General features: G+C 65.3%; 57 protein-coding genes, 2 tRNA genes and 1 pseudogene (1 of these 60 running past the window's edge). 26 read left to right on the forward strand and 34 right to left on the reverse strand.

What is annotated here, in order from left to right:
- Positions 1 to 23 precede the first annotated feature (23 nt).
- The 9 genes from benC to dmpH all read left to right on the forward strand — a co-directional run bounded on the left by benC (position 24) and on the right by dmpH (position 8185).
- Complete coding sequence (gene benC / locus KRX52_RS07160; protein WP_217681144.1) at positions 24 to 1034, forward strand: benzoate 1,2-dioxygenase electron transfer component BenC; 1011 nt, start codon at positions 24 to 26, stop codon at positions 1032 to 1034.
- Between the two features lie 293 nt (positions 1035 to 1327).
- Positions 1328 to 2104 carry a 1,6-dihydroxycyclohexa-2,4-diene-1-carboxylate dehydrogenase gene (locus tag KRX52_RS07165; RefSeq protein WP_217681046.1) on the forward strand — a complete coding sequence of 259 codons (777 nt, stop codon included), beginning with the start codon at positions 1328 to 1330 and terminating at the stop codon, positions 2102 to 2104.
- A gap of 127 nt (positions 2105 to 2231) precedes the next feature.
- Positions 2232 to 2546 (forward strand): 2Fe-2S iron-sulfur cluster binding domain-containing protein, encoded by a 315-nt coding sequence (locus KRX52_RS07170; protein ID WP_217681047.1) that lies wholly within the window; start codon positions 2232 to 2234, stop codon positions 2544 to 2546.
- 70 nt (positions 2547 to 2616) lie between these two features.
- On the forward strand, positions 2617 to 3540 hold the full coding sequence (locus KRX52_RS07175) for a catechol 2,3-dioxygenase (protein WP_217681048.1): 924 nt from the start codon (positions 2617 to 2619) through the stop codon (positions 3538 to 3540).
- Positions 3541 to 3767: 227 nt separating this feature from the next.
- Positions 3768 to 4625, forward strand: coding sequence for an alpha/beta fold hydrolase (locus KRX52_RS07180; RefSeq protein WP_217681049.1), 858 nt, complete (start codon positions 3768 to 3770; stop codon positions 4623 to 4625).
- Positions 4622 to 5404, forward strand: coding sequence for a 2-oxopent-4-enoate hydratase (dmpE, locus tag KRX52_RS07185; RefSeq protein ID WP_217681050.1), 783 nt, complete (start codon positions 4622 to 4624; stop codon positions 5402 to 5404). Before KRX52_RS07180 ends, dmpE begins: the two co-directional genes overlap by 4 nt.
- A 14-nt stretch (positions 5405 to 5418) precedes the next feature.
- Positions 5419 to 6342, forward strand: a complete 924-nt coding sequence (locus tag KRX52_RS07190; RefSeq protein WP_217681051.1) for an acetaldehyde dehydrogenase (acetylating) — start codon at positions 5419 to 5421, stop codon at positions 6340 to 6342.
- An 11-nt stretch (positions 6343 to 6353) separates the two neighbouring features.
- Positions 6354 to 7394, forward strand: coding sequence for a 4-hydroxy-2-oxovalerate aldolase (gene dmpG, locus KRX52_RS07195; RefSeq protein ID WP_217681052.1), 1041 nt, complete (start codon positions 6354 to 6356; stop codon positions 7392 to 7394).
- Complete coding sequence (dmpH, locus tag KRX52_RS07200) at positions 7391 to 8185, forward strand: 2-oxo-3-hexenedioate decarboxylase (protein WP_217681053.1); 795 nt, start codon at positions 7391 to 7393, stop codon at positions 8183 to 8185. Before dmpG ends, dmpH begins: the two co-directional genes overlap by 4 nt.
- 86 nt (positions 8186 to 8271) lie before the next feature.
- Here dmpH and KRX52_RS07205 read toward each other — a convergent pair.
- Positions 8272 to 8385 (reverse strand): annotated as a pseudogene (locus KRX52_RS07205) (transposase); the annotation flags it as partial.
- A gap of 671 nt (positions 8386 to 9056) precedes the next feature.
- Between KRX52_RS07205 and KRX52_RS07215 the strand changes: the two are divergent.
- Complete coding sequence (locus tag KRX52_RS07215) at positions 9057 to 9470, forward strand: DUF7673 family protein (RefSeq protein ID WP_217681054.1); 414 nt, start codon at positions 9057 to 9059, stop codon at positions 9468 to 9470.
- 432 nt (positions 9471 to 9902) lie between these two features.
- On the opposite strand, the gene KRX52_RS07220 is transcribed toward KRX52_RS07215, so the two are convergent.
- Entirely contained in the window at positions 9903 to 10694 is a 792-nt protein-coding gene (locus tag KRX52_RS07220; protein WP_217681055.1) for a hypothetical protein, read from the reverse strand.
- Positions 10695 to 10824: 130 nt separating this feature from the next.
- Positions 10825 to 11178: a hypothetical protein gene (locus KRX52_RS07225; RefSeq protein WP_217681056.1), complete on the reverse strand. Its 354-nt coding sequence runs from the start codon at positions 11176 to 11178 to the stop codon at positions 10825 to 10827.
- A 137-nt stretch (positions 11179 to 11315) separates the two neighbouring features.
- Here KRX52_RS07225 and KRX52_RS07230 point away from each other — a divergent pair, with 137 nt between their 5' ends.
- Positions 11316 to 11660 carry a helix-turn-helix domain-containing protein gene (locus KRX52_RS07230; RefSeq protein ID WP_217681057.1) on the forward strand — a complete coding sequence of 115 codons (345 nt, stop codon included), beginning with the start codon at positions 11316 to 11318 and terminating at the stop codon, positions 11658 to 11660.
- Here KRX52_RS07230 and KRX52_RS07235 read toward each other — a convergent pair.
- The 6 genes from KRX52_RS07235 to KRX52_RS07260 all read right to left on the reverse strand — a co-directional run bounded on the left by KRX52_RS07235 (position 11634) and on the right by KRX52_RS07260 (position 15955).
- Positions 11634 to 11960, reverse strand: a complete 327-nt coding sequence (locus tag KRX52_RS07235) for a hypothetical protein (protein ID WP_217681058.1) — start codon at positions 11958 to 11960, stop codon at positions 11634 to 11636. The two genes, KRX52_RS07230 and KRX52_RS07235, sit on opposite strands and share 27 nt — an antisense overlap.
- 22 nt (positions 11961 to 11982) lie before the next feature.
- Positions 11983 to 12480, reverse strand: a complete 498-nt coding sequence (radC, locus tag KRX52_RS07240) for a RadC family protein (protein ID WP_217681059.1) — start codon at positions 12478 to 12480, stop codon at positions 11983 to 11985.
- 30 nt (positions 12481 to 12510) lie between these two features.
- Positions 12511 to 13446 (reverse strand): recombination directionality factor, encoded by a 936-nt coding sequence (locus KRX52_RS07245; RefSeq protein WP_217681060.1) that lies wholly within the window; start codon positions 13444 to 13446, stop codon positions 12511 to 12513.
- Positions 13447 to 13530: 84 nt separating this feature from the next.
- Positions 13531 to 14535 carry a YqaJ viral recombinase family nuclease gene (locus tag KRX52_RS07250; RefSeq protein WP_217681061.1) on the reverse strand — a complete coding sequence of 335 codons (1005 nt, stop codon included), beginning with the start codon at positions 14533 to 14535 and terminating at the stop codon, positions 13531 to 13533.
- Positions 14536 to 14624: 89 nt separating this feature from the next.
- The gene (locus KRX52_RS07255) at positions 14625 to 15593 is read right to left on the reverse strand and encodes a DUF932 domain-containing protein (RefSeq protein ID WP_217681062.1); all 969 of its coding nucleotides are present in this window, start codon (positions 15591 to 15593) and stop codon (positions 14625 to 14627) included.
- Positions 15594 to 15682: 89 nt separating this feature from the next.
- The gene (locus KRX52_RS07260; RefSeq protein WP_217681145.1) at positions 15683 to 15955 is read right to left on the reverse strand and encodes a complement resistance protein TraT; all 273 of its coding nucleotides are present in this window, start codon (positions 15953 to 15955) and stop codon (positions 15683 to 15685) included.
- Positions 15956 to 16578: 623 nt separating this feature from the next.
- On the opposite strand from KRX52_RS07260, the gene KRX52_RS07265 reads away from it, so the two are divergent.
- The 6 genes from KRX52_RS07265 (at position 16579) to KRX52_RS21135 (ending at position 21690) form a co-directional block, all read left to right on the forward strand.
- Positions 16579 to 17145, forward strand: coding sequence for a KwaA family protein (locus tag KRX52_RS07265; RefSeq protein ID WP_217681063.1), 567 nt, complete (start codon positions 16579 to 16581; stop codon positions 17143 to 17145).
- A gap of 4 nt (positions 17146 to 17149) precedes the next feature.
- Positions 17150 to 17983 (forward strand): ATP F0F1 synthase synthase, encoded by an 834-nt coding sequence (locus KRX52_RS07270; RefSeq protein WP_217681064.1) that lies wholly within the window; start codon positions 17150 to 17152, stop codon positions 17981 to 17983.
- 737 nt (positions 17984 to 18720) lie between these two features.
- The gene (locus KRX52_RS07275; RefSeq protein WP_217681065.1) at positions 18721 to 19050 is read left to right on the forward strand and encodes a histone-like nucleoid-structuring protein, MvaT/MvaU family; all 330 of its coding nucleotides are present in this window, start codon (positions 18721 to 18723) and stop codon (positions 19048 to 19050) included.
- A gap of 186 nt (positions 19051 to 19236) precedes the next feature.
- A complete protein-coding gene (istA, locus tag KRX52_RS07280; protein WP_217681066.1) occupies positions 19237 to 20751 on the forward strand; it encodes an IS21 family transposase in 1515 nt (504 codons plus the stop codon).
- 17 nt (positions 20752 to 20768) lie between these two features.
- Positions 20769 to 21524 carry an IS21-like element helper ATPase IstB gene (gene istB, locus KRX52_RS07285; protein WP_217681067.1) on the forward strand — a complete coding sequence of 252 codons (756 nt, stop codon included), beginning with the start codon at positions 20769 to 20771 and terminating at the stop codon, positions 21522 to 21524.
- Positions 21525 to 21612: 88 nt separating this feature from the next.
- Positions 21613 to 21690: a hypothetical protein gene (locus KRX52_RS21135; protein WP_437439693.1), complete on the forward strand. Its 78-nt coding sequence runs from the start codon at positions 21613 to 21615 to the stop codon at positions 21688 to 21690.
- 108 nt (positions 21691 to 21798) lie between these two features.
- Here the strand turns inward: KRX52_RS21135 and KRX52_RS07290 are convergent, their stop codons facing one another.
- The 10 genes from KRX52_RS07290 to KRX52_RS07335 form a co-directional block, all read right to left on the reverse strand.
- Positions 21799 to 23067: a tyrosine-type recombinase/integrase gene (locus tag KRX52_RS07290; RefSeq protein WP_217681068.1), complete on the reverse strand. Its 1269-nt coding sequence runs from the start codon at positions 23065 to 23067 to the stop codon at positions 21799 to 21801.
- Between the two features lie 189 nt (positions 23068 to 23256).
- Positions 23257 to 24357: a redox-regulated ATPase YchF gene (ychF, locus tag KRX52_RS07295; RefSeq protein WP_217681069.1), complete on the reverse strand. Its 1101-nt coding sequence runs from the start codon at positions 24355 to 24357 to the stop codon at positions 23257 to 23259.
- A gap of 41 nt (positions 24358 to 24398) precedes the next feature.
- Complete coding sequence (pth, locus tag KRX52_RS07300) at positions 24399 to 24983, reverse strand: aminoacyl-tRNA hydrolase (protein WP_217681070.1); 585 nt, start codon at positions 24981 to 24983, stop codon at positions 24399 to 24401.
- Positions 24984 to 25017: 34 nt separating this feature from the next.
- Positions 25018 to 25605, reverse strand: coding sequence for a 50S ribosomal protein L25/general stress protein Ctc (locus KRX52_RS07305; RefSeq protein ID WP_217681071.1), 588 nt, complete (start codon positions 25603 to 25605; stop codon positions 25018 to 25020).
- Positions 25606 to 25711: 106 nt separating this feature from the next.
- The gene (locus KRX52_RS07310) at positions 25712 to 26653 is read right to left on the reverse strand and encodes a ribose-phosphate pyrophosphokinase (RefSeq protein ID WP_217681072.1); all 942 of its coding nucleotides are present in this window, start codon (positions 26651 to 26653) and stop codon (positions 25712 to 25714) included.
- A 96-nt stretch (positions 26654 to 26749) separates the two neighbouring features.
- Positions 26750 to 26824 (reverse strand) — tRNA-Gln (locus KRX52_RS07315).
- A 47-nt stretch (positions 26825 to 26871) separates the two neighbouring features.
- A tRNA-Gln gene (locus tag KRX52_RS07320) sits at positions 26872 to 26946 on the reverse strand.
- Between the two features lie 18 nt (positions 26947 to 26964).
- Positions 26965 to 27831: a 4-(cytidine 5'-diphospho)-2-C-methyl-D-erythritol kinase gene (gene ispE, locus KRX52_RS07325; RefSeq protein WP_217681073.1), complete on the reverse strand. Its 867-nt coding sequence runs from the start codon at positions 27829 to 27831 to the stop codon at positions 26965 to 26967.
- 23 nt (positions 27832 to 27854) lie between these two features.
- A complete protein-coding gene (gene lolB / locus KRX52_RS07330) occupies positions 27855 to 28472 on the reverse strand; it encodes a lipoprotein insertase outer membrane protein LolB (RefSeq protein ID WP_217681074.1) in 618 nt (205 codons plus the stop codon).
- Complete coding sequence (locus KRX52_RS07335; protein WP_217681075.1) at positions 28469 to 30193, reverse strand: tetratricopeptide repeat protein; 1725 nt, start codon at positions 30191 to 30193, stop codon at positions 28469 to 28471. The genes lolB and KRX52_RS07335 overlap by 4 nt, the downstream gene beginning before the upstream one ends.
- 177 nt (positions 30194 to 30370) lie before the next feature.
- On the opposite strand from KRX52_RS07335, the gene hemA reads away from it, so the two are divergent.
- The 6 genes from hemA (at position 30371) to KRX52_RS07365 (ending at position 35899) form a co-directional block, all read left to right on the forward strand.
- Positions 30371 to 31639, forward strand: coding sequence for a glutamyl-tRNA reductase (hemA, locus tag KRX52_RS07340; protein WP_217681076.1), 1269 nt, complete (start codon positions 30371 to 30373; stop codon positions 31637 to 31639).
- A gap of 57 nt (positions 31640 to 31696) precedes the next feature.
- Entirely contained in the window at positions 31697 to 32779 is a 1083-nt protein-coding gene (gene prfA / locus KRX52_RS07345; protein ID WP_217681077.1) for a peptide chain release factor 1, read from the forward strand.
- A 79-nt stretch (positions 32780 to 32858) separates the two neighbouring features.
- A complete protein-coding gene (gene prmC / locus KRX52_RS07350; protein ID WP_217681078.1) occupies positions 32859 to 33719 on the forward strand; it encodes a peptide chain release factor N(5)-glutamine methyltransferase in 861 nt (286 codons plus the stop codon).
- A complete protein-coding gene (locus tag KRX52_RS07355; protein ID WP_217681079.1) occupies positions 33709 to 34464 on the forward strand; it encodes a molybdopterin-synthase adenylyltransferase MoeB in 756 nt (251 codons plus the stop codon). Before prmC ends, KRX52_RS07355 begins: the two co-directional genes overlap by 11 nt.
- The gene (gene murI / locus KRX52_RS07360) at positions 34457 to 35251 is read left to right on the forward strand and encodes a glutamate racemase (RefSeq protein ID WP_217681080.1); all 795 of its coding nucleotides are present in this window, start codon (positions 34457 to 34459) and stop codon (positions 35249 to 35251) included. Before KRX52_RS07355 ends, murI begins: the two co-directional genes overlap by 8 nt.
- 132 nt (positions 35252 to 35383) lie before the next feature.
- On the forward strand, positions 35384 to 35899 hold the full coding sequence (locus KRX52_RS07365; protein WP_217681081.1) for an acyloxyacyl hydrolase: 516 nt from the start codon (positions 35384 to 35386) through the stop codon (positions 35897 to 35899).
- 66 nt (positions 35900 to 35965) lie between these two features.
- Here the strand turns inward: KRX52_RS07365 and KRX52_RS07370 are convergent, their stop codons facing one another.
- The 11 genes from KRX52_RS07370 to KRX52_RS07420 form a co-directional block, all read right to left on the reverse strand.
- The gene (locus KRX52_RS07370; protein ID WP_217681082.1) at positions 35966 to 36481 is read right to left on the reverse strand and encodes a DUF2878 domain-containing protein; all 516 of its coding nucleotides are present in this window, start codon (positions 36479 to 36481) and stop codon (positions 35966 to 35968) included.
- A gap of 162 nt (positions 36482 to 36643) precedes the next feature.
- The gene (locus tag KRX52_RS07375; protein WP_217681083.1) at positions 36644 to 37918 is read right to left on the reverse strand and encodes an SAM-dependent methyltransferase; all 1275 of its coding nucleotides are present in this window, start codon (positions 37916 to 37918) and stop codon (positions 36644 to 36646) included.
- On the reverse strand, positions 37905 to 38702 hold the full coding sequence (locus KRX52_RS07380; protein ID WP_217681084.1) for a DUF1365 domain-containing protein: 798 nt from the start codon (positions 38700 to 38702) through the stop codon (positions 37905 to 37907). Before KRX52_RS07380 ends, KRX52_RS07375 begins: the two co-directional genes overlap by 14 nt.
- Positions 38699 to 39946: an NAD(P)/FAD-dependent oxidoreductase gene (locus tag KRX52_RS07385; protein WP_217681085.1), complete on the reverse strand. Its 1248-nt coding sequence runs from the start codon at positions 39944 to 39946 to the stop codon at positions 38699 to 38701. Before KRX52_RS07385 ends, KRX52_RS07380 begins: the two co-directional genes overlap by 4 nt.
- A complete protein-coding gene (locus tag KRX52_RS07390; RefSeq protein ID WP_217681086.1) occupies positions 39943 to 40713 on the reverse strand; it encodes an SDR family NAD(P)-dependent oxidoreductase in 771 nt (256 codons plus the stop codon). The genes KRX52_RS07385 and KRX52_RS07390 overlap by 4 nt, the downstream gene beginning before the upstream one ends.
- The gene (locus KRX52_RS07395) at positions 40710 to 41135 is read right to left on the reverse strand and encodes a nuclear transport factor 2 family protein (RefSeq protein ID WP_217681146.1); all 426 of its coding nucleotides are present in this window, start codon (positions 41133 to 41135) and stop codon (positions 40710 to 40712) included. The genes KRX52_RS07390 and KRX52_RS07395 overlap by 4 nt, the downstream gene beginning before the upstream one ends.
- Positions 41136 to 41152: 17 nt before the next feature.
- Positions 41153 to 42589 (reverse strand): deoxyribodipyrimidine photo-lyase, encoded by a 1437-nt coding sequence (phrB, locus tag KRX52_RS07400; RefSeq protein ID WP_217681087.1) that lies wholly within the window; start codon positions 42587 to 42589, stop codon positions 41153 to 41155.
- 11 nt (positions 42590 to 42600) lie between these two features.
- Positions 42601 to 43566: a MerR family transcriptional regulator gene (locus KRX52_RS07405; protein WP_437439691.1), complete on the reverse strand. Its 966-nt coding sequence runs from the start codon at positions 43564 to 43566 to the stop codon at positions 42601 to 42603.
- A complete protein-coding gene (locus KRX52_RS07410; RefSeq protein ID WP_217681088.1) occupies positions 43563 to 44522 on the reverse strand; it encodes a YbgA family protein in 960 nt (319 codons plus the stop codon). The genes KRX52_RS07405 and KRX52_RS07410 overlap by 4 nt, the downstream gene beginning before the upstream one ends.
- A gap of 180 nt (positions 44523 to 44702) precedes the next feature.
- A complete protein-coding gene (locus KRX52_RS07415; RefSeq protein ID WP_217681148.1) occupies positions 44703 to 44918 on the reverse strand; it encodes a TIGR02450 family Trp-rich protein in 216 nt (71 codons plus the stop codon).
- Between the two features lie 7 nt (positions 44919 to 44925).
- Positions 44926 to 45912, reverse strand: a complete 987-nt coding sequence (locus KRX52_RS07420; RefSeq protein ID WP_217681089.1) for an NAD(P)/FAD-dependent oxidoreductase — start codon at positions 45910 to 45912, stop codon at positions 44926 to 44928.
- Between the two features lie 193 nt (positions 45913 to 46105).
- Here KRX52_RS07420 and KRX52_RS07425 point away from each other — a divergent pair, with 193 nt between their 5' ends.
- Both KRX52_RS07425 and hemH read left to right on the forward strand, forming a co-directional pair.
- On the forward strand, positions 46106 to 47008 hold the full coding sequence (locus KRX52_RS07425; protein ID WP_217681090.1) for a TIGR01777 family oxidoreductase: 903 nt from the start codon (positions 46106 to 46108) through the stop codon (positions 47006 to 47008).
- A gap of 12 nt (positions 47009 to 47020) precedes the next feature.
- Positions 47021 to 48046 carry a ferrochelatase gene (hemH, locus tag KRX52_RS07430; protein ID WP_217681091.1) on the forward strand — a complete coding sequence of 342 codons (1026 nt, stop codon included), beginning with the start codon at positions 47021 to 47023 and terminating at the stop codon, positions 48044 to 48046.
- Here the strand turns inward: hemH and KRX52_RS07435 are convergent.
- From KRX52_RS07435 to upp, 4 genes are all read right to left on the reverse strand, one after another.
- The gene (locus KRX52_RS07435) at positions 48012 to 50531 is read right to left on the reverse strand and encodes a cache domain-containing protein (RefSeq protein ID WP_217681093.1); all 2520 of its coding nucleotides are present in this window, start codon (positions 50529 to 50531) and stop codon (positions 48012 to 48014) included. The two genes, hemH and KRX52_RS07435, sit on opposite strands and share 35 nt — an antisense overlap.
- A 288-nt stretch (positions 50532 to 50819) precedes the next feature.
- Positions 50820 to 52085: an Hsp70 family protein gene (locus tag KRX52_RS07440; protein WP_217681096.1), complete on the reverse strand. Its 1266-nt coding sequence runs from the start codon at positions 52083 to 52085 to the stop codon at positions 50820 to 50822.
- Positions 52086 to 52154: 69 nt separating this feature from the next.
- Positions 52155 to 53138 carry a lysylphosphatidylglycerol synthase transmembrane domain-containing protein gene (locus tag KRX52_RS07445; RefSeq protein ID WP_217681097.1) on the reverse strand — a complete coding sequence of 328 codons (984 nt, stop codon included), beginning with the start codon at positions 53136 to 53138 and terminating at the stop codon, positions 52155 to 52157.
- 220 nt (positions 53139 to 53358) lie between these two features.
- Positions 53359 to 53997, reverse strand: a complete 639-nt coding sequence (gene upp / locus KRX52_RS07450) for a uracil phosphoribosyltransferase (protein WP_217681099.1) — start codon at positions 53995 to 53997, stop codon at positions 53359 to 53361.
- 153 nt (positions 53998 to 54150) lie between these two features.
- On the opposite strand from upp, the gene KRX52_RS07455 reads away from it, so the two are divergent.
- On the forward strand, positions 54151 to 54407 hold the 5' end (the start) of the coding sequence (locus tag KRX52_RS07455; RefSeq protein WP_217681100.1) for a hypoxanthine-guanine phosphoribosyltransferase. Its footprint extends 301 nt past the window's final position; only the first 257 of its 558 coding nucleotides appear in the window; it begins with the start codon at positions 54151 to 54153; its stop codon lies off the right edge, out of view.

Consider the following 54407-nt stretch of genomic DNA (forward strand, 5'->3'; position numbering starts at 1 on the left):
TACCGCTCCAAGCTAGGTGCAACATGTCGCACAAGATCGCCCTGAATTTCGAAGACGGTGTCACCCGCTTCATCGATGCCAACGCCAGTGAGACCGTGGCCGACGCCGCCTACCGCCAAGGCATCAACATTCCGCTCGACTGCCGGGTCGGCGCCTGTGGCGCCTGCAAGTGCCAGGTCGAATCCGGCAGCTACGAGCTCGGCGAGGACTTCATCGAGGATGCCCTCAGCGCCGAGGAGGCCGCCCAGGGCCTGGCGCTGACCTGTCAGATGCGCGCCAAGAGCGACTGCGTGGTGCGCGTGCCGATGTCGTCTAGCGCCTGCCGCATCAAGCAGGGCAGCTTCCGCGCTGCGATCCGCGAAGTGCGCGCGCTGTCCGACAGCACCCTCAGCCTGACCGTCGAGGGCGAAGAACTGGGCAAGTTGGCCTTCCTGCCCGGGCAGTACGTCAACCTGCAGGTGCCAGGCAGCGTGCATACCCGCGCCTACTCGTTCAGCTCGATGCCTAGGGACGGCCAAGTGTCGTTCCTGATCCGCAACGTGCCGGGCGGACTGATGAGCGGCTACCTCACCGGTGCGGCCAAGGCCGGCGATGCCGTGACCATGACCGGTCCGCTGGGCAGTTTCTATCTGCGCGAAGTCCAGCGTCCGCTGCTGCTGCTGGCCGGCGGCACGGGCCTCGCCCCGTTCCTGGCGATGCTAGAGAAGATCGCCGCCAGCGGCAGCGAGCAGCCGGTACACCTGATCTACGGCGTCACCAACGACTTCGACCTAGTGGAGATGGACAAGCTGGCGGAATTCGCCCAGCGCCTGCCCAACTTCACCTGGAGCGCCTGCGTGGCCAACCCGGACAGCCAGTATCCCAACAAGGGCTACGTGACTCAGCACATCGCGCCGGGCCAGCTGAACGATGGCGACGTCGACATCTACCTGTGCGGTCCGCCGCCGATGGTCGAGGCGGTCAACCAGGATCTGCGCCAGCGCGGAATCAAACCGGCGAATTTCTACTACGAGAAGTTCGCGGCTAGCGCCTAAGCAGTTTTCATGAGCTCCATGGGCAAGAGCCCTTTGATGGGACAGGCTTGGCAGTGTACCAAGCAGTTCCATCCTTTTTATTTGAAGGACTAGGTTCTGTACGAAAAGTCCTGAGCTGGATTTGAAAGACCTCAGGAATGGTCAATAAACGGTCGATTCTTGGGTCTTCGGATGCATTTTTGGGGCGACTTTTACCTCGTTGCCCAGTGCAAACCGAATTTTCGTACAGAACCTAGGGGCAGTGCTTCTGGTTTTCCCCAAATCATGGGGGCCAACAGATTGAGGCTGGAAAAATGAGCAAACGCTTCCAAGAAAAGGTCGCAGTGATCACAGGTGCCGCTCAGGGTATCGGCCGGCGTGTGGCCGAGCGGATGGCAGCGGAGGGAGGCCGCTTGGTGTTGGTCGACCGCTCTGAACTAGTCCACGAGCTGTCCCACGAGCTGTCAGGCATCGCCGAGGTGCTGTCTCTCACTGGTGACCTTGAACAGGCTGGCGATTGCCAGCGGGTGATGACGGCGGCGGTCGAGCGCTTCGGTCGCCTTGATATCCTGATCAATAACGTCGGTGGCACCATCTGGGCCAAGCCGTTCGATCGCTATCTGGAGCACGAGATTGAGGCAGAGGTGCGCCGCTCGCTGTTTCCCACTCTGTGGTGTTGCCATGCCGCACTGCCGCAGATGCTCAAACAGGGGAAGGGCGCCATCGTCAACGTATCCTCGGTGGCTACCCGCGGGGTTAACCGCGTGCCCTACGGTGCTGCCAAGGGTGGCGTCAACGCACTGACTGCCTGCCTGGCGCTTGAAACCGCCGAGTTTGGTATTCGTGTCAACGCTACCGCGCCAGGCGGCACGGAGGCACCTCCACGCCGTATCCCGCGTAATGCTGCAGAACAGAGCGAGCAGGAGAAGGTCTGGTACCAGCAGATCGTCGATCAGACCATCCAAAGCAGCCTGATGAAGCGCTACGGCACCACCGACGAACAGGCGGCCGCCATTCTCTTCCTCGCCTCCGATGATGCCTCCTACATCACTGGTGTGACTCTGCCAGTGGCAGGAGGGGATCTTGGCTGATCCTTGCACCTGATAAGTGGAGAAATCGACTTACCACGAAGCAAGGTACAGGAGATGTTCAGTAATCCATATTCGAGATCTAGCCAAATCCTCAGTCTTTACGAGCTTTCCAGATTTTCGGTGAGTTATGGATAGCAGCTATGAAGTACGTGAGCAATTAAGTGGCCAAATCTTCCACGGCCATCCAGACCAATCAGTTCTGCGAGCGATGGAGAACCAGGGTATACGCTGCGTACCGGTCGGGTGCCGCGGGGGAGGATGTGGAGTGTGCTTGGTGCAGGTGGTAAGCGGTGAATTCGAGTGCGGTCGCATGAGCTATCGCCATGTATCGACTGAGGCGCACGCACAGGGCTGGGTGCTAGCTTGCCAATTGTATCCACGTAGTGACTTGGTCATAGAGCACTATCCGGGAGTAGACGTTTCCGGGAGCAAGCTTGGCTAACAAATTCCTAGGCACGGTGTTGGATTCATGATGTTTTAGGCCCAACAAAAAAGACAACAGAGGTGTCGATATGAGCAAAGGTGTAATGCGCCCTGGGCATATCCAAGTGCGCGTACTAGACATGGCCAAGGCCTTAGAACACTACGTAGAGCTTCTGGGCCTTATTGAGGTCGACCGCGACGAGAGTGGTCGTGTTTACCTCAAAGCATGGAGTGAGGTCGATAAATTTTCGTTGGTACTACGTGAATCCGATGAGGCCGGCATGGACTTCATGGGGTTCAAAGTAATCAATGAAACCGCTCTCGGACAGTTGGCTGAGGATCTCGTGTCATTTGGCTGCTCGGTAGAGAATATCCCTGCCGGTGAGTTGAAGGGCTGTGGCCGCCGTATCCGCTTCAGCGCACCGTCCGGCCACAGCTTCGAATTGTTCGCTGAGAAGGAGCAGACCGGCAAGTGGGGGCTGGCCGAGGTCAACCCGGAGGCCTGGCCGCGCGGTCTCAAGGGCATGAAGGCTGTGCGCTTTGATCACGCGCTTATGTATGGCGATGAGTTGCCGGAAACCCTGCGTTTGTTCACAGAGGTGCTTGGCTTCGATCTGGCTGAACAGGCCGTCGATGCGCACGGCAATCGCATCGCCCAGTTTTTCACGTGCAGTATGAAGTGCCACGACGTGGCGTTCATCCAGCATGCCGAGAAGGGCAAGCTACACCACGTCTCGTTCTTCCTGGAGACTTGGGAGGACGTGCTGCGCGCCGCCGATCTGATCAGCATGACCAACACCTCAATCGACATCGGGCCAACTCGTCACGGCCTGACACACGGTAAGACTATCTACTTCTTCGACCCGTCCGGCAACCGCAACGAGGTGTTTTGTGGCGGCGACTACCACTATCCGGACCATCCGCCGGTGACTTGGAAAGCCGATCAACTGGGCAAGGCGATCTTCTACCACGACCGCCAGCTTAATGAACGTTTTCTCACTGTTTTGACCTGATCTCCATGGTCTTGCTCATCAAAGAGGTCAAGCGCTTCATCAACAGCAAATACGTCGACTTGTGCAGCTCGAGGCCAGCATTGTCCAGGGTAACAGCTAGTTTCTGCACTATCTGCGCACAGTGTTTGGTGGCATCAATTTTTTGGGCATCGGCATCGAAAACTGGCTGCATCCGCTGGTGTTCTACTCCGAGCTAGAAAACAACTGCTTAAAACTGTGAGGTAGTCATGACTCAATCCATAATAAGCCCGGAAATCGGTCGAGAGATTCTCGCTGCCGGCTACCGCACCAACCTGCATGACCAGGGCGAAGGCGCCCCGGTCCTGCTGATCCACGGCTCAGGCCCCGGCGTCACCGCCTGGGCCAACTGGCGCGGGATCATCCCGCAGCTGGCGCAGCACCGCCGGGTGATCGCTCCGGACATGCTCGGCTTCGGCTACAGCGAGCGACCGGTCGATGCGCAGTACAGCCAGCAGCGCTGGGTCGAGCATGCCATCGGCGTGCTCGACGCCCTCGGCATCCAGCAGGCCGACATCGTCGGCAACTCGTTCGGCGGCGGCCTGGCGCTGGCCCTGGCCATCCGCCACCCCGAGCGGGTGCGCCGGCTGGTGCTGATGGGCAGCGTTGGCGTGTCCTTCCCGATCACCGAGGGGCTGGACACCGCCTGGGGCTACACGCCGTCGCTGGCCAACATGCGCAAGCTGCTCGACCTGTTCGCCTACGACCGCCATCTGGTCAACGACGAACTGGCCGAGCTGCGCTACCAGGCGAGCATCCGCCCGGGCTTCCAGGAGTCGTTCGCCGCCATGTTCCCGCCGCCGCGGCAGAACGGCGTCGACGACCTGGCCAGCGCCGAAGCCGACATCCGCGCCCTGCCCCACGAGGCGCTGGTGATCCACGGCCGCGAAGACCAGATCATCCCGCTGCAGGCCTCGCTGACCCTCGCCGAGTGGCTGCCGCGCAGCCAGCTGCACGTCTTCGGCCAGTGCGGCCACTGGACCCAGATCGAACACGCCGGCCGCTTCGCCCGTCTGGTCGAGGACTTCCTCGCCGAGGCTGACGCTTCTCAGGAAGAACGTGCATGAATCAAGAGCTGATCCAACAGCTCGGCGACGAGCTCTACCAGGCCATGCTCAGCCGCGAGACCGTGGCGCCGCTGACCAGCCGTTATGACCTGACCGTCGACGACGCCTACAAGATCTCCCTGCGCATGCTCGAGCGCCGCCTGGCGGCCGGCGAGCGCATCATCGGCAAGAAGATCGGCGTCACCAGCAAGGCCGTGCAGAACATGCTCGGCGTGCACCAGCCGGACTTCGGCTACCTGACCGACGGCATGGTCTACAGCAGCGGCGAGGTGATGCCGATCAGCGAGAAGCTGATCCAGCCGCGCGCCGAGGGCGAGATCGCCTTCATCCTCAAGAAGGACCTGATGGGCCCCGGCATCACCAACGCCGACGTGCTGGCCGCCACCGAGTGCGTGATCCCCTGCTTCGAGGTGGTCGACTCGCGCATCCAGGACTGGAAGATCAAGATCCAGGACACCGTGGCCGACAACGCCTCCTGCGGCTTGTTCATCCTCGGCGACCAAGCCGTCTCCCCGCGCCAGGTCGACCTGGTCACCTGCGGCATGGTGGTGGAGAAGAACGGCCAGCTGCTGTCCACCGGCGCCGGCGCCGCCGCGCTGGGTTCGCCGGTCAACTGCGTGGCCTGGCTGGCCAACACCCTCGGCCACTTCGGCATCGGCCTGAAGGCCGGCGAGGTGATCCTCTCCGGCTCGCTGGTGCCGCTGGAGCCGGTCAAGGCCGGCGACTTCATGCGCGTCGAGATCGGCGGCATCGGTAGCGCCAGCGTGCGCTTCGTTTGATCGGGAGCCTGAATATGAGCAAGAAACTGAAAGCCGCGATCATCGGCCCGGGCAATATCGGTACCGACCTGGTGATGAAGATGCTGCGCTCCGAGTGGATCGAGCCGGTGTGGATGGTCGGCATCGACCCCGAGTCCGACGGCCTCAAGCGTGCCCGCGAGTTTGGCCTGAAGACCACCTGCGAGGGTGTCGACGGCCTGCTGCCGCACGTCATCGACGACGACATCCGCGTCGCCTTCGATGCCACCTCGGCCTACGCCCACGCCGAGAACAGCCGCAAGCTCAATGAGCTGGGCGTGCTGATGATCGACCTGACCCCGGCCGCCATCGGTCCGTTCTGCGTGCCGCCGGTGAACCTCAAGGAACACGTCGGCAAGCTGGAAATGAACGTCAACATGGTCACCTGCGGCGGCCAGGCCACCATCCCGATGGTCGCCGCGGTATCCCGCGTGCAGCCGGTGGCCTACAGCGAGATCGTCGCCACCGTGTCGTCGCGCTCGATCGGTCCGGGCACCCGCAAGAACATCGATGAGTTCACCCGCACCACCGCCGGCGCCATCGAGAAGGTCGGCGGGGCTAAGGAAGGCAAGGCGATCATCGTCATCAACCCGGCCGAGCCGCCGTTGATGATGCGCGACACCATCCACTGCCTGACCGAGAGCGAGCCGGACCGCGACGCCATCACCGCCTCCGTGCACGCCATGCTCGCCGAAGTGCAGAAGTACGTGCCGGGCTACCGCCTGAAGAACGGCCCGGTGTTCGATGGCAACCGCGTATCGATCTTCATGGAGGTCGAGGGCCTGGGTGACTACCTGCCCAAGTACGCCGGCAACCTGGACATCATGACCGCCGCCGGCCTGCGCACCGCCGAGATGTTCGCCGAGGAAATCGCCGCCGGCACCATCGAGCTGCCGCGCCGCGACGCTGCCCTGGCCTGAGGAGAGACACGATGAATCTGCAAGGCAAGCAAGTCACCCTGCACGACATGAGCCTGCGCGACGGCATGCACGCCAAGCGCCACCAGATCAGCCTCGAGCAGATGGTCGCCGTGGCCACTGGCCTGGATGCCGCCGGCATGCCGCTGATCGAGATCACCCACGGCGACGGCCTCGGCGGTCGCTCGATCAACTACGGCTTCCCGGCGCACAGCGACGAGGAATACCTGAGCACGGTGATCCCCAAGCTCAAGCAGGCCAAGGTCTCCGCCCTGCTGCTGCCGGGCATCGGTACCGTCGACCACCTGAAGATGGCGGTGGACTGCGGCGTGTCGACCATCCGCGTCGCCACCCACTGCACCGAGGCTGACGTCTCCGAGCAGCACATCGGCATGGCCGCCAAGATGGGCGTCGACACCGTCGGCTTCCTGATGATGGGCCACATGGCCAGCGCCCAGAAGATCCTCGAGCAGGCCCGCCTGATGGAAAGCTACGGCGCCAACTGCATCTACTGCACCGACTCGGCCGGCTACATGCTGCCCGACGAAGTCAGCGAGAAGATCGGCCTGCTGCGCGCCGAACTGAACCCGGCCACCCAGGTCGGCTTCCACGGCCACCACAATATGGGCATGGCCATCGCCAACTCGCTGGCCGCCATCAAGGCCGGTGCGGTGCGCATCGACGGCTCGGTCGCCGGCCTCGGCGCCGGCGCCGGCAACACCCCGCTGGAAGTGCTGTGCGCGGTGCTCAAGCGCATGGGCGCCGAGACCGGCATCGACCTGTACAAGATCATGGACGTCGCCGAGGACCTGGTGGTGCCGCTGATGGACCAGCCGATCCGCGTCGACCGCGATGCTCTGACCCTGGGCTACGCCGGCGTGTACAGCTCGTTCCTGCTGTTCGCCCAGCGCGCCGAGAAGAAGTACGGCGTGCCGGCCCGTGACATCCTCGTAGAACTCGGCCGCCGCGGTACCGTCGGTGGCCAGGAAGACATGATCGAAGACCTGGCCCTCGACATGGCCAAGGCTCGCCAGCCCCTGAAGGTGACTGCATGAGCCGTACCCTGACCCGCGACCAGGTGCTGGCCCTCGCCGAGCACGTCGAAGGCGCCGAGCTGAATGTCCACGACATTCCGAAGATCACCAACGACTACCCGCAGATGACCTTCGCCGACGCCTACGACATCCAGTGGGAAATCCGTCGTCGCAAGGAGGCCCGCGGCAACAAGACCGTCGGCCTGAAGATGGGCCTGACCTCCTGGGCGAAGATGGCGCAGATGGGCGTGGAAACGCCGATCTACGGCTTCCTCTCCGACTACTTCAGCGTGCCGGACGGCGGCGTGATCGACTGCTCCAAGCTGGTCCACCCGAAGATCGAGGCGGAAATCTCGGTGGTCACCAAGGCGCCGCTGCACGGCCCGGGTTGCCACATCGGCGACGTGATCGCCGCGATCGACTACGTGATCCCGACCGTGGAAGTGATCGACTCGCGCTACGAGAACTTCAAGTTCGACCTGATCAGCGTGGTGGCCGACAACGCCTCCTCGACCCGCTACATCACCGGCGGCCAGATGGCCAACCTCGAGGACGTCGACCTGCGCACCCTCGGCGTGGTGATGGAGAAGAACGGCGAGGTGGTGGAAGTCGGCGCCGGCGCCGCGGTGCTCGGCCACCCGCTGTCCAGCGTGGCCATGCTGGCCAACCTGCTGGCCGAGCGCGGCGAGCACATCCCGGCCGGCACCTTCATCATGACCGGCGGCATCACCGCCGCCGTGTCGGTGGAGCCGGGCGACAACGTCACCGTGCGCTACCAGGGCCTGGGCAGCGTTTCCGCCCGCTTCGTCTGAGTATGTTTGTCCCTTTGCCCCGGCCTTATGCCGGGGCCTTTTTAGGTTCACTGTATTTTGACGGGGAAGGAGGCCTTAATTTTTGTTCATCGCATTTTCCTGGGGAAGGCGGTTTTGATTTTCAGGAAGAAGTAATCGGCGTCCCTGAAGCCATAGCCCATGCGCTTGATGACCTTGATCCAGTAGTTCACCCCCTCCAGGGCACCTCTAAAAACCAGCCCGGCCACGGGGAAAAATCGTCCGTCTGTCGATCACCCGGAGCTTGCTGATGTTCAGTCTGTTTGCCGACCGGGCGGTAAGATGATCCGGAGCATTGGTCTGGCGCGAGCCGAGTTTGGCCTGATGGTCAAATCGGCGGTTTACAACCTCAAGCGGATGTCGAGCCTGCTGGAAATGACCTGAACCGGGCACCGGTTGCGTGATGCAAGCGGCCATTCACGATGCTCTGCGAACGCCCCAGTCGGCGTTCGGATGCCAAGGAGCTGCACTTTCGCACCTTGGCTCAGCCTGGATGTGTGTTTTTAGAGGTACCCTATAATCGCCTGTAGCAAATATGTTGCAGAAGACTATTTTTTTCCGCCTATCTAAGCCCGTCCAGGCGCCCTCTCACTCCCCGCCACAGCACTATAAGCAGACTCACACGACGCCGATCGGCCGGCTTTCGAATGCCATCTCAGAGTCCATCCGCGGCGGCTGATGCCCCTCAGATCCTGAAGGCTCAAAGCCAGATCAGCTCGCCTCATAATCCGCCAACTTTTCGGCGCTGATTTGCAATTATTAAGTGATGCCTGTCACAATACCTGCCGATAGCGTCTGATTACTGTCATCGGTATATCATAGGGATTAGCTATTAATCTAACACGGGCGATACATGAATCGAGACATTCATCCTCTCAGTAAGCGCTTGGTCATTGATATCAAGCACGCCCGCCGTGCTCGCGATGAGGCCGAAATCGAAAGAGCCATTTCAGTGCACATCGAGCAGCATAATCTCTGGTGCTCAAAGCAAAAGGCGATGATTCCCCACGCACTGGAGGCGCTGGTCAGGCTGCTTGACACCGCTCTCCATGGGAGTGGAGACGCCAGGCACATCTGCAAGCGGTTCTTGCTTGGCCTGCGAGACGGGAGAGCGCATCGGTTCAATATGTCAAAACTCCGACACTTGGATATCGGACACTGGCAGGACTGTATGGCCGTACTTGGGCTTTATCAGTATTCCCTGTACCCGATTGATCACCTCATTGAGGACGGTGAGCTGTTGTGGAAACGGCTTGAGGATCAATAGGACGCCACCCCCTCCGTACGCTTTGGAAAGGAAGCCTTGAGCGCTATGTCAAACTCCATCAAAAGTCCGAATCAAGCTCACGCACCCGCTGTTCAAACCTGCGGTAGTCGATCATCATCCAGCGTGACTAAGCGCTGGGGATGGGCTTACAACAAGGTTCGCTCGTTGAATTGCGGCAGGTTGACTGCCGTCTGGCGCGCAACCCGTTTCGCCTTGCGCGGTAATAGCGGTCGCTTCTTCAGCTCGCGAGGCTGGACCAAGCTGCGCATGCCCAGTCACTAGACAAGGTGGCGGTATTCTTCGAGCGCTATTTCGGCCTGGCGTGATGTTGTGGAAAGCAGAAAAAATAAGGATTGAAAAGGGGAGGCGAAAGCCTCCCCTTTTTTTGCCCGCGAGATGACTTTCCTCACCTGCTCTGTGAGGCCGAGACTGTCATTGCATCAGGATGCCAAGTGGCTTGTCGTCCTGGTCGTAGCAGATGTAAGTCTCACAGTAACCACCCAACTGATCGACGTTCGACTGACTATACGCTGGGAGCCATTTGCCCAGCTCGGCTACCGGCACCAGCTTGTTGTCGATATAGCACTCATCGTCCATGCGAGGGTTGCACCAGGCTTCCTTGACTTCAGGCCATTCGGATTGGGCTGAGGTAGCAGCTGACTGCTGAGTAGCTGCCTGGGTATTCCCTTTCTGGGCTTGCCAAGCTGCGTAGCCACCTTCATAGCGTCCGTCGAATGTAGAGACTAGCTGGTCATCCGGTACCCCTATGTCCAGATAGAACTGGTACAGGAGAGATCCCGCTTCGGCATATGACACCTTACGGGAGACATCATTCCGGTAGGCCACCGGCTTGCCGTCGCTGCTGATGCCGACCCGATACCAGATCGAGGTGGTGAACATCACATCCTGAGGCCACTCGCCGGCAACGACGTTTTCGAACCGACACTTGCCTCGCAGGCAGGCTCCGCTTACCTGGTTGGGGTAGCGGACATCCTGACGGCGTTGGTCATCCCAGACAGCGATGTAACGACCATTTTCCAGCCAGGTGCACTTCAGCATGGGGTGGCCATTGAAGGCTTTCTTGGTGATGCAGGGGATTGCCTCGGGGAGGCCTTGATTGCTGGTCTCGTCCGGGTATGCAACCCCGCCCCAGACATAGTGGTCAACTGCAGCCTGAGCATTGGCGCAGAACGCGAGCAGCAGGGTGCCGAAAATCCGTTTCATGAGGTAACTCCAGTTTGTGGTTTCTTGCGAGGGCGAAAGAGGAGCCGGCCGTTAAACGGCCGGTGGCGGAGCACGGGAATCCAGCAGCGCAGAGGGCTCTTCGCTGTTGGTAGCTAGCGGAATGGGGGGGTTACTTCTTGTAGATGACCCTGAGCCGCTTGTTTACGTAGTCCTTCAGGATTTCGTAGTCGGGATCATAGGTGGCCAGTGTGTGGCCTACACCGGCAGTGGCTACGATGGCTGCTGCTGTCAGTGATACTGGCATGGAAACGAGGCCCATTATGCCTCCCGCAATGCCTCCTTGTATGGCTGCACTTTTCACGTCGCTCTTGACACGGCATTTCATCCCAAGGCTTTCAATCTTGGTTTCGACCAGCTTGATGCCGTCCGTGAAGTTGCCCCTGAGGCCGTTGATCTCGAAGGACGCTTTGCTGCGCACGAGTCCTTCGATCTGTGCTGCGTTCAGTCCACTTATGACGTACATGCTGCGTTGTGCTCCCTGCCTGGGTATTGGTGTTGGAAGAAAGTCTGTTGTCAACCTTTAAGGTTGAGTCTCGGTTTGTGAGGTCCTTCATGTCAACAGGTTGATGCCCAACCATCCAGGTCGATCTGGAGGGCGGCATGTCAAGAAACGATTCAAAACAGTTGGCAGTGCTGGTGGGACGGGCAATTTCCAGGCAGAGGGTGCATCGCGGGTTGACTCAGGAAGAGGTGGCTGAGCGGCTGGGGATCGGTACTGAGGCGGTCTCGCGGATTGAGCGTGGCGTTGTGATCCCGAACATTGCCCGTCTTCTGGAGATGGCCGAGATTTTCGGTTGTGGTGCTGCCGATTTGCTGGGAGAGGTCAGCCCGCTGGCCGATGACCAGGCACGGCGGATCAGTCGATTGCTGGAGCCGCTGGCCCAGCCCGACCAGCGGTTGGTCCTCGATCTGGTGGAGTCACTGGCTAGCCGGTTGCGCGACTGAGGTTGCCCTTGAAGGCGCATCGAACCGTGCGCCACAGCGCAGGCAGAGGCAGTCGAAACCGCCGAACTGATAGCGCTCTACATCCGCGATGAATGACTGCACGTCTGGATGGATGTGTGTGACTGCACTCATCGCATCGCTCAGGCTGTGCAGCAGCCATTGCGCTGGCTCCCCTTCGGATTTCAGGGTTTTCCAGGCTTGCATGAACTCGCGCAAAGCACCGATGGCCAGCACGATGCTGCGGGCCGCCTGCCGGTCAATGACTGCCGATGATTCGCAGATCAGGCACTGAGTACCCATGTCAGATCCCTCCTGAGCGTCGTTATAGATACCCCAGCTCAGCCAGCGACACGCAGCCGTCCGTACCGACCACGATGTGATCAAGGATGCGAACGCTCACCAGATTCAGCGCCTCCTTGAGCTTGAATGTCAGGTGGCGGTCGGCATTGCTTGGCTCCGGATCGCCCGAGGGGTGGTTGTGCACCAGGATCACTGCTGCCGCGTTGTGTTCCAGGGTCAGCTTGACCACTTCCCGCGGATAGACGCTGGCTCCGTCCAGGGTGCCGCGGAACAATTCATGGAAGCCGATCACTCGATGCCGGGTATCGAGCAGCAGCAGGGCGAACACCTCGTGCGGATAGTCCTGCAGCAGGGTTTGCAGGTGGGCGAACACGCTCTGCGGATCGGTCAGCGGACGGCCCTTGGCCAGCCGTTTGCGGGCCAGTTGCCGGGCCATGTGCAGGATGTCGGCCTCGGTGACCGGCGATTCCATGACGTAGGTGCCAGGTACTTCCCCGGCTCTGAGTTTGTGGAATTTCATGCTGTGGTTCCTCGAATCGATTCTGTGGGGTCAGTGCGCTTCGGTTGAGGGGGATTGATGTTGCATCCGTGCCTCCAGGCGCTCGGCCAGGCCGGGCTTGCGGGGTGCGGCAACGGTGGCGGGAGTGGATGCGGTCGTGACTTCCTGACGGCCGGATTCCTCCTCGGTCACCGGAAAGAACTCCTCGACGATGGCTCCGGTGTCTTCCTCGCTGTCCTCGAAGGCGCCGTTGGCGAAGCCTTGCCGGGCAGCTTGATCCAGCGCGGCCTGGTCGAAGCCGGCGTTACGCCGGGTTTCATCGAGCTGACGGGCCTGCTCCAGCGCTTCTTCAAGCGACAGCCCGCTGCGCACCGTGATGTCGACGTAGAAGATCGGTGTGCCGTGGCTCTGTCGGGTGGACTTGCCGCGCAGACGCAGCTCCAGCGGCAGACAGGCCAGGCGGTTGCCGGAGATCGCCTGTAGGTACTGCAGCCGTGCCGCCAGGGTGCGGATGCTGTTGAAGCCGGTGGTGCGAAACACGAAGCTGCCGAGCGGATCGTCATCGCCGATAGCCACGTTGAGACGTCCGTAGGGTTTGCAGGCATTGCCCTTGGCCAGCGGGCAGGCATCCGGCGAGGGGCACGGCAGTGATTGCAGGCCCTCGCTGGTCTGGCGACGGCAGGTTTCGCCATTGCCGACGCACAGCGGTCGCCCGGTGTTGCGATCGAACAGGCTGTAGTCGGCGCGGAAGTTCAGATCCGGCTCGTTGAACAGCAGGCGGATCGGGATGCTGCGGATCTTGCCGCCTTGCTCCTTGCGCAGTGCTTCGTCGAAGGGGTGCAGCAGCCAGCCGTCGCGGACCTGCACTTGGGATGTGATGGTGAACTGGTCGTCCTTCTCCGGCAGGCGCTTGCCGTTCTTCTCGACGACCTTGCCGATGGAAATCCGGCCGAGTACCGGAGGGGTGATTGCCAGGCCCTTGAGCATGGGGGTTCTCCTTGAGCTGAAAATAGAAAAGCCACCCAGGCCGCGAGGGCCGGGGTGGCTCATTGAAAGAGGGGGTTCGGTAATTCAGGTAATCAGGAAACGGCGACTGCCGGGCTTGGTCAGTGCGTACTGCTTCTGCAGCTCGGGGTGATCCTGCAGCAGTCGCTTGATGTCCAGGCCGACGCTGTCCTTGGCCTTCTTCCAGGTGGCGCTGCCGCCCTCGAAGAGTGCCCGGGTGGCGTTGCCCATGGCCTGCTGCAGGGTCTGCTTGAGTTCGGACTCACGCTGCTCGTGAACGCTCAGCAGCTCACGCGCCGCCTTCAGTTCGGCAAAGGTGGCCGACAGGTGCTCGTCGTGGCTGAAGTCCAGGCTCAGGCCGCTGTCCTCGGGGAACAGACAGCGCAGCGCCTGCTCGGCCGACTCGCTGCCATCGGCCGGTGGCGGGGTGTCGTCGATGACGTACTGCCAGAACTGCTGCTCCAGACGCATCAGGCGGGCGATTAGGAAAGCGTCGCGTTCGATGCGGTGGATCTCGACCTGCTGACCACCCAGCAGGACCGCCACATCGGCAGCCTGCTTGCCGGTTACCGCCAGCTGGTGCATTACCTGCAACTGCACATACTCGGGCACGCCCTCTTTCCAGAGGCGTGCCCCGTTTATGCCGGCTGTCTTGCATTCGAGAATCTGCACATCCTCGGCGCCGATCACCTCCCGGTCGATGTTGGCCAGCATCCAGCTGAACTGGGGATCGGGGTGCTGCAGGACGGCATTCACTCGCCGTACCCGGTTGCCGCTGCGTTTGGTGTAGTGCGCCGCGACAATCGGCTCGAGAATGTTGCCCCAGTAGGCCGGGCTTTCCTCGTCGTGCGGATCGGCCTTGGGCAGTGCAGCATCCCGGCCGGTCTTCTCCATCCACAGCTCCAGCTGAGACTTGTAGGGGCTCAGGCCTACGGCCGCCGCGGCATCCGAACTGCCGATGCCACGCTTGCGCACGGCCAGCCACTCTGCGCGTGGCATTTCCTTGGTCTTGACCAGGCGCAGCGCCGGCCGAGGCTTGCTCGGGGTGGTGCGGGATTGAATCTGTTCCATGGTGCATTCCTCCAGACGCAAGAACGCCCGGCCAACCGAAGCTGACCGGGCGCTCTCGCAAGGGATGTGAAAGGGAGTGAGGTAGAGGCTCAGGCCACCAGCCGCAGGGCGGTATCCAGGGCCTTCTGCTTGAGCTGGGCACCCTGGCCGAACCAGGCCGAGTCCATGCGGTACTCGTTGCTGCGCGCCCGCCGCTCGTGGTCGACGTACTCGGTGACCGCATTGAGCAGCCCCCAGGCCGTACCCTGAGCGGATTCCAGATTGGCTCCGCGGCCTGCACCGCCATACAGGCTCTCGACCCTCTTGAGCGCCCGCTCGTTGGGCAGCGCTTCCGGCACGGCGCTGTTGGGTTGGATATCGCAGAGCACGTCGAGGAAGAAGTTCTTCGCCTCGTGCGGCCGGATCTTGCGCTCGGCCAGATGCTTCATCCGGTACATGAACTCGTCCCAGCCGGACACCGCGATGCCCAGTTGCCGTTTCACCGCTTGCGCATCGAAGCGGGTGTTGTGGGGCACCTTGATGGCCTGCGGCGCGCCGTCGAGGGCGATGCTCAGGGTGTTGTTGCAGACCACCCGGATCGTGGTCGGGGTCGCCGTGGTGGCCAGGGTGCCGTCGCAGGAGGTGGCCAGAAGCAAGTAGCCGTTGACCTGATCGTTGCCCTTGAGCGCCGATCCTTGTCCGGTGCGGGCCAGCGCCCAGAACTTGCGCCCACCTTTGAGCACGCCTGCCGTTTCCAGCTCGTAGCCGGATATTTCGGTGAGGTCGCGGTAGAACTCCAGCACATCGCGGGGCTGGACGATCTGGTAGCGGTTGGAAACCACCGACAGTGCGGCTTTGGTATCCGAGCGGTACAGCACCTTCTGCTCGGGGAAGGCATGGATGGTTCCGAGATGCCCTTGGGTATCGGCCATGAAGCGGACGGGACTTTCCTCGATGGTCCAGTTCATACCGGCTTCACGCTGCCAGACCTCCAGCGGCTGATGCGGCGACAGCTCGCTGCCGAGACCGTGCCAGGGGGTTTGGCCGACATAGGCCATTTGTTCGATGAGATGGGCCATGGTTTCGATTCCTTTGGATGCAAGTCGACATAAAGCGCTGCGCGGGGCGCAGCACTGATCGGATGTGAGCGATACGGGGGATGGGCGAATCAGGTGGGCAGGTTGAAGCGGTACCCGCACAGCAAGCAGAGGTTGTGGGCCAGGACGTGGCGGTCGAGCGATTCGCCCAGTTGAGCGCCGAGCGCACAGCCGCCAACGCCACCGGCCAGGCCTCCGAGGATGGCACCTGAGATCGAGCCGAGCGTGATGCCGACAGGTCCAGCGATAGCACCGACGGCGGCACCCACCTGACCTCCGGCCAGAGCTGCACTGACGCCACGCGCCGCGCCGCCGACAGTGCCGATGGCAGCGCCGATTTTCATGGCGTGATGGAAGGAAGCAACTTTGGGAGAGTTACAGCGAGGACACTGCAATGACGACATGGAGGTATCTCCTCGGTAGTGATGTCATGGCAGTAATGTGTGGCTGAGATTTTTTCGAATCGAATGACGGTATTGTGAGCTGGCTGTCTTCCCGCGCAGCGGCTCATGGAGGCGCTACAGCGACGTAGGTGCTCAGGATTGCCAGCCGGTCGTAGGGCGGAGATGATAAAGCCACGATGGGGCGTGGGCTGGATGGCCGCTTTCGGCCAGGCGCGGTCATTGGACAGTCTGGTGAAAAATCTGTAGCGTCAGCACTCTTTTACGCAGTATCGCGGTTCAGTTTTCTGACTGAAATGGCGGAAGTGTATTTTTTGACAAACCGTTTAAGTCGCGGATGGTGGTAAATGGACGACCGCTTTCAAAGGTTTCTCGATGAATCCTTCGAGTCTGCCTCTAACTCAATTAATCTGTCGTGGCTGACGTTGGTGGGTCGTTGGTGTCGCGAAGCTGATGTGATAGCGATAATTCCTACGGCATGAAGTGCATTGAATCTTTGCATGGAAATTTGCCGGCCTGCTTGCTGCACCAAGCCGCAGTAATGTTAGATCGCGATTGGAGAATACATGGACTGGTTACGCATCGATCTAAACTTTTTCTTTAGGCTTCTTCTGACGTTTAATGCAACCTCTCTGCTGGTCATAGTTTTTTTAGTCCAGAAAGGCTTCGTGCTGTCGCACTTTTTTCCTTGTCAGGTTTGGTTGAAAGAACTTCCCAATGCGCTTTCCTACATTCTATATATATTGATTCCCATCATGCTTACAGGGGTGAGTATTATTTTAAGCCCCTTGCTGGGTAAGGATGAGTTTAGACGTGGAGAAGTTGAAAGTATAGAACATGCCAATAATGCTTTTTTGCCAAGCTATTTAGGCTACTTTTTTGTGGCGCTAAGCGTTGGGAGTTGGGAGACTTTAGTCTTTGTGTATGGCTTGCTTTTTGTTTTTACTTTCAGGTCGCAAGCGCTTTACTTTAATCCGCTTTTCCTAATTTATGGTTACGAGTTCTACAATATAGTCACGACCTCTCGGGTATCAGTATTCCTGATTAGTTGCGAAAAATACAAGGTGCCGGGTGATATAGCGATCGCCAAGGCTTTTCGGATTAATAATTACACATTTATAGAGCGGAGGTGAGGATATGGATGTTGTTTTGGCTAAGGTCAAGAGGGTTCGGAAAAAGTCCGTTTTTAAGTTGGTTTCAGACTGCACGCTTTTTGCGGCTGTCGACGTAGATCCTTCTGCTTGCGTTCCATACAATCCAGATCATAACTTGGATGAGGAGTCATGGTTTAAGATTAGTCAATTTTCCTCCCAGCCGTATTGCGTAGATATCTTGAGGGAGGGTTTTGATTCAAAAAGCTATGATGACTTAACTAAAGATAAGTTTACAGATATCTCTTATGTTTGCGCCGTGCAAGGCGAGGACTTTTATTTTCAAAAGGTCACTCCATCTCTATTCCTTCGAAGGAAAACACTTGTTTTTGGTGAGGTGGCGGAGGTCGAGAAGGACAGAGTAAGGCTGGTTGTGAATTTGCAGCCTGATGCGGTATATATCAAGGCGAAAGATGTCCTGATTTTTAAAAGCCTAGCCACAATATCAAGTATTTTTCCTGGCATAGACGAGCTTTATAAAGAGGCTACTCAGGAAGAGCTTGAGAGGTTTCTTGCGGAGCCATTTATCGAGCTTGCGAATGAATTCGGGGCGGAGAAGGTGTCGAAGCCAAATAGAAAAAGAGTTGCCCTTGCGATGGAGACCCTGGCGGCGCTGCCAGCGCAAGATAAAGAGGCGATGCTTGCCTACATTGATGGTTATTGTGGTGATCAGCTTAGGTTTGATAAGGGGGCTGGAAAATTTGAAATATCTTCGGATAACGAGCTTAAGCTTCTGATTTATGGAATTGAGCAGCGTTTCTATACAACTCAATTCGGTCAGGAGAAACGCCTCGCAAACTCAGTGCAAGCTCTTGGGTAGAAGGTTTCCTAGGAAAGTATTTTCAGTAGAAAGGGGCAGTTGTATTTTTCATGGCGTGACTGTCCGATGTTGGTCGGCAGCTGTCCATCGTTGCCTTATAGATCTAGCCCCTTCCGCTGTCGCAGTGTAATCAGGTTCTGACGTTCAGTGTGGCCGGCATCTGAAAGTGATGTGAGTATATGGATGGGGTCTTTCTTGGATTGTTTGACTGATGTCTGGCAGCTCTGAGGGACTCATCCATACGCATTCACCCTGAAGGCGATATGCTCGGACAGCGGATCGGCTACATCTGGGTTAGCACTCTCGACCAGAGTACGGGGCGCACTGCTCAGCTACATCTGCGAGAGCGATACCCTGGTGGTGCAGAGCATGGATCGTTTTGTCCGCAATCTAGACGATCTGCGCGGTCTGGTGCAGGATCACATCGGCACTCGGCACTCGGCACTCGGCACTCGGCACTCGGCACTCGGCATGCGGGTCGAGCTCGTGAAAGAGGGGCGGCTTTCACCGGTTAGGGCTCGCCGCTGGCCAAGTGGCGCGACGCCTATTGAGGCCAGAAGAAAGCCTTGAACGATGTGAAAATCGCCTAGCTGCAACGTCGCACCTAGGCTCAAGAGCCAAGACCGCCCTGGCTAGTGAGCTCGGCATCAGCCGTACCACCCGCGATGAATACCTGCGCGCCGGCAAGTAGTTGGCCGTATCCGATTTGATTCCTTTACGCAACCCAAGGAGACGACATGTCCAAACTGGCCGAATTTCGCCGTGCAGAGCGTGAGCTACAGAAGCAGATGGCCTTGCTGGAGCAGTTGCAGGCCGACGCCAGCCTCCAGCGCGAAATGGAGTTTGAAGACAAGCTGAAGGTACTGATGGCCGACTACGGCATGGACTTGGCGAAGGTGGTCGCCATCCTCAATCCACAGCCTGTCGAACTTGAGCCGGTTGTGCCGGCTGCCGTGAAGCAACGCCGTCCCCGTCAGGTGAAGGTCTACGTGCAGCCGGTCACCGGCAAGCGCATCGAGACCAAAGGAGCTAACCACGCACAGCTGAAGGTGCGGATTCCACGCTGACTCGGACACCCATTCCACGCGCATCCGGACAGTGATTCCACGCTGATCCGGACACTCGTTCCACGAGCATCCGGACACCGATTCCACGGCCATCCGGACACTTTCCAGGCAGGCAGCCACGCAGGATTTCTTCACTACCATCGGCCTCTTTTTCGAAGCGAAGAGGTCGTCGTGGAGCGTTTGTCCATGCGTAAAATCCGAGAGGTGCTGCGCCTCAAGTTCGACTGCGGCCTGTCCGTCCGCAAGATCGCCCGCAGCCTGGGCATTGGCCACAGCAGTGCCGGCGATTACCTCAGTCGCTTTGCCGCCAGCGGCCTCACCTGGCCCACGCCGTTGTCCGATGCGGAGCTGGAGAGCCATCTGTTTCCACCGGCACCCATGGTGCCCAGCGAGCAGCGGCCGCTGCCCGACTGGGCCTGGGTGCATGCCGAACTGCGCCGGCCCAGCGTGACCCTGGCGCTGCTCTGGCAGGAGTACCGGCTGAGCCAGCCGCAGGGCTTCCAGTACAGCTGGTTCTGCGAGCATTACCGGCTCTGGGCCGGCAAGCTCGATGTGGTGATGCGCCAGGAACATCGCGTCGGCGAGAAGCTGTTCGTCGATTACGCCGGGCAGACGGTGCCGGTGATCGACCGCCACAGCGGCGAGATTCGCCAGGCGCAGATCTTCGTCGCGGTGCTCGGCGCATCCAGCTACACCTTCGCCGAAGCCACCTGGTCGCAGCAGTTGCCGGACTGGCTGGGCTCGCATGCCCGCTGCTTCGCCTTCCTCGGCGGGGTGCCGGAAATCGTGGTGCCGGACAACCTGCGCAGCGCGGTGAGCAAGGCCCATCGCTACGAGCCGGACATCAACCCCAGCTACCGCGACCTGGCCGGACACTACGGGGTGGCGGTGGTACCGGCGCGGGCCCGCAAGCCGCGCGACAAGGCCAAGGCCGAGGTCGGCGTGCAGGTGGTGGAGCGCTGGATCCTCGCCGCGCTGCGGAACCGCCAGTTCTTCTCGCTGGACGAGCTCAACACGGCCATCGCCGTGCTGCTGGAGCGGCTCAACCGGCGACCGTTCCGGAAGCTGCCGGGCTCCCGGCAAGCGGCCTTCGACGCCCTGGATCGCCCGGCCCTGCGCCCGCTGCCGGAGCAGCCCTACGTCTACGCCGAGTGGAAGAAGGCCCGGGTGCATATCGACTACCACGTCGAGGTCGACGGGCACTACTACTCGGTGCCCTACCAGCTGGTGAAGCAGCAGCTGGAGGTACGCCTGACGGCACGCACCGTGGAGTGCTTCCACGGCAACCAGCGGGTCGCCAGCCATGTGCGCTCGCCGCAGAAAGGGCGGCACAGCACCCAGACCGAACACATGCCGCGGAGCCATCGCGAGCACGCCGAGTGGACACCGCAGCGCCTGGTGCGTTGGGCGGAACAGACTGGGCCGAACACTGCCGGTGTGATCAGGCACATCCTCGAGCGGCGCATCCATCCGACCCATGGCTATCGAGCCTGCCTGGGCATCCTGCGCCTGGGCAAGACGCATGGCGAGGAACGCCTGGAGGCCGCCTGCCAACGGGCGCTCGGCCTCGGCGCCTGTAGCTACAAGAGCCTCGAATCGATCCTGCGCCAGGGCCTCGAGCGCCTGCCGCTGGCCCAGCCGAACCTGCCGCTGCTGCCGGACGACCACGCCAACCTGCGCGGCCCCGGCTACTACCACTGATCCCGAGGACTCCCGCCATGCTGCACCACCCGACCCTGGACAAGCTCCAGACCCTGCGCCTGAACGGCATGCTCAAGGCCCTGAGCGAGCAACTGAAGACGCCCGACATCGACAGCCTGAGCTTCGAGGAGCGCCTCGGCCTGCTGGTCGACCGCGAACTGACCGAGCGCGAAGACAAGCGCCTGAGCAGTCGCCTGCGCCAGGCCCGACTGCGCCACAACGCCTGCCTCGAAGACATCGACTACCGCGCCCCGCGCGGGCTGGACAAGGCGCTGATCCTCCAGCTGGGCAGCGGCCAATGGCTGCGCGACGGCCTCAACCTGATCATCGGTGGCCCCACCGGCGTGGGCAAGACCTGGCTGGCCTGCGCCCTGGCCCACAAGGCCTGCCGGGACGGCTACAGCGTGCGCTACCTGCGCCTGCCACGGCTGTTGGAGGAGCTGGGCCTGGCCCACGGCGATGGGCGCTTCGCCAAGCTGATGGGCAGCTATGCCAAGACCGACCTGCTGATCCTCGACGACTGGGGGCTGGCCCCGCTCACCGCCGAGCAGCGCCGCGACATGCTGGAACTGCTGGACGACCGCTACGGCCAGCGCTCGACGCTGGTGACCAGCCAGATGCCGGTGGAGAACTGGCACGACCTGATCGGCGATCCGACCCTGGCCGACGCCATCCTCGACCGCCTGGTGCACAACGCCTATCGGATCCAGCTCAAGGGCGAATCGATGCGCAAGCAGACGAGGAAATTGACGGCGCCGGGCACCCCGGACTAACAATGCCACCCCTGCGTCGCTGCGCTCCGACTGCCTGTCCGAATGAGCGTGGAACAGGTGTCCGGATCAGCGTGGGCTGAGTGTCCGAATGGCGTGGAATCCGCAGCTGAAGGCATGGAAAGCGGAGTTCGGGGCTGATGTAGTGGAGAGGTGGCTGCAGGCTTGAGTTTTAAACAGTACAGATGCCAGTGCGGAGGCGATTTGCGCCTCCCGGTCGCATTAGGGCGGGCATCTGACCGGTATGCGTCCTGAATATGCGTGCCCTGTAGGAGGGTCATCGAGTGTTTGCGTCTGAAGAGGCGCTACATTCGCTCTTCCACGCATCCAGCATGTCCGCCCACTGCTGCATCATTTTGGCCCGATCAGCCAGGTACTCTGCATGGTTGTAGGTGCGGCGGACGGCATTCTGCTCAGTGTGGGCCAGCTGCTTCTCGATCCAGTCCGCGGAAAACCCCATTTCGTTGAGTCGGGTGCTGCCTGTTGTCCGTGTTGCGTGCGGGCTGTACTTACCGCCCCAGCCCAAGCTGTTGAGCATCTGGCGGAATGAGGCGGCGACCATTGGGCGGCTTCGGGTGTCTCTGTGTGGAAAGACATGGACGTAGTTGCCTGTGATGGCGTGCAGGGCCCTCAGCATTTCTACTGCCTGGGTGGGAAGGGGAGTGGTGTGCTCCTTGCGTTTTTTCATTCGCTCCGCAGGAATACGCCAGAGGGCCTTGTCCAGGTCGAACTCTGCCCACTGAGCCTCGACTGCTTCATTTGGTCGACACAGAGTCAGCCACATGAGGCGGAAAGCGCAGAGGGTTTCATGGCGCCCTCCATGGGACTCCACATCTCGCAGTAGCTGGCCAATTTCCTCGGTGGAAAGCGGCCGCTTGTGCTGCGTCTTGTTGGCGGGCAGGGCCTTGCGGACGGGGTAGACCGGGTCGTTTGTGGCACGCAGGGTGGAGATTGCCAGCTCGAAAACACCCGACATGGTCCGCTTGGCTTCGGCGGCGACCGATAGGCCGTTGGCCTGCGCAGCACTTTGCAGCACTTCCAGAATGTGAGGAGGGGTGATGGCCTTGATCGGCATTTCCCCGATTTTCGGAAACACAACTCGCTCCAGCATCTTGAGACGTCTGGACTTGGTGATTTCTTCCCAGTCCCTCAGTGCCAGCCACTCTTCGGCTACGGCTTTGAATGTGGTGGCGTTCTCATGATCACGCCTGACTCGTCCGTGCTGCCTGTGATGGGCTGGATTGATGCCCTGGACTACCAGCGCGCGTGCTTTTATGCGCTCATCGCGTGCTTCCGCCAGGGTGAATTGACGCCCGTTGCGGCGCTCCTGGGCCTGCTCGGGCGTTTCCCCCTTCGGAGCCGTTACATAGTTGCCGATGGCGAAGATGCTTTCCTTTCTGGCTGTGCCGTCACTCAGCTCGAACCGATAGCGCCAGGCCTTGACGCCATTGGGCTTTACTTCAAGGTAGAGGCCGTTCCCGTCTGTGAGCTTGTAGGGCTTGTCCTTGGGCTTCGCAGTGCGACACTGGGTATCGGTGAGTGGCATGGCCGTGTCTCGCTATCTGTACCCGGTTCTTTGGCCGGGTATGATCGGGGGTGTACCCGGAAGCGTACCCGGTAAAGGTGTGGATCTCAATGTGCGCTCGTGGACGTTCGTGGAAAAGAAAACCCCTTGAGGCGCCTACCTTCAAGGGGTTTGGTATCCATCGGGATCCATGGAGATCCCGATTGCTGTTCAGACGTTGAAGCGGAAGTGCATCACGTCGCCGTCCTTGACGATGTACTCCTTGCCTTCCAGACGCCACTTGCCGGCTTCCTTGGCGCCGGCTTCGCCCTTGTACTGGATGAAGTCGTCATAGGCGATGACTTCGGCGCGGATGAAGCCCTTCTCGAAGTCGGTGTGGATCACCGCGGCGGCCTGCGGCGCGGTGGCGCCGACCTTGACGGTCCAGGCACGCACCTCCTTGACCCCGGCGGTGAAGTAGGTCTGCAGGTTGAGCAGCTGGTAGCCGGCGCGGATCACGCGGTTGAGGCCTGGCTCTTCCAGGCCCAGCGACTCGAGGAACATGTCCTTCTCCTCGCCGTCTTCCAGCTCGGCGATCTCCGCCTCGATCTTGTTGCACACCGGCACCACGATGGCGCCTTCTTCCTCGGCGATGGTCTTGACCACGTCGAGGAGCGGGTTGTTGTCGAAGCCGTCCTCGGCGACGTTGGCGATGTACATCACCGGTTTGCTGGTGAGCAGGTGGAAGCCCCTGATCAGAGCCTTTTCATCGCTGCTCATGTTCTTCATCAGGGTGCGCGCCGGCTTGCCCTCGGTGAAGTGCGGAATCAGCTGCTCGAGGATGGCCTTCTGCGCCAGAGCTTCCTTGTCGCCGCCCTTGGCGTTGCGAGTGACCTTCTGCAGCTGCTTCTCGCAGCTATCGAGGTCGGCGAAGATCAGCTCGAGGTCGATGATCTCGATGTCGCGCTTGGGATCGACCGAGTTGGACACGTGGATCACGTTGTCGTCCTCGAAGCAGCGCACCACGTGGGCGATAGCGTCGGTCTCGCGGATGTTGGCGAGGAACTTGTTGCCCAGGCCCTCACCCTTGGAGGCGCCCGCCACCAGGCCAGCGATGTCGACGAACTCCATGGTGGTCGGCAGCACGCGCTCGGGCTTGACGATCTCGGCGAGGGCGTCGAGGCGCGCGTCGGGCATCGGCACGATGCCGCTGTTCGGCTCGATGGTGCAGAACGGGAAGTTCTCCGCGGCGATGCCGGATTTGGTCAGGGCGTTGAACAGGGTGGACTTGCCGACGTTGGGCAGGCCGACGATGCCGCAGTTGAATCCCATGGTGTATCCCTCGCGGAGATGAGTTCGATCTTGGAGATGGGTCAGGCTTTCTGGCTGTGCAGTTTCTGCATGGCCTTGGTCCAGTCGCCGGCAAGCATTTCCGGCAGCGCGTCGAGGGCGAAGTCGATGCTGGCCTCGAGCTTTTCCTGCTCGCTGCGTGGAGCCCGGCCGAGGACGAAGCCCGAGACGAGATTCTTGTCGCCAGGGTGGCCGATGCCGAGCCGCAGGCGATAGAAGGAATTCTGGTTGCCGAGCTGGGCGATGATGTCCCTGAGCCCGTTGTGCCCGCCGTGGCCGCCACCCAGCTTGAGCTTGGCGGTGCCCGGAGGCATGTCGAGTTCGTCGTGGGCCACCAGAATGGCTGCCGGCGGAATGCGGAAGAAATTCGCCAGCGCCGCCACGGACTGGCCGCTGCGGTTCATGTAGGTGGTGGGGATGAGCAGACGAACGTCGCGGCCCTGATGGCTGAACTTGCCGACCAGGCCGAAGTACTTTTTGTCGATCGCGAGGTTGACGCCCTGGGCGGACGCGACGCGCTCGACGAAAAGAGCCCCTGCGTTGTGCCGGGTCTGTTCGTATTCGACTCCGGGGTTACCCAGACCGACGATCAGTTGAATGGCAGTCACGACAGGGGCTCTCTTTATTCAGTCAACGAGTGACTTATTCGCCTTGCACGCGGGAAGCGTGGATGTTGGCGACAGCCAGGTCGTTGCCGTGGGCCAGGGCCACCAGCTCGACGCCAGCCGGAACGGTCAGGTCGGACAGGTGTACGGTCTGGCCGATGGCTACCTTGGCCAGGTCGACTTCGATGAATTCCGGCAGGTTCTGCGGCAGGCAGGAAACTTCCACTTCCGAGATGGTGTGGGAAACTTCGCCGCCTTGCAGCTTCACGGCATCAGCGCTTTCGGCGTTGATGAAGTGCAGCGGTACGGTAGCGTTCAGCTTGTGGTCGGCGACGGCGCGAACGAAGTCGGCGTGCAGGACGAAGCCTTTGGCCGGGTGGCGCTGCAGAGCCTTGATCACTACGGTTTCAGCGCTACCGTCGAGGTTCAGAGTCAGCACGTGGCTGAACACGGCCTCGTTTTCCAGCAGCTTGGCGAGATCCTTGGCCAGCAGGCTGATCGACAGCGGAGCGGTGTCGCCACCGTAGATCACGGCGGGAACCAGGCTGGCGTTACGACGCAGGCGGCGGCTCGCACCTTTCCCCAGGTCGGAACGCACTTCGGCATTCAGGGCAAAATTGTTCATTGCATTTCTCCAGAATGACAACACGCCCGAGACGCTTGCGACCAGCGTTTCGGGCGGTTGACTAAGGCCTCGCACAGGGCGGGGCAGTTGTATCGGCGCCCGTTCCTTAGCGGAACATGGCGCTGATGGATTCTTCGTTGCTGATGCGGCGTACGGCTTCGGCCACGACCGGACCGATGTCCAGCTGGCGGATGCGCTCGCATGCCTGGGCCGCCGCGGACAGCGGGATGGTGTTGCTCACCACCAGCTCGTCGAGCACCGAGTTTTCGATATTCTCGATCGCGCGGCCGGACAGCACCGGGTGGGTGCAGTAGGCGTAGACCTTGGCGGCACCGTGCTTCTTCAGCGCGGTGGCGGCATGGCACAGGGTGCCGGCGGTGTCGACCATGTCGTCCACCAGCACGCAGGTGCGGCCCTCGACGTCGCCGATAATGTGCATCACTTCGGAGACGTTGGCCTTCGGGCGGCGCTTGTCGATGATCGCCAGATCGACGCCCAGGCTCTTGGCCACGGCACGCGCACGAACCACGCCGCCGATGTCCGGGGAGACGATCATCAGGTTCTCGAAGCGCTGGGCCTGGATGTCGTCGACCAGGGTCGGCGAGCCGTAGATGTTGTCTACCGGCACGTCGAAGAAGCCCTGGATCTGGTCGGCATGCAGGTCGACGGTGAGCACGCGGTCGACACCGACCACGGTCAGCATGTCGGCGACGACCTTGGCGCTGATCGCCACACGGGCGGAGCGCGGACGACGATCCTGGCGGGCATAGCCGAAGTAGGGGATGACCGCAGTGATACGACTGGCCGAGGAACGGCGGAAGGCATCGGCCATCACCACCAGTTCCATCAGGTTGTCGTTGGTCGGTGCGCAAGTCGGTTGAATCAGGAAAACGTCCTTGCCGCGGACGTTCTCGTTGATTTCGACGCTGATTTCGCCGTCGGAGAACTTGCCGACGGAAACGTCACCGAGGGGAATATGCAATTGACGCACGACACGGCGGGCGAGATCGGGGTTGGCGTTCCCCGTGAAGACCATCATCTTGGACACGCGCAGTACCTGCCGGCTGAGGGTGGACCTGGATGAACAAAAAACCTCTGTGAGCTCGCGGGTTTGCCGCAAAACCACAAAGGTTTTTCGAGAATATGGCAGGGGCGGCTGGATTCGAACCAACGCATGGCAGGATCAAAACCTGCTGCCTTACCGCTTGGCGACGCCCCTGTGGCGTAAAAAATGCTGATCCGGTGCTACGCAACCTCGGGAGGTTATGGCAGGGGCGGCTGGATTCGAACCAACGCATGGCAGGATCAAAACCTGCTGCCTTACCGCTTGGCGACGCCCCTGTATCGTATAACCGAATGCTAGGCATTCACTTCCTGTACCAGTGCTTCCAGCTTGCGGTGCAACATCGAAACATTGCGCCCCTGAGCTACGAAGCTTGGCAGAGTGGCCGGAAGCTGGCGCGAAACTTTATCAGCATCGCAGTGATTTGGGAAGCTCCCAAACACACAAGCTCCGGTGCCGGTCATTCTTGCAGGAACAAATTTGTTCAGCAAGTTCAAGGCGTTACGTACTTCTGGGTAACGCTGCTCGACTACCGGCTGGCAGTCGTTATGACCGCCCCCTTCGGGAAGGCCGCAAACTCTAATGGCCGGGGTATTCCGTGTCAACTCCGCGGCGCAGAAAATTTCTGCTGTGCTGACAGACACTTGCGGCACGGCAACGAGAAACCAGGGTTCCTCGAGGTCGACCGGGACGAGCTGTTCGCCGACGCCGCTGGCGAACGCCGCCCGGCCACGCACGAACACCGGCACATCGGCGCCCAGCTCCAGGCCGAGCGCGGCCAGGCGCTCGAGGTCGAAGCCGAGTTGCCACAGATGGTTGAGGCCGAGCAGGGTGGTGGCGGCGTCCGAGCTGCCGCCGCCGATGCCGCCGCCCATGGGCAGACGCTTGTCCAGCCAGATATCGGCGCCCAGCTCCGTGCCGGCTTCCTGCTGCAGGCGGCGTGCGGCGCGCACGATCAGGTTGCTGTCGTGAGGCACGCCGGCAATCGCCGTGTGCAGGCGGATTTCGCCGTCCTCGCGCCGGCGAAAGCCCAGCTCGTCGCCGTAGTCGAGAAACTGGAACACCGTCTGCAGCTCGTGGTAGCCGTCGGGGCGGCGGCCGAGGATGTGCAGGAACAGGTTGAGCTTGGCCGGGGCCGGCAGGATCAGAGTGGCTTCGTGCATGTCGGTCATGGGGCGGCGGGTGCTCAGAGGCCGAGGCGGCGGGGCTGCCAAGCCTTGATCACCAGAGTGATGTCGAGATCTTCGCCGAACAGCTTGAGCCGCTGCGGCAGCCAGTAGCCGTTCTGCTGTTGGTAGTCGGCGTACTCGACCCGCCAGCCGTCCTGCTCGAGGCGCGCCAGGCGGCTGTCGGCATTCAGGGTCAGGCGACTCTTGCTGTCGGGGGCGGGCAGGCCGCGCACCCACCACAGCAGATGGGAGACCGGCAGGCGCCAGCCGATCTGCTCCTCCAGCAGCGCCTCGGGCGATTCGGCCTGGTAGCGGCCCTGGTTGGCCACTTCGAGGCGGATGTCGCCCTCGCGGCCGGTCAGGCGGGTGGCGCCGCGGCCGAGGGGGCCGGACAGGCGGATGTCGTAGTAATCGCGCCGCTGCAGCCAGAACAGCACACCGCTGCCGGAGTCCTGCGGCGCGCGGATGCCGACCTTGCCGTCGATCTGCCAGCCGTCGATGGTGGCGACCTCGGCCTTGTGCTGGCGCCAGGCGCTGGCGTTGCCCTGGCCGCCGACATCCTCGCGCGGGCCGAGGCCGGCGCAGCCGGCGAGCAGCAACAGGCCGGCGAGCAGCAGCAGGCCGCGCAGGTTCACGGCTTCACCTTGCCGGTCAGGCGCTTGAGGGTGTCGCGCAGCACGGCGCTGTCGGGCGTTTCCGCCAGCGCCTGGCGCCAGACCTGGCGGGCCTCGTCCTGCTTGCCGGCAGCCCAGAGTACTTCGCCGAGATGGGCGGCGACTTCGTGGTCGGGCATCCGCGTCAGGGCCTGGCGCAGCAGTTTCTCGGCCTCGGCCAGATTGCCCAGGCGGTAGTTGACCCAGCCCAGGCTGTCGAGGATCGCCGGGTCGGTCGGGTTCAGCGCATAGGCCTTCTCGATCAGCGCGTGGGCCTCGGCATAGCGCGTAGTGCGGTCGGCCAGGGTGTAGCCGAGGGCGTTGAGCGCCATGGCGTTGTCCGGTTCGCGCTCGATGATCACCCGCAGGTCGCGCTCCAGTCCGCTGAGGTCGCCGCGCTTCTCGGCCAGCATGGCGCGGGTATAGAGCAGGTTGAGGTCATCCGGGTACTGCTCGAGGGCCTGGGTGATGAGCTGCCAGGCATCGCCCAGACGCTCCTGGTTGGTCAGGCTCTCGATCTCGATCAGATACAGCTGCAGGGCGTAGTCCGGCTGGCTGTCGCGGGCGCTGGCGAGCAGGCGGTTGGCTTCGGCGCTGCGCCCGGCCTTGACCAGCAGCTCGGTGCGGCGCACCTGCGCCGGCAGGAAGTCGTTGCCCGGGCCGACCAGCGCGTATTCGCCTAGCGCTGCGGCGCTGTCGCCGTTCTGCTCGGCGAGGCGGCCGAGGTTGAAGTGGGCAGTGTCGACATGGGCGTCGCGCTCGATCAGTTCGCGCAGGAGCTTGCGCGCATCGTCCCAGGCTTTGGCCTCCAGGCTGACCAAGGCCAGCGACAGGCGCAGGTCGTCGTCCTCGGGGAAGCGCTGCAGCAGTTCGCGGAACTGCGCCCGCGCCTCGTCCAGCCGTTGCTCTTCCAGCAGTTCGCGGGCATAGGCCAGGCGCAAACGCTTGTCGTCGGGGTGTTGGCGCAGTCCTTCCTTGAGCAGCGGCAGGGCTTCCTCGCCGCGTTGCAGCGAGCGCAGCAGGCGGGCGCGCAGCAGCAACGGGGCGACTTCGCGGCTGCCGGCCGGGTGCTGCTCGAGGCTGGCCAGGGCCTCCTCGCTGCGACCATCCTGCTGCAGCAGCACCGCGCGGCCGAACAGCAGCTGGGCGTTGTCCGGATGGCGCTCGAGCAGGCGCTCGAAGCTCTGCAGCAGGCCGGCGCGGGTCTCCGGATCGGTCTGCGCGGCGGTCAGGGCGAGGAAGTCGAAGTGGGTGTCGCCCTTGGCCAGCAGCACCTGCTCCATGTACAGCATGCCCTGCTCATGGCGGCCGGCGCGGGCCAGCTGGATGGCGGCGGCCCGCTGGGCGTCGAGATTGCCCTCGGCGCTGTTGGCCCACAGCAGGGCCGTTTCCAGCGCCGCATCGTCGGCACCGAGGTATTCGGCAATGCGATAGGCGCGTTCGGTGACCGCTGGATCGTCGGTGCTGCGAGCCTGCTCGACGTAGTTGTCGAGGGCGATATCGAAGCGATCGCGCTGGCCGGCGAGCTCCGCCACCAGCAGGCTGTACAGGGTGTCCGGACTGAACGAGGCGCTCGGCGCCGGGGCGGCCGGCGGGGTGTCGGTCACCGCCGCAGGCGGCGTGGCATCGGGTTCGCGGGAGGACAGGGCCTGGCAACCGCCCAACAAGGCGAGGGCAGTCAGCAGCGCAAGGGATTTGTTCATGGCAGGCATCAGGAGGGCTCACCGACAGGTCGATCAATCATGACACATGCGCCCGGTCAATCCCATGCTCGCAACGCGTCAGCGGGGCGCCGGCAACGACGATCGGCGCCAGGCAGTTGTCCTGCACTGGCCTAAGTAGGACAATTGCCCGCTTTCAGGCCACCTCAGCATCCCCGCATGGCTTTTCTCGCCCTCGGCATCAACCACAAAACCGCATCGGTGGCGGTCCGCGAGCGCGTGGCCTTTGGCCCCGAGCAGCTGGTCGACGCCTTGCAGCAGCTGTGCCGGGTGACGCCGTGCCGCGAGGCGGCAATCCTCTCCACTTGCAACCGCAGCGAGCTGTACCTGGCGCTGGACGAGACGCAGGTCGAGGCGATCCTGGCCTGGCTGGCCGGCTACCACGGCCTCAACCTCGACGAACTGCGGGCCTGTGCCTACATCCACGAGGACAACGAGGCCGTGCGCCACATGATGCGCGTGGCCTGCGGGCTGGACTCGATGATCCTCGGCGAGCCACAGATCCTCGGCCAGATGAAGGATGCCTACGCCAGCGCCCGCGAGGCCGGCACCCTCGGCCCGCTGCTCGGTCGGCTGTTCCAGGCCACCTTCAGCACCGCCAAGACCGTGCGCACCGACACTCGCATCGGCGAGAACCCGGTGTCGGTGGCCTTCGCCGCGGTGAGCCTGGCCAAGCAGATCTTCAGCGACCTGCCGCGCAGCCAGGCGCTGCTGATCGGCGCCGGCGAAACCATCACCTTGGTCGCCCGCCACCTGCACGAGCAGGGCATCAAGCGCATCGTGGTGGCCAATCGCACCCTCGAGCGCGCCAGCCTGCTGGCCGAGGAGGTCGGTGGCCAGGCCGTGCTGCTGGCCGACATTCCCGAGCAGCTGGTCAACAGCGACATCGTCATCAGCTCCACCGCCAGCCCGCTGCCGATCCTCGGCAAGGGCGCGGTCGAGCGCGCGCTGAAGAAGCGCAAGCACCGTCCGGTGTTCATGGTCGACATCGCCGTGCCGCGCGACATCGAGCCGGAGGTCGGCGAACTGGCCGACGTCTACCTGTACACCGTCGACGACCTGCACGAGGTGATCGCCGAGAACCTGCGCAGCCGCCAGGGCGCCGCCCGCGCCGCCGAGGAGCTGGTGCTGACCGGGGTCGACGAGTTCATGGCGCGCCTGCGCGAGCGCGACAGCCTCGACCTGCTGCGCAGCTTCCGGGCGCGGGCCGAACAGCAGCGCGACGAGGAGCTGGCCAAGGCGCTGCGCCTGCTCGGCAACGGCAGTCCGGCCGAGGAGGTGCTGGCCCAGCTGGCGCGCGGCCTGACCAACAAGCTGCTGCATGCGCCCAGCGTACAGCTGAAGAAGTTTTCCGCCGCCGGCCGCCACGATGCGCTGGCCGTGGCCCAGGAACTGCTCGACCTCGACGGGGCCGGGCAGCATCGCTAACGCCCCTGCGCGCCGCGGCGTTCAAGCCGCGGTGCCAGCCATGGTGAAACCACCCCGATGAAAGCCTCGCTGCTGAACAAGCTCGACACCCTGCAGGATCGTTTCGAGGAGCTGACCGCGCTGCTCGGCGATGCCGAGGTGATCGGCGACCAGACCCGATTCCGCGCCTATTCCCGCGAATATGCCGAGATCGAGCCGGTCAACGCCGCCTTCCGCGCCTTCCGCAAGGTGCAGGGCGACCTCGAGGGCGCCCAGGCGCTGCTCAAAGACAGCGATCCCGACCTGCGCGAGATGGCCGAGGAGGAGGTGACCGAGGCCAGGGCGCAGCTCGAAGTGCTGGAGGCCCAGTTGCAGCGCATGCTGCTGCCCAAGGACCCCAGGGACGGTCGCAACGTGTTCCTCGAGATCCGCGCCGGCACCGGCGGCGACGAGGCGGCAATCTTCTCCGGCGACCTGTTCCGCATGTACTCGCGCTACGCCGAACGCCAGGGCTGGCGCGTCGAGATCCTCTCCGAGAGCGAGGGCGAGCACGGCGGCTACAAGGAAGTGATCGCCCGCGTCGAGGGCGACAACGTCTACGCCAAGCTCAAGTTCGAGTCCGGCGCCCACCGCGTGCAGCGCGTGCCGGAAACCGAATCCCAGGGGCGCATCCACACCTCGGCCTGCACCGTGGCGGTGCTGCCGGAGCCGGACGAGCAGGCGGCGATCGAGATCAATCCGGCCGACCTGCGCGTCGACACCTATCGCGCTTCCGGCGCCGGCGGCCAGCACATCAACAAGACCGACTCGGCGGTGCGCATCACCCACCTGCCGACCGGCATGGTGGTGGAGTGCCAGGAAGAGCGCTCGCAGCACAAGAACCGCGCCCGCGCCATGGGCTGGCTGGCGGCCCGCCTGCAGGACCAGCAGGACGCCGCCGCGCACAAGGAAATCTCCGAGACGCGCAAGCTGCTGGTCGGCTCCGGCGACCGCTCCGAGCGTATCCGCACCTACAACTTCCCCCAGGGCCGGGTTACCGACCATCGCATCAACCTGACCCTCTATTCGCTGAACGAGATCATGGGCGGCGCGGTGGAGCAGGTGATCGAGCCGCTGCTGCACGAATATCAGGCCGACCAGCTGGCAGCGCTGGGCGACTGAGCCAGCGTCGATAGGGTGCGTCGCGCGCACCCACGCGTTTTCGTGGTGCGCGCGACGCACCCTACGATCGGAGAGCCCCATGCCCACCATCGAATCCCTGCTCGGCAGCGCCGAACTGCCCGACTCGCCGAGCGCCCGCCTGGACGCCGAGCTGCTGCTCGCCCATGTGCTCGGCAAGCCGCGCAGCTACCTGCGCACCTGGCCGGAGCGCGAGCCGGATGCCGCACAGTGCGCGGCCTTCGCCGCCCTGCTGGCGCGCCGACGCGGCGGCGAGCCGGTGGCCTACCTGCTCGGCCAGCAGGGCTTCTGGAGCCTGGAGCTGGAAGTGGCGCCGCACACCCTGATCCCGCGTCCGGACACCGAGTTGCTGGTGGAGACTGCGCTGGCGCTGTGCCCCGGCGGCCCGGCCCGGGTGCTGGATCTCGGCACCGGCAGCGGCGCCATCGCCCTGGCCCTGGCCAGCGAGCGGCCGGTCTGGCAGCTGCTCGGCGTCGACCGCGTGGCCGAGGCGGTTGCGCTGGCCGAGCGCAACCGCGCGCGCCTCCAGCTGGGCAATGCCCGCTTCGTCGAGAGTCGCTGGTTTGCCGCCCTGGCCGGGCAGCGTTTCGCGATGATCGTCGGCAATCCGCCGTACATCGCCGCCGATGATCCGCACCTGGCCCAGGGCGACGTGCGCTTCGAGCCGGCCAGCGCGCTGGTGGCCGGCGCCGATGGCCTCGACGACATCCGCCAGATAGTCGCCCAAGCGCCCGAGCATCTCGAGCCCGGCGGCTGGCTGCTGCTCGAGCATGGCTACGATCAGGGCGCAGCGGTGCGCGCCCTGTTTGCCGCCCGCGGCTTCACGGCGGTGGACAGCCGCCGCGATCTGGGCGGCCACGAGCGCATCACCCTCGGCCGCTGGAAGGGAGAGTCCCCGCGTGGTGAACCGCATGCTGAGTGACGACGAGCTGCTGCGCTACAGCCGGCAGATCCTCCTCCCACAGATCGATGTCGACGGCCAGCTGCGGCTGAAGAACGGCCGCGTGCTGATCGTCGGCCTCGGTGGCCTCGGCTCGCCGGTGGCGCTGTACCTGGCCGCCGCCGGAGTCGGCGAGCTGCACCTGGCCGACTTCGACACGGTCGACCTGACCAACCTGCAGCGCCAGGTGATCCACGACACCGCCAGCGTCGGCCTGGCCAAGGTCGACTCGGCCATGGCGCGCCTGGCCGCGCTCAACCCGCAGGTCGCGCTCCGGCCACTTCGCCAGGCGCTGGATGCCGACAGCCTGGCCGCCGCGGTGGCGGCGGTCGACGTGGTGGTCGACTGCTGCGACAACTTCGCCACCCGCAGCGCGGTGAATGCCGCCTGCGTCGCCGCCGGCAAGCCGCTGGTGTCAGGCGCGGCGATCCGCCTGGAAGGCCAGCTGGCGGTATTCGATCCGCGCAACGGCGCCAGCCCCTGCTACCACTGCCTGTACGGCGCCGGCAGCGAGGACGAGCTGACTTGCAGCGAGGCCGGCGTGGTTGGCCCGCTGGTCGGCCTGGTCGGCAGCCTGCAGGCGCTGGAAACCTTGAAACTCTTGGCCGGCTTCGGCGAGCCGCTGGTCGGCCGCCTGCTGCTGGTCGACGCGCTGACCAGCCGCTTCCGCGAACTGCGCGTCAAGCGCGACCCGCAGTGCGCTGTCTGTGGTCCGCGAAATGAGTAGTGAAGCGCCGGTCGGGGTGTTCGACTCCGGGGTCGGCGGCCTGTCGGTGCTCGGCGAGATCCGCGCGCGGCTGCCCAACGAGTCGCTGCTCTATGTCGCCGACAGCGGCCACGTGCCCTACGGCGAGAAGAGCCCCGAGTACATCCGCGAACGCTGCCGGAAGATCGCCGACTTCCTGCTCGGCCAGGGCGCCAAGGCGCTGGTGGTGGCCTGCAACACCGCCACCGCGGCGGCGGTGGCCGAGCTGCGCGAGCGCCATCCCGGGCTGCCCATCGTCGGCATGGAGCCGGCGGTCAAGCCGGCGGCGGCGGCCACCTGCAGCGGCACGGTCGGCGTGCTGGCCACCACCGGCACCCTGAAGAGCGCGCGCTTCGCGGCCCTGCTGGATCGCTTCGCCCACGACGTGCGGGTGATCACCCAGCCCTGCCCGGGGCTGGTGGAGTGCGTCGAGCAGGGAGCCCTGGCTGCGCCGCAGACCCGCGCGCTGCTCGCCGCCTATGTGCAGCCGTTGCTGGCTCAGGGCTGCGACACGCTGATTCTCGGTTGCACCCATTACCCCTTCCTCAAGCCGCTGCTGCGCGAGCTGGTGCCGGCGGAGGTGGAGCTGATCGACACCGGCGCCGCGGTGGCGCGCCAGCTTGCGCGCCTGCTCGGTGAGCGCGAGCAGCTGGCGGTTGGCCCGGCGCAGCCGACGCGCTTCTGGTCGAGCGGCGAGCCGGCCGCTCTGGCGCGCGTGTTGCCGGTGCTGTGGGGCGAGGCGGCGGCGGTGGCGAAGCTGGGCGACTGAGCCGCGACATTTTAGTTCCGACCAACGGCCTTATATACTCGCAGTATTCGTGTCGCATCCGCGCCACTCGGAGGTGTTGCGCCGCCGACCGGGGGATGCCCTTTCTCGCCAATGGAACAAGGAACTCCACACATGAAGCGATTGCTGAGCATCGGCGCGGTACTGAGCCTGGCCCTGGGCGCCAGTGCGCCGGCCAGTGCCTGGGATGTGACCCTCGCCGGCGGGGTGACCCGCGAGTCCACCGAGGTACTGCGTCTGGCGCTGCAGCGCGACTTCGAGCGCAGCTGGTGGCAGAGCTCCAGCGGCCGCCTGACCGGCTACTGGGATGCCGGCTACACCTACTGGTTCGGCGACAAGAGCGCCAGCAGCCACAGCCTGTCGTTTGCCCCGGTGTTCGTCTACGAGTTCGCCGGCGAGAGCGTACGTCCCTACGTCGAGGCCGGCATCGGCGCGGCGCTGTTCTCCAGCACCGAGCACGAAAGCCATGACCTCAGCACCGCCTTCCAGTTCGAGGACCGCTTCGGCTTCGGCCTGCGCTTCGCCGGCCAGGAGATCGGCGTGCGCGCCATCCACTACTCCAACGCCGGGATCAAGAAGCCCAACGACGGCGCCGAGACCTATACGCTGCACTATCGCTTGCCGCTCTGAGGGTGCGCAGGCGCTGAGCGAGGAGCGATGACAAGGCCGGGAAATCCCGGCCTTCTGCTGTCCGCCTCAGTCCGCCGGCCGCGGCGGTTGCCTATACAGTGCGGCAAAGCCGTGCAGCAGCGGCATCAGCAGCGCCCACAGGCCGGCGAGCAGCAGCAGGGTCGGCGCGCTGCCCAGTGGCAGGCCGACCCCGGCGATGCGGGCACCGGCCCAGTAGGACAGCGGCCCGGCCACGGCGCCGAGCAGGCTGCCCAGCCACCAGGGCCGCGCGGTCCAGGCCAGGCAGTGGTTCAGCGTGGTGGCGAGCAGGGCCCACAGCAGCGCCAGCCACAGCGGCACCAGCACTCGCTGCGCACCGAAGTCGAACACGCCGAACTGCAGCAGGAAACTGTCCAGCGCACTGCCGGCGATCAGCACGCTGGCCACCAGACGGCCTTCGGCGGCCCAGCGACCCACCCACAGGAAATGCGCCAGCAGCGCCAGCGCCGCGACCGCCAGCAGCCACGGCTGGCGCGCGGCGAATACGCAGGCGAACCAGCCGGTCTGGAACAGCAGGGCGTTGAGCAGCAGTTTGCGCTTCATCTTCGCAGCCTGTCGGTGTGGAGCGGCATTGTCGCCGCTGCAGCCGCCTCCCGGCCCGTTCGGCGGCGCCTTCTCATCGCGTCATCCCCGCGCAGGCTGAGATCCAGGGGCGTACTGGATTCCTGCCTGCGCGGGAATGACGGGGTTCTTCCCAGCCGCCGTTCAGTGGGTGCGTTCCAGGTTGCCGAGCAGCGGCGCCGGCCGCGCGTCCGGGCGGGCCAGCAGCATCTGCACCGTGCCGATGCTGCGCTCGAGGAAGCCGCCCTCGCAGTAGCACAGGTAGAACTCCCACAGCCGGTAGAAGTGCTCGTCGTAGCCGAGCTGCTCGAGGTGGCCGCGCACGTGGCGCAGGTTGTCGTGCCAGTGGCGCAGGGTGCGCGCGTAGTGGGCGCCGAAGTCCTCGAGGTGCAGCAGGTTCATGTCGGTGTCGCGGCTGACGGTGGTCAGCATCGCCTCGATCGACGGCAGCGCGCCACCGGGGAAGATGTAGCGCTGGATGAAGTCGACGCTGTTGCACGCCTGGCGGTAGCGCTGGTCGCGGATGGTGATGGCCTGCAGCAGCATCAGCCCTTCAGGCTTGAGCAGCTGCGCGCACTGGCGGAAGTACTCCGGCAGGTAGCGGTGGCCGACCGCCTCGATCATCTCGATCGACACCAGCTTGTCGAACCGGCCATCGAGCTCGCGATAGTCCTTGAGCAGCAGGGTGACCCGATGTTCCAGACCCATCTCGGCGATGCTCCGGGCGGTGTAGGCGTGCTGCTCGCGTGACAGGGTGGTGGTGGTCACCCGGCAGCCATAGTGGCTGGCGGCGTACAGCGCCATGCTGCCCCAGCCGGTACCGATCTCCAGGAGGTGGTCGGAGGGCTGCAAATCGAGCTTCTGGCAGATGCGCTCCAGCTTGTTGAGCTGCGCCTGCTCGAGGCTGTCGTCGGCGGAGAGGAACATCGCCGCCGAGTACATCATGGTGCGGTCGAGGAAGGCCTCGAACAGCTCGTTGCCGAGATCGTAGTGGGCGGCGATGTTCTTCTGCGAACCGGCCCGCGAGTTGCGGTTCAGCCAGTGCAGGGCGCGCAGCACGGGCCGGCCGAGGGCGGCCAGGCCACCCTCGAGGGCGTCGAGCACCTCGAGGTTGGCGACGAACACGCGGATCACCGCGGTCAGGTCCGGGCTGCTCCAGTAGCCGTGGATGTAGGCCTCGCCGGCGCCGATCGAACCGTTGCCGGCGACCAGGCCCCAGGCGGCGCTGTGGTGGATGTGGATTTCGCCATGCAGCGCGGCGTGCGGATCGCCGAAGCTGTGGCGCTCGTCGCCCTCGACCAGCAGCAGGCGGCCACGGCGCAGCTGGCCGAGCTGGCGCAGCACCGCGCGGCGCAGCAGGCCGGCGGCGAGGCCATCGGCAAGACGGGCGCGGGAGGCGGTCAGACTAGAGGTCTTCATGGGCTTGCTCCTGGATCCGGGTGGCGACGCGACAGTCGCCGTCCGCCGGCTGATGGGAGAACAGCGGCACGCGCTTGAGCGCCAGGCGCAGGGCCTGCCAGTAGATGCCGAGCACGGTTTTCGCGCTCATCCACGGGAAGGCGCGCAGGTGGCGATGCAGGCCGGCGCGATCCAGCGGGCTGCGCTCGAGGGTGAGGGTGGCGTCGAACAGGCGGCCCTCGGCGTCGTGGTCTTCCATGTGCACGCCGAGGCGCTGCCCCGGTGCGCTGAAATGCATGCGGTACTCCAGCTCGCGCGGCAGGAACGGCGAGACGTGGAAGGCCTTGGCCACCGCGAAGTGCTGGCTGCCACTGCCCGCGGCCGGCAGCACGTAGTGGTAGCGCTCACGCCAGGGCGTGTTGCTGACCTCGCAGAGGATCGCCGCCAGCTGGCCGCCTTCGTCGAAGCAGTAGAAGAAGCTCACCGGGTTGAAGGTCAGTCCCCAGCAGCGTGGCTGGGTGAGCAGGCAGATGCGCCCCTGCGGCGCGTGGCCCAGCGCCTGGGCGACGCACTGGCGCACCGCATCGCTGAGCGCCATGCCCTGGCCGGTGAGCTGCGGCAGGTAGTCGCCCTGGCGAAACGACAGCAGCGCGAAGCGGCCGGGTCCGACCAGCGGCGACAGCCCGAACAGTGCCTCCTGCTCGCTGAGGTCGAGGTACAGCAGGCCGATGCGATAGCGGAACGCGTGCGCCCGCGGACGCACGCGCCGATGGCGCACCCAGCCGCTGTACAGCGCGCTGTTCACAGCGTTTCTCCGAAGGCTTCGGCCACGCGCAGGGCGCTGACCACGCCGTCCTCGTGGAAGCCGTTGGCCCAGTAGGCGCCGCAGTAGTAGCTGTGTTGCGCGCCGTGCAGTTCGCCCCAGCGCGCCTGGGCGGCGATGCCGGCCAGGCTGTACTGCGGGTGGGCGTACTTGAAGCGGCCGAGCACCCGCTGCGGGTCGATGGCCAGGTTCTGGTTGAGGCTGACGCACAGGGTCTGCGGCGCCTGGAGGCCCTGGAGGATGTTCATGTTGTAGGTCAGCGCCGCCGGCTGGCGCGGGTCGCCGCCGAGGCGGTAGTTCCAGCTGGCCCAGGCCAGCCGGCGGCGCGGCAGCAGGCTAGTGTCGGTGTGCAGCAGCACGTCGTTGTCGGCGTAGGGCAGGGCGCCGAGGATCTCGCGCTCGGCGCGGCTGGGCGCGGCGAGCAGGGCCAGCGCCTGGTCGCTGTGGCAGGCGAACACGACCTTGTCGAAGCGCTCGCGGCCGGCGGCGCTGTGCACCGTGACGCCGTCGGCGTCGCGCTCGACCCTCAGCACCGGGCAGTTGAGGCGGATGGCGTCGGCAAAGCCCGCGGTCAGCGGCTCGATGTAGCTGCGCGAGCCACCCTTGATCACCCGCCACTGCGGACGGTCGTTGACCGACAGCAGGCCGTGGTTCTTGAAGAAGCGCACGAAGAACTCCAGCGGGAACTCCAGCATGCCGGCCAGCGACATCGACCAGATCGCCGCGCCCATCGGCACGATGTAATGGTCTATGAAGCGCCGGCCATAGGCGCGCTCGGCCAGGTAGCGGCCGAGGGTGATGCCGGCCGGCAGGCGGCCGCTGCCCAGATCCGCCAGCGCCTCGCGGTTGAAGCGCAGGATGTCGCGCAGCATGCCCCAGAAGCGCGGCGACAGCAGGTTGCTGCGCTGGGCGAACAGGCTGTTGAGGGTGTTGCCGTTGTACTCCAAGCCACTGCGCGGCTCATGCACCGAGAAGCTCATCTCGGTCGGCTGCGAGGCGACCCCCAGTTGGTCGAGCAGGCGGATGAAGTTGGGATAGGTCCAGTCGTTGAAGACGATGAAGCCGGTGTCGATGGCATGGCGGCGGCCATCCAGCGTGACATCCACGGTATGGGTGTGCCCGCCGATCCAGTCGCCGGCCTCGAACACGGTCAGTTCGTGCTGGCGCGCGAGCAGATGGGCGGTGGTCAGGCCGGCGATGCCGGTGCCGACTATGGCGACTCTCATCGGGATACATCCTGGGAAGGGTTGCGGCTCATGCGCCGGAGCAGGGCCAGCTGCAGGCGCCCGGGCAGGTGGGCGAGTAGCAGCAACAGGGCAATGAACGGGGTGGGGAAGGCGATTTCTAGCGGGCGCTGTTCCAGCCGCGCGGCGATGTGGCGGGCAGCCTTGTCGGCCGGCCAGCGCATCGGCATGGCGAAGTCGTTCTGGCGGGTCAGCGGGGTATCGACGAAGCCGGGGCTGATCAGGGTGACGGCGATGCCTTCGGCGGCCAGGTCGACGCGCAGCGACTGCAGCAGGTAGCGCAGCGCCGCCTTGGAAGCGCCATAGGCCTCGGCGCGCGGCAGCGGCAGGAAGGTCACCGCGCTGGCCACCCCGGCCAGCAGCGGCTGGTCACCCTTGCGCAGCAGCGGCAGGGCGGCCTCGATGCAGTGGGCGGCGGCCAGCAGGTTGCTGTCCATCACCCGCTCGACCATCGCCGCCTCGAAGGCGCGCACGTCGAGATACTCGCAGGTGCCGGCGTTGAGGATGGCCATGTCCAGCGCTCCCCATTCGGCGTCGATTTGCGCCGCGATGGCGGCCACCGCGGCCGGATCGGTGAGATCGCCCGGCAGCACCAGCACCTGCCCGGGCCAGCGTGCGGCCAGGGCGTCGAGCGGTTCGCGGCGCCGCGCGCTGAGCGCCAGGCGCTGGCCGCGCTGCAGCAGCTGCTCGGCCAGGGCGGCGCCGATGCCGCTGCTGGCGCCGGTCAGCCAGATGCGTCTTGCGTTCATGCCAGCCTCCTCTTCAGCCAGGCGATGGCCCGGCCGAATACCGGCAGGTGCTCGTAGAGCAGCGCGCCGGCGTCGAAATAGTCGCGGTGGCGGTAGACCCGGCCGTCCTGCCAGAGCAGGTGCGAGCAGCCGTCGACGCGGATCGGTCTCCCGCCGGCCAGGCGCGGGTGGCGGTAGCTCATGCTCCAGCGCAGGTAGCCCTCGCCCTCGTGCACTTCATCGCAGCCGTGGAACTCGAAGCGCAGCTCCTGCACGTTGGCGTACAGCTCGGCGAAGTAGCGCCGCAGGGCGGCCAGGCCGCGGATCTCGTGCAGTGGATCGATGAACAGGGCGTCGGCGCTGTACAGCTCGCCGAGGCACTCGAGGCTGTCCTTGTCCAGCGCAGCGAAGCGGCGGGCGAAGGTGGGCAGGAAGTCGATCATCGTCGAGTCCTCGTCGCTCATGCCGGCGCCTGGTCCAGCGCCTTGAAGGCCGCCAGGGCGCGCTCGCGCGAACGGGCCAGGTCGACGATCGGCCGCGGGTAGTCGGGCAAGCCGAACAGCCCGCCCAGCGCTGCCGGGTTGTGGATGTCGCGCCTGTCCACTGCGGCCAGCTCGGGCAGCCACTGGCGGATGAAGGCGCCGTCCGGGTCGAAGCGTTCCGCCTGGGTCAGCGGGTTGAAGATGCGGAAGTAGGGCGCCGCGTCGGTGCCGGTGGAGGCGCTCCACTGCCAGCCGCCGTTGTTGGCGGCCAGGTCGCCGTCGATCAGCTGGCGCATGAACCAGCGTTCGCCGTGGCGCCAGTCGATCAGCAGGTTCTTGGTCAGGAACATGGCGACGATCATGCGCAGGCGGTTGTGCATCCAGCCGGTGGCCAGCAGCTGGCGCATCGCCGCATCGACGATGGGGATGCCGGTGCGGCCCTGCTGCCAGGCCTCGAGATCGGCCGGCGCATCGCGCCAGGCCAGCGCCTCGGTTTCCGGGCGGAAGGCGCGGCCCATCGACACCCGCGGATAGCCGACCAGGATGTGCTTGTAGAACTCGCGCCACAGCAGCTCGCTGATCCAGGTGACCACGCCAGGATTGCCGTCGGCGAATTCGCCGCCGTTGACCTGCAGCGCGGCGTGCAGGCACTGGCGCGGCGACAGCACGCCGGCCGCCAGATACGGCGACAGGCCGCTGGTGCCGGGCTGGGCGGGGAAGTCGCGCTCGTTGTGGTACCACTGCAGATGCTGGTCGGCGAAGCTGGCCAGCTGGCGGTGCGCCGCCGCCTCGCCGGCCGGCCACAGCTGGCGCAGGCTCGCGCTCGGCGTGGGGAAGCCGTCGATGGTCGCGGGCAGCGGATCGCTGGCGATGCCGCTCGCCGCCTGGATGCGCGGCAGTGGCTGCTGCGGCGGCAGGCCCTGCGCCAGACGCGCATAGCAGGCCTTGCGGAACTGGCTGAACACCTGGAAGTAGCCGCCGCTCTTGGTCAGCACGCTGCCGGGAGCGAACAGCAGCTGGTCGAGATGGCTGTGCCAGGCGATCCCGGCGCTCTCCAGCGTGGCCGCCACCACCTGGTCGCGGCGCTGTTCGTGTACGCCGTACTCGGCGTTGACGTGCACCGCGTCGACGCCGTGCTCGCGGCACAGCTGCAGCAGCACAGCGGGCGCATCGGCCCAGCGCTCGGCCGTGCGCAGCAGCAGCGGGATGTTCAGCGCCGCCAGGTTCTGGGAGAGCTCAGCCAGGTTGCGCAGCCAGAAGTCGACCTTGCAGGCGGCATCGTCATGTTCACGCCACTGCGCCGGCGCGATCAGCCAGACTGCCAGCAGCCGGCCGTTGCCGCTGGCCGCCGCGGCGGCCAGGGCGGTGTTGTCGCGCACGCGCAGGTCGCTGCGCAGCCAGACGAGGCGGGTCATCGGCATCATCCTCAGGGGGCGGCGGCGAACAGGCCGCGCTGGTGCAGGTAGTGGTGGGCGTCGAGCGGCGAGTCGGCCAGCGCCAGGCGCTCGAGGGCGGCCAGCTCGTCGCGGTGGATCTGCGCGGCCGGGCCGGCGAGCAGCAGCGGCACAGCGCAGCCGGCATGCAGGCGCGGCAGCTGGCGGCGCAGCTGCGCGCTGTCCAGCGCCTGGCTGGAATACAGCAGCACGGCACGCGGCTGCAGGCGTTCGACGGCGAGGTTCAGCTCGCCCGCCGGCACGCTCCAGTCGAGTACCTCGACCGGGCACTGGCTGTCGCTGAGCAGCCAGGCGCACAGCCACAGGCCGGGTTCCATCGGCAGCTCCGACAGGTTGGCGAGCAGCACGGGTGCGCCCTGCAGCTGACGGTTGTTGTGGTAGACCCGCGCGCCGAGGCGGCTGCGCAGCCAGGAGCGCAGGAACACCCGCTCCAGCGCCGCGCCGAACTGGCCCTGCCAGCGCTGCTCCAGCTCGGCGAGCAACGGCAGCAGCAGGTGGCGGCACAGCGGCTGCGGCGGGTACAGCGCCAGGGCGCGGTTGTAGGCATCGTCGAGGCGGCGCTCGGCCAGCGAGGCGACGGCCTCGAGCAGCTCGCCGCGCAGACTTTCCCACGGACCGTCGGCGCTGCCGGCAGGTGGCGCATCGTGGTCGAGCAGGTCGCGGATCTGGCTGACCGCCACGCCGCGGTTGAGCCAGGTGAGGATCGCCTGGATGCGCTCGACGTGGGCTTGGCCGTACAGGCGGTGACCCTTGGCGGTGCGCTGCGGCATGATCAGGCCGTAGCGGCGCTCCCAGGCGCGCAGAGTCACCGGGTTGACGCCGGTCTGCCGCGCCACCTCGCGGATCGGCAGCAGGCCCGCGGCGAGCTCCTCGGCGCCGAGCTCGGCCGCGTCGTCGGCTGCCAGCGGCAGGTGCGCCATGGCGGTGGTAGCGCTCATATCGCGTTGCGCAGGCTGAGGGCTTCCGGATGCGGCTGCATGTACGCCTGCACGGCGATGTAGCGGTCCGGGTGGCGGCGGAAGTGGTGCTTGAGCAGGGTCAGCGGCACCACCAGCGGCACCACGCCACTGCGGTACTGCGCGATCAACTGCTGGATCTCGTGGCGCTCCTCGCTGGGCAGGGCGCGGCGCAGGTAGCCGGACAGGTGCTGCAGGACGTTGGCGTGGGTGCCGCGGGTGGCGCACTTCTGCAGCGCCGCCATCAGCGCGGCGAAGTAGCGCGGACCCAGTTCGGCGGGGTCGTGCTCGCCGATGCCGGCCAGCAGGCGACCCAGCTCGCGGTACTTGAGCGGGTTGTGGGCCATCAGCAGGTACTTGTGCCGCGAGTGGAAGGCGATGATCGCCTTGCGGGTCAGCCCCTCGGCGCACAGGCGCTGCCAGTCGCCATAGGCGTAGACGCGGGCGATGAAGTTCTCGCGCAATACCGGGTCGTTGAGGCGGCCGTCTTCCTCGATCGGCAACTCCGGGCGCAGGCGGGCGAAGGTGGCGGTGAACAGGCCCTGGCCGTGCTCGGCCGGGCGGCCGTTGGCCTGGTAGACCTTGACCCGCTCCATGCCGCAGGAGGGCGATTTCTGCATGACGATTAGGCCGCTGATGTCGGTCAGCTCGGCGGCCATGCGCTCGCCGTAGGCGACCAGCGGCGCGCTGACGTCACGCTCGCGGCTGACGGTGCCGACCGCGCGCGGTGCCTGCGGATCGCCGACCAGGCGGATCGGCTCGCGGGGGATGCCGAGGCCGATGGCCACTTCCGGGCACAGCGGCTGGAAGTCGAAGTACTGCGCCAAGGTCTGGCGGCACAGTTGCGATTGCTTGTGCCCGCCGTTGTAGCGCACCTCGTTGCCGAGCAGGCAGGCGCTGATGGCGAGTTTGAGGCGGGGCGGCTGGACGCTGGACATGGTGGGCACCTGGGCTGCGGCTTGTACAGCAGCGCGGGCGCAACCTGTACAAGCAAAGGTTTCTGTACAACACGGCCTTATCATAGGGTATGTGTTGTACAGGTCAAATGCTTTGTACAGCTTTTGTATTGCTTTGGATGAGTGGTGCGCGGGTCGACCGCTGGCAGGACGCGGCGCGGGCTACTGCCAGCCCATCAGCCAGTGGCCGGCGTCCTTCAGCTCGCGCCAGTCGCAGCGCTGGCTGCGGCCGGTGAGTACCGCCTGCAGTTCGATTTCCAGGACGGTGCCGGCCTCGTCGCGGTACAGCTCGGTGACCAGGAAGTGCTTCTCGCGGTTGCACGGCCGCACGGCTGTCCACTTCGACAGGTGCAACTTGGCAGGGTTGAGCCGGTGCAGGGCGGGCTTAGACGGCATGTTCGAGCAGCCGGCGGGCCGCCTCCTGGCCGCTCAGCCAGGCGCCCTCGACGCGGCCGGACAGGCACCAGTCGCCGCAGGCGTACAGGCCGAGGTCGGCATCGGCCAGCGCGCCCCACTGGTGCGCCTGCGCCGGGCGGGCGTACAGCCAGCGGTGGGCCAGGCTGAAGTCGGCTTCCGGCACGGCGCAGCCGATCAGTTCGGCGAAGGCGCAGCGCAATTGCTCGATCACCGCCTCGCGCGGCAGGTCGAGGTGCTGGCGGCTCCAGGCGCTGCTGGCATGCAGCACCCAGGTGTCCGGGCTGGCGCTGCGGCCGGGCTTGCTGCGGTTGCGCGCCAGCCAGTCGAGCGGGCTGTCCTGCACGAAGCAGCCTTCCACCGGGGTGGCCAGCGGCTTGGCGAAGGCCAGCGCCACCGACCACACCGGGTCCATCGCCACGCTGGCGGCGGTGGCGGCGAGCTTGGGCGCCGCGGACAGCAGGGCCGCCGCCTGCGGCGCCGGGATGGCGATGATCACCCGGCTGAACGGGCCGTGGCTCTGCCCGTCGGCATCTACCAGGTGCCAGTGCTGTTCGCCGTGGAATACCTCGGTGATGCGGCAGGCGAAGGTCACCGGCAGTTCGCCGAGCAGGTTGCGGGTCAGCGCGCTCATGCGCGGCACGCCGACGAAACGCAGCTGGGTGTCCGGCGACGGACTCAGCTGTCCGCCCTGGGACTGGTACAGCGCCGGCTTCCACTCGGCCAGCCAGCCGTTTGCCTGCCACTGCTGCACCGCTTCGACGAAGTGGCGGTCGCGGGCGGTGAAATACTGGGCGCCAAGATCGAGGTCACCGGCGTCGCTGCGCTTGCTCGCCATGCGGCCGCCGCTGCCGCGGCCCTTGTCGAACAGTTGTACGTGAAGGCCCGCCGCCGTGAGGGCGGTGGCCGCCGACAGACCGGCGATGCCGCTGCCGATGATGGCGATGGGAGTGTTCATGACGTCACCTCGTTACCGGGACTACAGGCTAACCCTTGGACTTAACTTGTACAATATGTGATTCTTGTACAGAATGGACCTGTCCAATCCAGCCATGAACCCGGCCACTGCACAGGGCACCCTGCCTGGCCGGTAATTGCAGTGTGGACCAGACTGTGAACTGACGCATGCACAACGACAAGGAGATACCGCGATGCGCATTCTGCTGACCGGTGGTACCGGCCTGATCGGCCAGGCGCTGTGCCGCCTGTGGACGGCGCAAGGGCACGAGCTGGTGGTGTGGAGCCGCCGCCCGGAGCAGGTGGCGGCGCTGTGCAGCGGCGCGCGCGGCATCGAGCGCCTGGAGCAGCTGGACGCCGGCACGGCGCTGGACGCGGTGGTCAACCTGGCCGGCGCACCGATTGCCGACCGGCCGTGGACGGCCAGGCGGCGCCAGTTGCTGTGGGACAGCCGCATCGACCTGACCCGCCAGCTGGTCGACTGGCTGGCCAGTCGGCCGCTCAAGCCGCGCGTGCTGTTGTCCGGTTCGGCGGTGGGCTGGTACGGCGACGGCGGCGAGCGCCGGCTCGACGAGGACAGTGCGCCGGGCAGCGAGGACTTCGCCAGCCAGTTGTGCTTCGCCTGGGAGCAGGCGGCGCAGCAGGCTGAAGCGCTGGGCATCCGCGTGGTGCTGATCCGCACGGCGCCGGTGCTGGCGGGCTCGGGCGGCATGCTGGCGCGCCTGCTGCCGCCGTTCCGTCTCGGCCTCGGCGGGCGCATGGGCAGCGGCCGCCAGTGGATGCCGTGGATCCACCTCGACGACGAGGTCGGCCTGATCGACTTCCTGCTGCAGCACGAGGAATGCCGCGGTCCCTATAATGCCTGCGCGCCGAATGCGCTGCGCAACGCCGAGTTCGCCGCCACCCTGGGGCGCGTGTTGCACCGTCCGGCTCTGCTGCCGGCGCCGGCCTGCGTGCTGCGCCTGGCGCTCGGCGAGATGTCCGACCTGCTGCTCGGCGGCCAGCACCTGCAGCCCCGGCGCACCCTGGACGCCGGCTACCACTTTCGTTTTCCCGACCTGGAGGCGGCGCTCGTCGATCTCCTCGGTCGTCACTGACAAGGACACTGCATGACCGATCACGCGCTGCTGCTGGTCAACCTGGGCTCGCCGGCTTCCACCGCGGTGGCCGATGTGCGCCGCTACCTCAACCAGTTCCTCATGGACCCCTACGTCATCGACCTGCCCTGGCCGCTGCGCCGGCTGATCGTGGCGATGATCCTGATCAAGCGTCCGGCCGCCTCGGCCGAGGCCTACCACTCGATCTGGTGGGAGGACGGCTCGCCGCTGGTGGTGCTCAGCCGCCGCCTGCAGGCGCGGGTCGCCGAGCAGTGGAGCGAGGGGCCGGTTGAGCTGGCGATGCGCTATGGCGAGCCGTCCATCGATACCGCCCTGCAGCGACTGGCCAAGGCCGGCGTGCGCCGGGTGACCCTGGCGCCGCTGTATCCGCAGTTCGCCGACAGCACCGTGACCACGGTGGTGGAGGAGGCCCGGCGCGTGCTGCACAGCCGCAATCTGCCCTTCGAGGTGGACGTGCTGCCGCCGTTCTACGACCAGCCGGAGTACCTCGCGGCGCTGGCGGCGAGCGCGCAGCCGTATCTGCAGCAGGGCTTCGACCACCTGCTGCTCAGCTACCACGGCCTGCCCGAGCGTCACCTGCACAAGAGCGACCCGACCGGCAGCCACTGCCTGAAGGGCGCCGACTGCTGCCAGCGGGCCAGCGGCGACGTGCTCGCCAGCTGCTACCGCGCCCAGTGCCTGCGCACCAGCAGCGGTTTTGCCGAGCGCGCCGGGCTGAGCGACGCGCAGTGGTCGGTGTCGTTCCAGTCGCGCCTGGGCCGCGCCAAGTGGATCGAGCCCTACACCGAGGCGAGCCTCGAGGCGCTGGCCAAGCGCGGGGTGAAGAAGCTGCTGGTGATGTGCCCGGCGTTCGTCGCCGACTGCATCGAGACCCTCGAGGAAATCGGCGACCGCGGCCGCGAGCAGTTCCGCGCCGCCGGTGGCGAGGAGCTGGTGCTGGTGCCCTGCCTCAACGATCACCCGCAGTGGGTGGCGGCGCTGGTCAGTCTGTGCCGGCGGCTGCCGCGGGGGCTGTGACGACGGCGGGCGTCGCGGCGTGGCGGCTGCTGGTGGCCAGCAGCTCGGCCATGGCCGCGCTGGCCAGCGGCTTGGACAGCCGATAACCCTGGCCGTGGGTGCAGCCGTGGCCGCGCAGGAAGTCGTGCTGGGCCATGGTTTCGATGCCCTCGGCGATGCAGGTCATGCCCAGTGAGCGGGCCATGCCGATGATGGTGATGGCCAGCGCGGCATTGTCGCTGGAGCCCGGCAGGTCGCTGACGAACGAGCGATCGATCTTCAGCGTATCCAGCTTGAAGTGCTTGAGATAGGCCAGGCTCGAGTAGCCGGTGCCGAAGTCGTCCATCGCCAGGCGCACGCCCAGCTGCTTGAGGCGTTGCAGGGTGGCGTTGACCTGCTCGAGGTTCTCCGCCAGCACGCTTTCGGTCAGCTCCAGCTCCAGCAGCGCCGGGGGCAGGCCGCTGCTGCGCAGGACCCGCTCGACCATCGCGGCCAGGTCGGCATGGCGGAACTGCACCGCCGACACGTTGACCGCCACGCTGAGCAGCGGCAGGCCCTGGGCCTGCCAGGCCATGACCTGGCGGCAGGCTTCGTTGAGCGCCCACTCGCCCAGCGGCAGGATCAGCCCGCTGTCCTCGGCGATGGGGATGAACTTGTCCGGCGCGACCTGGCCGAGCTCCGGGTTGTGCCAGCGCATCAGCGCCTCGCAGCCGCTCAGCCGGCCACTCTGCAGATCGTACTGCGGCTGGTAGTGCAGGCTCAGCTCGTGGCGCGCCAGGGCCTGGCGCAGGCGGTTTTCCAGTTCTAGATGCTCGCGCACCCGGGTATTCATCGCCGCGGCGAAGAACTGGAAGTTGTTCCGCCCGCAGGCCTTGGCGTGGTACATGGCGGCGTCGGCGTTCTTCAGCAGGGTTTGCGCATCCTCGCCGTCGGCCGGGTAGACGGCGATGCCGATGCTCAGGGTGATCGCCAGATCATGGCCGGCGACGCTGTACTGGCCGCTGGTGGCCTGTAGCAGCAGGTTGGCCACCTGGGTGGCCGGTTCGCTGTGGCTCAGGCCCTCGAGGAGGACGACGAATTCGTCGCCGCCGAGGCGGCTGACGGTGTCGCTGGCGCGCAGGACCGCCGCCATGCGCTGGGCGACCTGGATCAGCAGGCCATCGCCGATGGCGTGGCCGAGCGAATCGTTGATGTTCTTGAAGCGGTCGAGGTCGATGAACAGCAGGGCCAGCTGCAGGCCGTCGCTGCGGGCCCGCGCGATGGCCTCATCCAGACGGGTATGCAGGCAGGCGCGATTGGGCAGCAGGGTCAGCGGATCGGATTCGGCCCATACGCGCAGGCGCTCGTGGCCGGCGTCGATGTCCTGCTGGTAGCGGGCGAAGCGGTGCGACAGCCAGCGTGACAGCCCGGCGGCCAGGACCAGGGCCAGCGCCATCACCAGCAGCAGGGCGAGCACGGTGGTCTTCAGGCTGGCATGCAGGTCCTCTTCGAGCTTGAGCTGGCGCTGCGCCAGGCTTTGCTGCAGGTCGTCCTGATATACGCCGCTGACCAGGATCCAGCCCCATTCCTCCAGGTTGCTGACCAGCGACAGCTTGGCGTTCAGCCGCGGCTCGACCAGGCTGCGCCACTGGTAGCGGGTGAAGCCGCCGCCGTTGTGGCTGGTGTCGAGAATGTTGCGGATGACGGCTTGCTCGACCGCCGGTAGTTCGTCGACCCGGCGGCCCTCGGCGGCCGGATTGCTGGGCGATAGCAGCACCCGGCCATCGCGGTGGATCACGGCGATGTAGCCGTTGCTGCCCAGGCGCATGGCGCGCAGCTGCTGCAGGGCCTGCTGCTGCTGCAGGTGCTCGATCTTGGACAGGTATTCGCCGCTGCCGATCAGCCAGCCGAACGGCTCGAAGACCCGGGCATAGGAGACCTTGTCCGCCATGCTCGCCGGGTTGCCCGGCGCGTACCAGCGGTAGCGACTGAAGCCGCGCTGCTGCGGGTTGGCGACGCTGGCCAGCAGGTCGCGCATGATGTAGCGGCCGTCGACGTCGCGGTTGTCCAGCAGCGAGTGGCCTTCGCGCTCGGGATTGATCGGCAGCAGCACGCAGTTGCCGGCGAGGTCGTCGATGAAGAAGTAGCCGCTGCCGTTGAAGAAGCGCAGTGGACGCAGGGTTTCGACGATCAGCTGGCGGATCTCGCCTTCGGGGCGGCGCCCCTTTTCCTGCTGGTAGAGCGCCGCGGCGATCTGCACGGCGTGGTCGACCTGCTGGCGGATGTCGTTCTTGAGCACCGCTTCGCTGCTCTGGCGCAGCAGGTCGAGCTGGTTGTGCAGGGTGGTCAGCGAAGCCTCGAGCATGGCCTTCTGCTCGCGCTGCCCGGCGGCCTCGAGGGCGGCGCTGTCCTCGCGGAAGCTGCGGGTCTGCTGCAGGGTGAAGTAGCCACCCAGGGCCAGGGTCAGCACGAATACCAGCCCCAGCATGCCGAACAGCTGCAGGCGCAGGAGGTTGCTTTCAGTCATCGCCATGCTCCGCGCTTCCCTGGCTTGAGATGGGCCGTGATCCTGAATGAGCGCGGGCGGACGGCGCGTAGCAGGCGTTTATGGAATGTGCCACCGTCGCCAGCGGTTCCCGATGGATGGCGGGCGTTTTTGTGGTGGGGGTCACATTCTAGAGGCCGCGGGGCCTTTAGCCCAGCATTCGATGGTTGCGCCGCCGCGGCTGCTCGCGATCTCGCCAGCCAGGGCCAGGCACCGTGAAACCGCTGGCAGCGGCACTTGGCCGCTGCACAGGCGATCGTCGGCAGGTGCTCAGCCGTAGCGCTTGTGCGCCTCGATGGCCAGGCCGCTGCCGATGCCGCCGAAGCGGTTGCCCTCGACCTGGCGGGCGTTGGGCAGCAGGCGGGCCGCGCTCTGGCGCAGCGCCGGGATGCCGCTGGAGCCGCCGGTGAAGAACAGCGTGTCGACCTGCTCGGCAGTCACCCCGGCATCGCTGAGCAGCTGGCCGATGCCGGCGTTGATGCGCTCGAGCTGCTGGGCGATGGCCGCCTCGAACAGCGCGCGGGTCAGCTCGACGCTCAGCCCCGCCTCGATGCGGCCGAAGTCGATGTGGCGGCGCTGCTCTTCGGTGAGAGCGATCTTGCTGGCCTCGACCTCGATCGCCAGCCAGTGGCCGGCGCGCTGCTCGATCAGGCGCAGCAGGCGATCGATGCCGGTCGGGTCGGCGATGTCGTAGCGCATGCTTTCCAGGGCGATCTTCGACTTCTGCGCGTAGACCGCGTTGATGGTGTGCCAGGTGGCCAGGTTCATGTGGTGGCTGGTGGGCATCAACGCGTCGCTCTTCATCCGGCTGCCGTAGCCGAACAGCGGCATCACGCCATTGAGGCTGAGCTGCTTGTCGAAGTCGGTGCCGCCGATGTGCACGCCGCCGGTGGCGAGGATGTCGCCCTGGCGCTCGGCCAGCGCGCGGCGCTCCGGCGCCAGGCGCACCAGCGAGAAGTCCGAGGTACCGCCGCCGATGTCGACGATCAGCACCAGCTCCTCGCGGTCGATGCCCGACTCGTAGTCGAAGGCCGCGGCGATCGGCTCGTACTGGAAGGACACGTCCTTGAAGCCGAGTTCGCGGGCGACCTCGGTCAGGGTGTCGGCGGCCTCGCGGTCGGCGACCGGGTCGTCGTCGACGAAGAACACCGGGCGGCCCAGCACCACCTGCTCGAACTCGCGACCGGCGACGGCTTCGGCGCGCTGCTTCAGCTCGCCGAGGAACAGGCCGAGGATCTGCTTGAACGGCATGGCGCTGCCCAGCACGGTGGTGGCGCTGCCCAGCAGCGGCGAGCCCAGCAGGCTTTTCAGCGAGCGCATCAGGCGGCCTTCGTAGCCGTCGAGGTATTCGCCGAGTGCCTGGCGGCCGAAGGCCGGGCGCTGCTCCTCGAAGTTGAAGAACAGCACCGAGGGCAGGGTGTCCTTGCCGTCCTCGAGGGCGATCAGGTTGTCGGCGCCGGGGCGGCGCCAGCCGACGGTGGAGTTGGAGGTGCCGAAGTCGATGCCGCAGGCGCGGGCGGGCGAGGCAAGGGTCATGGGAAGCGCGGCTCCGGAAAAACGGCCGCGCATTCTATGCGAGTGCGCCGGGGAATGCTGCCCCGGCGATCAGGCCGGTGGTCGCGGATCGCCGTCGACACCCTTGTTGCGGCGCCACTGCGCCCATTCGAAACCGAGCACCACCAGCAGCGACAGGGCGAACGGCAGCAGCAGGTAAAGGGCGCGGAACACGATCAGGGCGGCGAGCACGTCGACGGTCGGAATGCCCGGCAGCGCGGTGATGAACGACATCTCCAGCACGCCCAGCCCTCCCGGGGCGTGGGACAGCAGGGCCAGCGAGAAGGAGGCGAGGAACACGCCGAGCACCACCAGATAGCCGGGGTTGTGTGCGGCCGGCAGGGCGAAGTAGATGATCGCCGCGGCACACAGCAGCTCCAGCGGGCCGGCCAGCAGCTGGCGGGCGACGATGCCCAGGCGCGGGTACTCGATATGCAGCTTGCCCCAGGTCCAGGGCTTGAACTGGCGCCAGGAGCCGAGCCCATACAGGCCGATCAGCAGCAACAGCAGCAGGCCAATGGCCACCGAGAGTGCCGGCGGCACGTTGAGGATCTGCTGGATCAGGTTGGGGCGCAGCACCAGCACGCAGCCGCTGGCGAGCAGGGTGCCGAGGCCGAAGGTGAAGGAGCAGAAGAAGATCAGCAGGCCGATTTCCTGTGGACTCAGGCCCTTGCTGCGGTAGGCGCGATAGCGCACCACTGCGCCGGAGAACACCGAGGCGCCGATGTTGTGGGCCAGGGCGTAGGTGGTGAACGAGCACAGGGTGATGAAGCGCCAGGGAACCCGCTTGCCCAGATGGGCGAGGGCGATGTGGTCGTACCAGGCCAGGGCAAAGTAGGCGCCCAGCGTGGCGCCGCCGGCCAGCAGCCAGTTCAGCCGGGGGATGGCCCGCAGGCTGCCGGCCACCTCGTCGAGGGAGACGTTGTGCAATTCGCGATACAGCAGAAAGCAGGACAGCACCACGGCCCCCAGACCGATCAGCGTCCAGAGCAGGTCACTGCGTTTCAACTTCGGTGTGGCGACGGGCTTGGACAACGGCAGTCCCTCGTTGACTGGGTAGCTGGGGCGTGGCTCGTCGCATCCAGCGGTCCGAGGCAACGGGCGTGACGGCGCATGAGCCAGGACCGGCTGATGGGTTCGGACGCTGGCGGCCGTGCAGGCGGCGCAGTATCACCGACGCGCCCCCCCACGCTCAACCCGGTGCGTCAACGTGCAGCGTTGCCGAATGTGTGCAACCGGCACCGCGGCCGGCGCTTCAGGCGTCCTTCTGCCGGGTGCCGAAGATCTTGTCGCCGGCATCGCCCAGGCCCGGGATGATGTAGCCCTGCTCGTTGAGGCGCTGGTCGATGGCGGCGGCGTAGACCTGCACGTCGGGATGGGCGGCGCCCAGCGCGGCGATGCCTTCCGGCGCGGCGACCAGCACCAGGGCGCGGATTTCCCGGCAGCCGGCCGCCTTGAGCAGGTCGATGGTGGCGATCAGCGAGCCGCCGGTGGCCAGCATCGGGTCGACGATCAGCGCCAGGCGCTGCTCGATCCCCGGCACCAGCTTCTCCAGATAGCGCTCGGCCTCGAGGGTGGCCTCGTTGCGCGCCAGGCCGACCACGCTGACCTTGGCGCTGGGGATCAGGCTGAGCACGCCGTCGAGCATGCCGATGCCGGCGCGCAGGATCGGCACCACGGTGATCTTCTTGCCGGCGATGCGCTCCACCTGCACCTCGCCGCACCAGCCCCGGATGTACTCGTCCTCCAGCGGCAGGTCCTGGGTCGCCTCGTAGGTGAGCAGGGCGCCCAGCTCCTGGGCCAGTTCGCGAAAGTTCTTCGTGCTGATGTCGGCGCGGCGCATCAGGCCGAGCTTGTGGCGGATCAGCGGGTGGCGGATCTCGTGGACGGGCATGGGCGGATCTCCCTGGGGTGTGCCGGCAAGTAAAGCATCCAGCGGGTCGGCAGGCCCTACGGCATTGGCAGGCTTGCCGCAGGGCGGGCGGATGGGTACCTTGCTGCCCTTTGCCGCGCTGCACGGCGCGGCCTATCCGGGAGAGAAACCGCCATGTCCGTCGAACTCGCGCACATCCGCCAGGTGATGGCGGAAGCCGACTGCCTGTACACCGCCGACCAGCTGGATGCCGCCATCGCGCGCCTCGCCGGCGAGATCAACCGCGACCTGGCCGAGCGCAATCCGCTGGTGTTCTGCGTGATGAACGGCGGACTGATCTTCGCCGGCAAGCTGCTGGCGCTGCTGGACTTTCCGCTGGAGCTGTCCTACCTGCACGCCACCCGCTACCGCGGCGAGACCAGCGGCGGCGA

Origin of the sequence: Geopseudomonas aromaticivorans, assembly GCF_019097855.1 — a bacterium.
In the GTDB taxonomy this organism is placed as follows: domain Bacteria; phylum Pseudomonadota; class Gammaproteobacteria; order Pseudomonadales; family Pseudomonadaceae; genus Geopseudomonas; species Geopseudomonas aromaticivorans.

Bases quoted from the DNA above. Each gene is read 5' to 3' on its own strand.
- KRX52_RS07175 (WP_217681048.1), top strand. From the start codon at position 2,617: ATGAGCAAAGGTGTAATGCGCCCTGGGCATATCCAAGTGCGCGTACTA.
- KRX52_RS07265 (WP_217681063.1), top strand. From the start codon at position 16,579: ATGGACTGGTTACGCATCGATCTAAACTTTTTCTTTAGGCTTCTTCTG.
- KRX52_RS07335 (WP_217681075.1), bottom strand. From the start codon at position 30,193: ATGAACAAATCCCTTGCGCTGCTGACTGCCCTCGCCTTGTTGGGCGGT.
- ychF (WP_217681069.1), bottom strand. From the start codon at position 24,357: ATGGGATTCAACTGCGGCATCGTCGGCCTGCCCAACGTCGGCAAGTCC.
- KRX52_RS07225 (WP_217681056.1), bottom strand. From the start codon at position 11,178: ATGTACGTCATAAGTGGACTGAACGCAGCACAGATCGAAGGACTCGTG.
- KRX52_RS07165 (WP_217681046.1), top strand. From the start codon at position 1,328: ATGAGCAAACGCTTCCAAGAAAAGGTCGCAGTGATCACAGGTGCCGCT.
- KRX52_RS07390 (WP_217681086.1), bottom strand. From the start codon at position 40,713: ATGAACGCAAGACGCATCTGGCTGACCGGCGCCAGCAGCGGCATCGGC.
- KRX52_RS07230 (WP_217681057.1), top strand. From the start codon at position 11,316: ATGTCAAGAAACGATTCAAAACAGTTGGCAGTGCTGGTGGGACGGGCA.
- prfA (WP_217681077.1), top strand. From the start codon at position 31,697: ATGAAAGCCTCGCTGCTGAACAAGCTCGACACCCTGCAGGATCGTTTC.
- KRX52_RS07435 (WP_217681093.1), bottom strand. From the start codon at position 50,531: ATGACTGAAAGCAACCTCCTGCGCCTGCAGCTGTTCGGCATGCTGGGG.
- KRX52_RS07385 (WP_217681085.1), bottom strand. From the start codon at position 39,946: ATGAGAGTCGCCATAGTCGGCACCGGCATCGCCGGCCTGACCACCGCC.
- KRX52_RS07275 (WP_217681065.1), top strand. From the start codon at position 18,721: ATGTCCAAACTGGCCGAATTTCGCCGTGCAGAGCGTGAGCTACAGAAG.
- dmpH (WP_217681053.1), top strand. From the start codon at position 7,391: ATGAGCCGTACCCTGACCCGCGACCAGGTGCTGGCCCTCGCCGAGCAC.
- KRX52_RS07255 (WP_217681062.1), bottom strand. From the start codon at position 15,593: ATGGCCCATCTCATCGAACAAATGGCCTATGTCGGCCAAACCCCCTGG.
- ispE (WP_217681073.1), bottom strand. From the start codon at position 27,831: ATGCACGAAGCCACTCTGATCCTGCCGGCCCCGGCCAAGCTCAACCTG.
- istB (WP_217681067.1), top strand. From the start codon at position 20,769: ATGCTGCACCACCCGACCCTGGACAAGCTCCAGACCCTGCGCCTGAAC.
- KRX52_RS07220 (WP_217681055.1), bottom strand. From the start codon at position 10,694: ATGAAACGGATTTTCGGCACCCTGCTGCTCGCGTTCTGCGCCAATGCT.
- KRX52_RS07250 (WP_217681061.1), bottom strand. From the start codon at position 14,535: ATGGAACAGATTCAATCCCGCACCACCCCGAGCAAGCCTCGGCCGGCG.
- KRX52_RS07235 (WP_217681058.1), bottom strand. From the start codon at position 11,960: ATGGGTACTCAGTGCCTGATCTGCGAATCATCGGCAGTCATTGACCGG.
- istA (WP_217681066.1), top strand. From the start codon at position 19,237: ATGCGTAAAATCCGAGAGGTGCTGCGCCTCAAGTTCGACTGCGGCCTG.
- hemH (WP_217681091.1), top strand. From the start codon at position 47,021: ATGACCGATCACGCGCTGCTGCTGGTCAACCTGGGCTCGCCGGCTTCC.
- KRX52_RS07355 (WP_217681079.1), top strand. From the start codon at position 33,709: ATGCTGAGTGACGACGAGCTGCTGCGCTACAGCCGGCAGATCCTCCTC.
- murI (WP_217681080.1), top strand. From the start codon at position 34,457: ATGAGTAGTGAAGCGCCGGTCGGGGTGTTCGACTCCGGGGTCGGCGGC.
- KRX52_RS07305 (WP_217681071.1), bottom strand. From the start codon at position 25,605: ATGAACAATTTTGCCCTGAATGCCGAAGTGCGTTCCGACCTGGGGAAA.
- dmpE (WP_217681050.1), top strand. From the start codon at position 4,622: ATGAATCAAGAGCTGATCCAACAGCTCGGCGACGAGCTCTACCAGGCC.
- KRX52_RS07290 (WP_217681068.1), bottom strand. From the start codon at position 23,067: ATGCCACTCACCGATACCCAGTGTCGCACTGCGAAGCCCAAGGACAAG.
- KRX52_RS07245 (WP_217681060.1), bottom strand. From the start codon at position 13,446: ATGCTCAAGGGCCTGGCAATCACCCCTCCGGTACTCGGCCGGATTTCC.
- KRX52_RS07180 (WP_217681049.1), top strand. From the start codon at position 3,768: ATGACTCAATCCATAATAAGCCCGGAAATCGGTCGAGAGATTCTCGCT.
- KRX52_RS07405 (WP_437439691.1), bottom strand. From the start codon at position 43,566: ATGAGCGCTACCACCGCCATGGCGCACCTGCCGCTGGCAGCCGACGAC.
- benC (WP_217681144.1), top strand. From the start codon at position 24: ATGTCGCACAAGATCGCCCTGAATTTCGAAGACGGTGTCACCCGCTTC.
- KRX52_RS07190 (WP_217681051.1), top strand. From the start codon at position 5,419: ATGAGCAAGAAACTGAAAGCCGCGATCATCGGCCCGGGCAATATCGGT.
- KRX52_RS07410 (WP_217681088.1), bottom strand. From the start codon at position 44,522: ATGTCCAGCGTCCAGCCGCCCCGCCTCAAACTCGCCATCAGCGCCTGC.
- KRX52_RS07365 (WP_217681081.1), top strand. From the start codon at position 35,384: ATGAAGCGATTGCTGAGCATCGGCGCGGTACTGAGCCTGGCCCTGGGC.
- KRX52_RS07270 (WP_217681064.1), top strand. From the start codon at position 17,150: ATGGATGTTGTTTTGGCTAAGGTCAAGAGGGTTCGGAAAAAGTCCGTT.
- upp (WP_217681099.1), bottom strand. From the start codon at position 53,997: ATGCCCGTCCACGAGATCCGCCACCCGCTGATCCGCCACAAGCTCGGC.
- KRX52_RS21135 (WP_437439693.1), top strand. From the start codon at position 21,613: ATGGCGTGGAATCCGCAGCTGAAGGCATGGAAAGCGGAGTTCGGGGCT.
- KRX52_RS07440 (WP_217681096.1), bottom strand. From the start codon at position 52,085: ATGACCCTTGCCTCGCCCGCCCGCGCCTGCGGCATCGACTTCGGCACC.
- KRX52_RS07260 (WP_217681145.1), bottom strand. From the start codon at position 15,955: ATGAAAATCGGCGCTGCCATCGGCACTGTCGGCGGCGCGGCGCGTGGC.
- radC (WP_217681059.1), bottom strand. From the start codon at position 12,480: ATGAAATTCCACAAACTCAGAGCCGGGGAAGTACCTGGCACCTACGTC.
- KRX52_RS07170 (WP_217681047.1), top strand. From the start codon at position 2,232: ATGGATAGCAGCTATGAAGTACGTGAGCAATTAAGTGGCCAAATCTTC.
- KRX52_RS07420 (WP_217681089.1), bottom strand. From the start codon at position 45,912: ATGAACACTCCCATCGCCATCATCGGCAGCGGCATCGCCGGTCTGTCG.
- prmC (WP_217681078.1), top strand. From the start codon at position 32,859: ATGCCCACCATCGAATCCCTGCTCGGCAGCGCCGAACTGCCCGACTCG.
- KRX52_RS07215 (WP_217681054.1), top strand. From the start codon at position 9,057: ATGAATCGAGACATTCATCCTCTCAGTAAGCGCTTGGTCATTGATATC.
- hemA (WP_217681076.1), top strand. From the start codon at position 30,371: ATGGCTTTTCTCGCCCTCGGCATCAACCACAAAACCGCATCGGTGGCG.
- KRX52_RS07425 (WP_217681090.1), top strand. From the start codon at position 46,106: ATGCGCATTCTGCTGACCGGTGGTACCGGCCTGATCGGCCAGGCGCTG.
- phrB (WP_217681087.1), bottom strand. From the start codon at position 42,589: ATGACCCGCCTCGTCTGGCTGCGCAGCGACCTGCGCGTGCGCGACAAC.
- KRX52_RS07370 (WP_217681082.1), bottom strand. From the start codon at position 36,481: ATGAAGCGCAAACTGCTGCTCAACGCCCTGCTGTTCCAGACCGGCTGG.
- dmpG (WP_217681052.1), top strand. From the start codon at position 6,354: ATGAATCTGCAAGGCAAGCAAGTCACCCTGCACGACATGAGCCTGCGC.
- KRX52_RS07395 (WP_217681146.1), bottom strand. From the start codon at position 41,135: ATGATCGACTTCCTGCCCACCTTCGCCCGCCGCTTCGCTGCGCTGGAC.
- KRX52_RS07375 (WP_217681083.1), bottom strand. From the start codon at position 37,918: ATGAAGACCTCTAGTCTGACCGCCTCCCGCGCCCGTCTTGCCGATGGC.